Annotated in this window: 41 protein-coding genes and 2 pseudogenes; 25 read left to right on the top strand and 18 right to left on the bottom strand. The window is 68.3% G+C overall.

What is annotated here, in order from left to right; translation table 11 throughout:
- Positions 1 to 246 precede the first annotated feature (246 nt).
- The 5 genes from ACTMTJ_RS38895 to ACTMTJ_RS38875 all read right to left on the bottom strand — a co-directional run bounded on the left by ACTMTJ_RS38895 (position 247) and on the right by ACTMTJ_RS38875 (position 6,062).
- Entirely contained in the window at positions 247 to 864 is a 618-nt protein-coding gene (locus ACTMTJ_RS38895) for a TetR/AcrR family transcriptional regulator (protein ID WP_441223755.1), read from the bottom strand.
- 23 nt (positions 865 to 887) lie between these two features.
- On the bottom strand, positions 888 to 2,030 hold the full coding sequence (locus ACTMTJ_RS38890) for a pyridoxal phosphate-dependent aminotransferase (RefSeq protein ID WP_441223824.1): 1,143 nt from the start codon (positions 2,028 to 2,030) through the stop codon (positions 888 to 890).
- 5 nt (positions 2,031 to 2,035) lie between these two features.
- Positions 2,036 to 2,695, bottom strand: coding sequence for a hypothetical protein (locus ACTMTJ_RS38885; protein ID WP_441223754.1), 660 nt, complete (start codon positions 2,693 to 2,695; stop codon positions 2,036 to 2,038).
- 317 nt (positions 2,696 to 3,012) lie between these two features.
- The gene (locus ACTMTJ_RS38880; RefSeq protein WP_441223753.1) at positions 3,013 to 5,265 is read right to left on the bottom strand and encodes an FtsX-like permease family protein; all 2,253 of its coding nucleotides are present in this window, start codon (positions 5,263 to 5,265) and stop codon (positions 3,013 to 3,015) included.
- Positions 5,265 to 6,062 carry an ABC transporter ATP-binding protein gene (locus tag ACTMTJ_RS38875; protein WP_441223752.1) on the bottom strand — a complete coding sequence of 266 codons (798 nt, stop codon included), beginning with the start codon at positions 6,060 to 6,062 and terminating at the stop codon, positions 5,265 to 5,267. The genes ACTMTJ_RS38880 and ACTMTJ_RS38875 overlap by 1 nt, the downstream gene beginning before the upstream one ends.
- Positions 6,063 to 6,263: 201 nt before the next feature.
- Here ACTMTJ_RS38875 and ACTMTJ_RS38870 point away from each other — a divergent pair, with 201 nt between their 5' ends.
- The 4 genes and pseudogenes from ACTMTJ_RS38870 (at position 6,264) to ACTMTJ_RS38855 (ending at position 9,450) form a co-directional block, all read left to right on the top strand.
- Positions 6,264 to 7,484 carry a sensor histidine kinase gene (locus tag ACTMTJ_RS38870; protein WP_441223751.1) on the top strand — a complete coding sequence of 407 codons (1,221 nt, stop codon included), beginning with the start codon at positions 6,264 to 6,266 and terminating at the stop codon, positions 7,482 to 7,484.
- On the top strand, positions 7,481 to 8,170 hold the full coding sequence (locus ACTMTJ_RS38865; protein WP_441223750.1) for a response regulator transcription factor: 690 nt from the start codon (positions 7,481 to 7,483) through the stop codon (positions 8,168 to 8,170). The genes ACTMTJ_RS38870 and ACTMTJ_RS38865 overlap by 4 nt, the downstream gene beginning before the upstream one ends.
- A gap of 157 nt (positions 8,171 to 8,327) precedes the next feature.
- A pseudogene (locus ACTMTJ_RS38860) lies at positions 8,328 to 8,930 on the top strand (sugar isomerase domain-containing protein); the annotation flags it as partial.
- Positions 8,931 to 9,183: 253 nt separating this feature from the next.
- Complete coding sequence (locus ACTMTJ_RS38855; RefSeq protein ID WP_441223749.1) at positions 9,184 to 9,450, top strand: hypothetical protein; 267 nt, start codon at positions 9,184 to 9,186, stop codon at positions 9,448 to 9,450.
- Positions 9,451 to 9,532: 82 nt separating this feature from the next.
- Here ACTMTJ_RS38855 and ACTMTJ_RS38850 read toward each other — a convergent pair whose 3' ends face one another.
- From ACTMTJ_RS38850 to ACTMTJ_RS38840, 3 genes are read right to left on the bottom strand one after another with little or no spacing between them, the layout of a single operon-like run.
- The gene (locus tag ACTMTJ_RS38850; RefSeq protein WP_441223748.1) at positions 9,533 to 10,219 is read right to left on the bottom strand and encodes a response regulator transcription factor; all 687 of its coding nucleotides are present in this window, start codon (positions 10,217 to 10,219) and stop codon (positions 9,533 to 9,535) included.
- A gap of 17 nt (positions 10,220 to 10,236) precedes the next feature.
- Positions 10,237 to 11,418, bottom strand: coding sequence for a sensor histidine kinase (locus tag ACTMTJ_RS38845; RefSeq protein ID WP_441223747.1), 1,182 nt, complete (start codon positions 11,416 to 11,418; stop codon positions 10,237 to 10,239).
- A gap of 33 nt (positions 11,419 to 11,451) precedes the next feature.
- Positions 11,452 to 13,611: an MMPL family transporter gene (locus tag ACTMTJ_RS38840; RefSeq protein ID WP_441223746.1), complete on the bottom strand. Its 2,160-nt coding sequence runs from the start codon at positions 13,609 to 13,611 to the stop codon at positions 11,452 to 11,454.
- Between the two features lie 416 nt (positions 13,612 to 14,027).
- Here ACTMTJ_RS38840 and ACTMTJ_RS38835 point away from each other — a divergent pair, with 416 nt between their 5' ends.
- Positions 14,028 to 15,476, top strand: a complete 1,449-nt coding sequence (locus ACTMTJ_RS38835; RefSeq protein WP_441223745.1) for a serine hydrolase — start codon at positions 14,028 to 14,030, stop codon at positions 15,474 to 15,476.
- On the opposite strand, the gene ACTMTJ_RS38830 is transcribed toward ACTMTJ_RS38835, so the two are convergent.
- Together ACTMTJ_RS38830 and ACTMTJ_RS38825 are read right to left on the bottom strand one after the other, a co-directional pair.
- A complete protein-coding gene (locus ACTMTJ_RS38830; RefSeq protein ID WP_441223744.1) occupies positions 15,473 to 16,528 on the bottom strand; it encodes an MFS transporter in 1,056 nt (351 codons plus the stop codon). The genes ACTMTJ_RS38835 and ACTMTJ_RS38830 overlap by 4 nt on opposite strands.
- A complete protein-coding gene (locus ACTMTJ_RS38825; protein WP_441223823.1) occupies positions 16,450 to 17,061 on the bottom strand; it encodes a sigma factor in 612 nt (203 codons plus the stop codon). The genes ACTMTJ_RS38830 and ACTMTJ_RS38825 overlap by 79 nt, the downstream gene beginning before the upstream one ends.
- A 326-nt stretch (positions 17,062 to 17,387) precedes the next feature.
- Here ACTMTJ_RS38825 and ACTMTJ_RS38820 point away from each other — a divergent pair, with 326 nt between their 5' ends.
- From ACTMTJ_RS38820 to ACTMTJ_RS38810, 3 genes are all read left to right on the top strand, one after another.
- Positions 17,388 to 19,394, top strand: a complete 2,007-nt coding sequence (locus ACTMTJ_RS38820) for a histidine kinase (RefSeq protein WP_441223743.1) — start codon at positions 17,388 to 17,390, stop codon at positions 19,392 to 19,394.
- On the top strand, positions 19,382 to 20,047 hold the full coding sequence (locus ACTMTJ_RS38815; RefSeq protein WP_441223742.1) for a response regulator transcription factor: 666 nt from the start codon (positions 19,382 to 19,384) through the stop codon (positions 20,045 to 20,047). The genes ACTMTJ_RS38820 and ACTMTJ_RS38815 overlap by 13 nt, the downstream gene beginning before the upstream one ends.
- A 114-nt stretch (positions 20,048 to 20,161) precedes the next feature.
- On the top strand, positions 20,162 to 20,845 hold the full coding sequence (locus ACTMTJ_RS38810) for a hypothetical protein (protein ID WP_441223741.1): 684 nt from the start codon (positions 20,162 to 20,164) through the stop codon (positions 20,843 to 20,845).
- Positions 20,846 to 21,171: 326 nt separating this feature from the next.
- Here the strand turns inward: ACTMTJ_RS38810 and ACTMTJ_RS38805 are convergent, their stop codons facing one another.
- On the bottom strand, positions 21,172 to 23,070 hold the full coding sequence (locus tag ACTMTJ_RS38805) for a PQQ-dependent sugar dehydrogenase (protein WP_441223740.1): 1,899 nt from the start codon (positions 23,068 to 23,070) through the stop codon (positions 21,172 to 21,174).
- Positions 23,071 to 23,417: 347 nt separating this feature from the next.
- Between ACTMTJ_RS38805 and ACTMTJ_RS38800 the strand changes: the two genes are divergently transcribed.
- Positions 23,418 to 26,192 carry a hypothetical protein gene (locus ACTMTJ_RS38800; protein ID WP_441223739.1) on the top strand — a complete coding sequence of 925 codons (2,775 nt, stop codon included), beginning with the start codon at positions 23,418 to 23,420 and terminating at the stop codon, positions 26,190 to 26,192.
- Between the two features lie 73 nt (positions 26,193 to 26,265).
- On the opposite strand, the gene ACTMTJ_RS38795 is transcribed toward ACTMTJ_RS38800, so the two are convergent.
- Positions 26,266 to 26,457 carry a hypothetical protein gene (locus ACTMTJ_RS38795; protein ID WP_441223738.1) on the bottom strand — a complete coding sequence of 64 codons (192 nt, stop codon included), beginning with the start codon at positions 26,455 to 26,457 and terminating at the stop codon, positions 26,266 to 26,268.
- Positions 26,458 to 26,483: 26 nt separating this feature from the next.
- Entirely contained in the window at positions 26,484 to 26,633 is a 150-nt protein-coding gene (locus ACTMTJ_RS38790) for a hypothetical protein (protein ID WP_441223737.1), read from the bottom strand.
- A 430-nt stretch (positions 26,634 to 27,063) separates the two neighbouring features.
- On the opposite strand from ACTMTJ_RS38790, the gene ACTMTJ_RS38785 reads away from it, so the two are divergent.
- Together ACTMTJ_RS38785 and ACTMTJ_RS38780 are read left to right on the top strand one after the other, a co-directional pair.
- Complete coding sequence (locus ACTMTJ_RS38785) at positions 27,064 to 28,572, top strand: GDSL-type esterase/lipase family protein (protein WP_441223736.1); 1,509 nt, start codon at positions 27,064 to 27,066, stop codon at positions 28,570 to 28,572.
- 117 nt (positions 28,573 to 28,689) lie between these two features.
- Positions 28,690 to 30,096 (top strand): GDSL-type esterase/lipase family protein, encoded by a 1,407-nt coding sequence (locus ACTMTJ_RS38780; RefSeq protein ID WP_441223735.1) that lies wholly within the window; start codon positions 28,690 to 28,692, stop codon positions 30,094 to 30,096.
- Positions 30,097 to 30,304: 208 nt separating this feature from the next.
- Here the strand turns inward: ACTMTJ_RS38780 and ACTMTJ_RS38775 are convergent, their stop codons facing one another.
- Positions 30,305 to 31,861 carry an RICIN domain-containing protein gene (locus ACTMTJ_RS38775; protein ID WP_441223734.1) on the bottom strand — a complete coding sequence of 519 codons (1,557 nt, stop codon included), beginning with the start codon at positions 31,859 to 31,861 and terminating at the stop codon, positions 30,305 to 30,307.
- An 86-nt stretch (positions 31,862 to 31,947) separates the two neighbouring features.
- A complete protein-coding gene (locus ACTMTJ_RS38770) occupies positions 31,948 to 33,255 on the bottom strand; it encodes a BNR repeat-containing protein (protein ID WP_441223733.1) in 1,308 nt (435 codons plus the stop codon).
- 648 nt (positions 33,256 to 33,903) lie between these two features.
- Between ACTMTJ_RS38770 and ACTMTJ_RS38765 the strand changes: the two genes are divergently transcribed.
- The 4 genes from ACTMTJ_RS38765 to ACTMTJ_RS38750 all read left to right on the top strand — a co-directional run bounded on the left by ACTMTJ_RS38765 (position 33,904) and on the right by ACTMTJ_RS38750 (position 39,581).
- A complete protein-coding gene (locus ACTMTJ_RS38765; protein ID WP_441223732.1) occupies positions 33,904 to 35,175 on the top strand; it encodes a carbohydrate-binding protein in 1,272 nt (423 codons plus the stop codon).
- Between the two features lie 140 nt (positions 35,176 to 35,315).
- Positions 35,316 to 36,692, top strand: a complete 1,377-nt coding sequence (locus ACTMTJ_RS38760; protein WP_441223731.1) for a cellulase family glycosylhydrolase — start codon at positions 35,316 to 35,318, stop codon at positions 36,690 to 36,692.
- Between the two features lie 16 nt (positions 36,693 to 36,708).
- A complete protein-coding gene (locus ACTMTJ_RS38755; RefSeq protein WP_441223730.1) occupies positions 36,709 to 38,439 on the top strand; it encodes a right-handed parallel beta-helix repeat-containing protein in 1,731 nt (576 codons plus the stop codon).
- A gap of 107 nt (positions 38,440 to 38,546) precedes the next feature.
- Entirely contained in the window at positions 38,547 to 39,581 is a 1,035-nt protein-coding gene (locus ACTMTJ_RS38750; protein ID WP_441223729.1) for a PaaX family transcriptional regulator, read from the top strand.
- Between the two features lie 95 nt (positions 39,582 to 39,676).
- Here the strand turns inward: ACTMTJ_RS38750 and ACTMTJ_RS38745 are convergent, their stop codons facing one another.
- Complete coding sequence (locus ACTMTJ_RS38745; RefSeq protein WP_441223728.1) at positions 39,677 to 41,596, bottom strand: glycosyl hydrolase 53 family protein; 1,920 nt, start codon at positions 41,594 to 41,596, stop codon at positions 39,677 to 39,679.
- A 216-nt stretch (positions 41,597 to 41,812) separates the two neighbouring features.
- Here ACTMTJ_RS38745 and ACTMTJ_RS38740 point away from each other — a divergent pair, with 216 nt between their 5' ends.
- A complete protein-coding gene (locus ACTMTJ_RS38740) occupies positions 41,813 to 43,972 on the top strand; it encodes a carbohydrate-binding protein (protein WP_441223727.1) in 2,160 nt (719 codons plus the stop codon).
- A 254-nt stretch (positions 43,973 to 44,226) separates the two neighbouring features.
- Here the strand turns inward: ACTMTJ_RS38740 and ACTMTJ_RS38735 are convergent, their stop codons facing one another.
- A complete protein-coding gene (locus ACTMTJ_RS38735) occupies positions 44,227 to 46,218 on the bottom strand; it encodes a beta-galactosidase (RefSeq protein WP_441223726.1) in 1,992 nt (663 codons plus the stop codon).
- Between the two features lie 161 nt (positions 46,219 to 46,379).
- Between ACTMTJ_RS38735 and ACTMTJ_RS38730 the strand changes: the two genes are divergently transcribed.
- The 8 genes and pseudogenes from ACTMTJ_RS38730 (at position 46,380) to ACTMTJ_RS38695 (ending at position 56,253) form a co-directional block, all read left to right on the top strand.
- On the top strand, positions 46,380 to 47,735 hold the full coding sequence (locus ACTMTJ_RS38730; RefSeq protein ID WP_441223725.1) for an extracellular solute-binding protein: 1,356 nt from the start codon (positions 46,380 to 46,382) through the stop codon (positions 47,733 to 47,735).
- Between the two features lie 8 nt (positions 47,736 to 47,743).
- The gene (locus ACTMTJ_RS38725; protein ID WP_441223724.1) at positions 47,744 to 48,691 is read left to right on the top strand and encodes a carbohydrate ABC transporter permease; all 948 of its coding nucleotides are present in this window, start codon (positions 47,744 to 47,746) and stop codon (positions 48,689 to 48,691) included.
- Complete coding sequence (locus ACTMTJ_RS38720) at positions 48,688 to 49,581, top strand: carbohydrate ABC transporter permease (RefSeq protein ID WP_441223723.1); 894 nt, start codon at positions 48,688 to 48,690, stop codon at positions 49,579 to 49,581. The genes ACTMTJ_RS38725 and ACTMTJ_RS38720 overlap by 4 nt, the downstream gene beginning before the upstream one ends.
- Before the next feature lie 346 nt (positions 49,582 to 49,927).
- Entirely contained in the window at positions 49,928 to 51,172 is a 1,245-nt protein-coding gene (locus ACTMTJ_RS38715; protein WP_441223722.1) for a cellulose binding domain-containing protein, read from the top strand.
- 182 nt (positions 51,173 to 51,354) lie between these two features.
- Positions 51,355 to 53,625 (top strand): carbohydrate-binding protein, encoded by a 2,271-nt coding sequence (locus ACTMTJ_RS38710; protein ID WP_441223721.1) that lies wholly within the window; start codon positions 51,355 to 51,357, stop codon positions 53,623 to 53,625.
- Between the two features lie 90 nt (positions 53,626 to 53,715).
- Positions 53,716 to 54,126: pseudogene (locus ACTMTJ_RS38705) on the top strand (CBM35 domain-containing protein); the annotation flags it as partial.
- Between the two features lie 42 nt (positions 54,127 to 54,168).
- Entirely contained in the window at positions 54,169 to 55,215 is a 1,047-nt protein-coding gene (locus tag ACTMTJ_RS38700) for a glycoside hydrolase family 53 protein (RefSeq protein WP_441223822.1), read from the top strand.
- A 132-nt stretch (positions 55,216 to 55,347) separates the two neighbouring features.
- Positions 55,348 to 56,253 (top strand): non-reducing end alpha-L-arabinofuranosidase family hydrolase, encoded by a 906-nt coding sequence (locus ACTMTJ_RS38695; RefSeq protein ID WP_441223821.1) that lies wholly within the window; start codon positions 55,348 to 55,350, stop codon positions 56,251 to 56,253.
- 58 nt (positions 56,254 to 56,311) lie between these two features.
- Here ACTMTJ_RS38695 and ACTMTJ_RS38690 read toward each other — a convergent pair whose 3' ends face one another.
- Entirely contained in the window at positions 56,312 to 56,902 is a 591-nt protein-coding gene (locus ACTMTJ_RS38690; RefSeq protein WP_441223720.1) for a TetR/AcrR family transcriptional regulator, read from the bottom strand.
- Positions 56,903 to 56,953: 51 nt separating this feature from the next.
- On the opposite strand from ACTMTJ_RS38690, the gene ACTMTJ_RS38685 reads away from it, so the two are divergent.
- Complete coding sequence (locus ACTMTJ_RS38685; RefSeq protein ID WP_441223719.1) at positions 56,954 to 57,298, top strand: DoxX family protein; 345 nt, start codon at positions 56,954 to 56,956, stop codon at positions 57,296 to 57,298.
- Positions 57,299 to 57,671: the final 373 nt, after the last annotated feature.

Below are 57,671 nucleotides of genomic sequence, written 5' to 3'. Positions count from 1 at the left end.
TAGTCGATGCGTGCGTCGCGCCGGGTTCGCGCTCAACCTGCTGCCTTACCACTGCTACCCCTGTCGAGAAATAGCGAGAGACATCCCTGACTTGAGAGGATCTTATCACATAAGAGGTGCCGGGAAAGGCCGCGCTCGCCACCGCTGAGTAACCGGATCAGCAGCAAGTGCGCCGCGCACGGAACAGCCGCGCACCGCCGGAGCCCGGCGCCGAGTTCGTCGGGTCGGCGCCTGCGCCCGGGACGATCAGCCGGCCCGGGCCCATCCACGCAGCGCGCCGCCGTAGGCCTCGGTCAGCCGCGTGATGACCTCGGGGCGGGACAGGTCCGTCTCCTGTAGCAGATCCTGGATTTCCCGCGGGTCGAACATCATGTTGGCGAGGAACACGGCGTACTCGATCATCTTGTCCGGGAGGCCGATGTCGTCGAGCAGCCCCTCCACCGGCCTGCTCCAGGCATCCCGCACCGCGACCATGATCTCGTTCCCATCATGGAGCCGCTCCAGATAACCTCGCCTGGATCGGAGCTGCACCAATGCCGGCCCGTGCTCGGCAAGCAGGTCCACCCATTTGTTCACGACGGAATCGAACAGCGGTCGCCCTTCCGCGGTCGATGCCGCACTGAAATCGCGGAGCTCCTCGACGACGCTGAGCACATAAGCCGCGAGCACCTCGTCCAGCGAGGAGTAGTAGCGGTAGGCGGTAGCTGGGCCGACCTCCGCGCGGGACGCGACGGCCTGCATGGTGAGCTGATCGGGCGCCTCCCGGGCAAGCTCGCCGACGGCCTTGAGGAGGCGCCGACGGTTGCGGCGGGTGTCACTGCGTGGCTGGCGCCCGCCGCGCCGGGAGGCCTGCTGATCGGTCATGGCCCCTCCGCCCTCGCCGAACCTCATTGGATTCTCTCATCGCCGAGATGACGGACGATGCGGGCCAGGCCGGTCCGCAGCTCCTCCTCAGAGGCCGCGAACGAGATCCGGACGTGCCCCTCGCCCGAGGGCCCGTACTCGGCGCCGGCCCGCACCATCACCTCCCGCTCGGCGAGCTCGCGAACGACCGCCTCGGAGGGCAGGTCGGCGTCGTAGCGAAGGAACCCGTAGAACGCTCCCTCCGGCGGAACCAGGTGCAGCCCGGGAATGCCGGACAGGTGGGCGACCACGAGCTCGCGACGCTGCCGGTACCTGTCGACCATGGCATCAACGACGCTGTCCGGCAGATCAAGAGCAGCAAGGGCCGCGTGCTGGACCGCCGTATTCAACGAGCCGTTGTAGGTCCGGTGCGCGTGCGCCACCGCGTCCACCACCGCACGCGGCCCGGTCAGGTACCCAACGCGCCAGCCGGTCATCGCGTAGGTCTTGGAGAACGTCTGCACGTACACCGTCCGATCGCGCAGCGATTCGATCTCCAACGCCGAGGTGAACACATGCCCCGGATAGACCAGCCGGTGGTACGCCTCATCGCTGACGACCAGGGTGTCGGAGCCGTCGAGCAGCTTCCCGAGGGCCTCGAGCTCCTCCTCGCGGTGCACGATGCCGGTCGGGTTCGACGGATTCGAGAACATCATCATCGCCGCCCCGGGAAGCGCGGCGGCCAACGCGTCGAGGTCCCAATGCAGGTCCGGGGCGAGCGGGACGAAGTCCACCGTCCCCCCGGCGAAAACGACCAGATCGGCGTAGAGCGAGTAGGCGGGCTCCGGAATGACGACACGGTCGCCGGGGTCGATCATCGCGAGCACGGTGGCCGCCAGCGCGGCAGTCGCGCCGTGCGTCACCACGACGTCCTCCGCGGTCCACGTCCGGCCCGGATGCGCCGGCAGCCTGGACGCCAACGCGGCGCGCAGCTCCGGCAGGCCCTTCTGGTCGGCGTAGTGCGTGTCTCCCCTGCGCAAGGCCGCCGCGGCGGCCTCGATCACCGGTGACGGTGTCGGGAAGTCCGGCTCGCCCATGGCAAGGGAGACAGCCCCCGGCGGTGCCGGGCCAAGGGCCGGGCGCCGCGAGCAGCGGCGCAGCTCCTCCATCCGGAGGGCGGGCACCATGGTGGTCACAGGGCCACCGCCGCACGGCCGGCGCGCGCGGCAAGGATGCGCTGCCGGAGCGCCTCCTCCTTCTCGCCGATCCCGTCGACCGCCTCCACGACCTCCATCACGCGGTGCCGTGGAACGACGACGACGCCGTCGGAATCACCGACAAGAACGTCACCTGCTGCCACCACCACGCCGCCGACCGCCACCGGCGCACCGATGGTGCCGGGCCCGTCCTTGAAAGGTCCGGCGGGGGTGACCGCACGCGCGTAGACGGCCAGGCCCAGCTCGGACAGCGCCTGGACGTCGCGGACGGCACCGTCGACCACCGCGCCGACGACCCCGGCATTCACCATGATCTCACCGATGAGGTCCCCGATCAGCGCACGGGTCATGTCCCCGTGCCCGTTGACCACCAGGACATCGCCCGGTCGGGCCTCGTCGAGCGCCCGGTGGATGGCCAGGTTGTCACCCGACCGCACGTCCACCGTCAGCGCGTTTCCAAGTAGCGCGGCGCGCTCGGTGAACAGCCGGATGCCGCCGTCCATGACGGTCATCCGCTGCAACGCGTCGCCGACGTTGGCCGCCGGCACCTGCCCCAGACGGCGAGTCTTCGCCACCGCCATGCGATCCCAGCTCGGAGCGATGAACAGCCTGTCCGTCGCCGCAACAATGAACACCGTGGGTTCCGTTCTCAAATAAGAGAGTCATCTCAGATAGGAGAACCATAGCCCACGAGGCGTCCGGCTACAACGACCCGAGCTGCCCGAGCTGCTCAACGCGCGGAGGGAGTCAGCCCGGAGCGGCCTCAACGGAGCGGCAGAAACCGCGAAGTAGGTCCGGATGGCCCACCTCGATGACCTCCGGACCTCCTCTGCGACTCACATCGGATTGGAAATAGGGCGTGAGTGGGATAGACCCGCAGCGGACCGAAGGCCGCTCCCTGCATCGCCGCGCCCGCAGCGTGAGGCTCTCAAAAGGCCGAGGTGTGCCGAGGCTATTCGATGGCGAGCGCCGCCTCGGCCGGCCGGCCACGCGTCGCCCGCCACGCGGGCAGGAGCATGGCTCCGAGCGTCAGCAGGACGGCGAGTGCGGCCGTCGAAACATAGATCCACGGGGAGCCAGCGGGTACGACCGAGTCGAGGCGCTTGAGGCTGACCGGCACCAGGACTCCGATCACGGCAACCGTGCCGAGCGCGATGCCGCTGGCGGCCAGGATCGCGCCCTCCAGGCCGACCATCCGCAGCACCTGGCCTCGAGTCGAGCCCGCGAGCCGCTGCAACCCGAACTCCCGCCGCCTCGCCGCTGTGCTCGACGCCAGAGTGTTGATCACCGTGATCGCCGCGTACCCGGCGATCATGAGGACCATGATGTAGATCGCGAAGTTGGCGGTCTGCTTCTGGTCGTCATGCTCCCTCAACAGGACGTCGCGTCCGGTGACGGCCAGTCCCTTCTCGGCGGAGGTCACCTCGGTCAGGTCCGCCACCAGCTGCTCGGGGTCGGTGTTCGGGCCAGATCTGACCAGGATGCGTGTCGGGTATCCCTCGGTGGTGTGGGCGGCCAGGGTGTCGGCGGGGAGCAACAGGGTGTCGTAGTCGTCCGGAGCGGAGAACAGCGCGGCCACCCGTACGTCGAGAGCGGTGTTGTCGCCCATCCGCAGCCTGATCGTGTCGCCGACATCGACGCCCAGCGTGTCGGCGTGCTGGTCCTCGATCGCGATCGTGTCGTCGTGCAGGTCGGCGATGCTGCCCGCGGTGACCTGGACCGGCGTGGTGGCGTCGGCGCCCTCGGCGGTGACGCCCTGAAGGGTCCAGCCCTCGTTCATCGGAGAGCTGTCCTTCGGACTCTCGATGAAGCCGACACTGTCGACGTACGCCGAGGCGCCGGCGACGCTCGGCAGGTCGTCGATCCGTTCCACCAGGTCTGCGTCGAAGCGGTCCTGAGTGGTCACCACGGCGTCGGCGACCAGGTTGTCGGCGAAGCTGCGCCGATCAGCCTGGTCGTTGGTCGCCTGTAGGTACAGGATGCCGGTCGACACTGCGGTCAGCAGGATGACCGGCCCCATCACGGCCGCCATCCGGCCGCTGCGGCCGCGTGCGTTGAGCACGGCGAGTTGGCCGGTCACCCCACCCAAGGCGCGCACGGGCCACTGCACGGCGAAGGTTGTGACCTTGGTCAGCACGGGTGCCAGCGAGGCGAACCCGATGGCGAGGAGGATCACGGCAGGTGCGGCGGTGGCCGGCGTGAGCGGTCCACTCATCACGGCGATGGTCACGATGGTCATGGCCAGCCCACCGCCGAGGAAGATCACCGCCAGCAGCAAGCGCCCGGCGCCGATCAGCCTGCCTTCGACGGAGACCTCCGTGAGCGCCTGGGTCGGCTTGACGCGCGACGCCCTTCTGCCGGCGCCCAAGGCACCGGCCAAGGCCGCGAGGATCGCCACCGCCATGGCGGCCGCGGTCGGGATCCAGCCTTGATGGAAGACCACGCCCTCCGCGGCGATCCCGCGCTCGGCCAGTTGGTCGAACACGAGCTCGCCCAGGAACTGGCCCGGGAGGTAGGCCAGTGCGGTGGCGAGCAGGGACAGCAGCAGCGTCTCGCGAAGGATGAGCCGGCGCAGTTGACGAGGTGTCGCTCCCACGGCTCGCAGCAACGCCAGGTCCTGCTGGCGCTGGGCGATCGCGAGGGCGAGCATGGAAGCCACCCCGAAGATCGAGACCAGGATCGCGTAGGCGGTGAGGACTCCGGCCAGGGCCATCACCGTGACGCCGCTCGCCTTGGCCTCGCGCAGTTCGGCCTGCCCGCGTTCGTCACCGACCAGGGTGATGGTCCCGCGGTCCAACTCGGCGTCGATCCGCTCCCGGAGCTCGCCGATGTCCACTCCCGGCTTGGCGATCACACCGATCGCGTCGACCGTACCCGCCGGCGGGTCACCCTCGAAGACGAAGCTTTCGGTCTTTCGCACACCGGGCAGCGCCGCGATCGTGTCGGCCAGCCCCGCGTCGATCCGGACCCGCTCGGGCAGGATCGGCGGTTCGTCAGGGTCGCCGCCGGAGTCGTGGTATTCCTGGTCGCCGGCGACGACGACGTCGGCCGAGGCCATCTGGCGCGGCGGCACAGCCGTGCGGATGCCGGTCTCGATCAGGCCGCCACAAGCCATCATGATGGCCGCTGCGATGAACATGGCGAGAAAGGCCGCCACGAACATGCCCGCGCGAAACCGCAGGGTGCGCAACGCGAACGCCAGCATCAGCGCTGCCCTCCCCGGCTCGTCGCCAACCGCGGGAGCGGGCCTTCGTCGGCGAAAGCACCCAGGTGGGTCATCCGGTCGGCCACGGACTGAGGAGTCGGCGCGTCCAGCTCACCAGCCAGCCGCCCGTCGGCGAGGAACAGGACGCGATCGGCGTACGAAGCCGCGACCGGATCGTGGGTCACCATCACGATCGTCTGGCCGGCCGCCTGTGACGCGTGCCGCAGCAGCGCGAGAATGTCACGCGCGGTCCTTGTGTCCAGCGCGCCAGTCGGCTCGTCGGCGAAGATGACGGCGGGTTCGCTGACCAACGCCCGAGCGATGGCGACCCGCTGCTGCTGCCCACCGGACAGCTCCGCCGGACGGTGGTTGCTCCGCTGGGCCAGGCCAACCTGCTCCAGGACGGTCGAGACCCGGCCCCGGGCCGGTTTGCGGCCGGCGAGCCGCAGCGGCAACGTCACGTTCTGCCGCACGGTGAGGACCGGCAGCAGGTTGAACGCCTGGAAGACGAAGCCGATCCGGTCTCGGCGCAGCTTCGTCAACTCGGTCTCGTTCATCTCGCTGAGCTCGTGCTCCTCGATCCGAACCGAACCCGACGTCGGCTGATCGAGCCCGGCCGCGCATTGCAGCAGGGTGCTCTTGCCGGAGCCCGAGGGCCCCATGATCGCTGTGAACGTTCCTCGGCCGAACCGCGTCGTCACGCCATCGAGCGCGACCACCTGGTTGTCGCGCCTCCCGTAGACCTTGCGGACGGCCGTCAGCCGCACCGCGTCGGTGATGTCTCCGGTGTCCTTCAACGTTTCTTCCCCGCCGCTTTGCCGTCCGACCCGGTGCCGGACGATTCACTCACCAACCCTGTCGTCCACCGCGGTGCCGCACATCGTTTGCCGAAACCGTCTTCGCCTGGTGCACGCGGACCAGCCCCAAACTGCTTCTAGTGCAGACGCACTACACGCGTACGCAGCCGGTACGGGGTGACCGTCCCGTACCCTGGCCGTGTGCTGCGTCGGTCAATGTCGAGGGCGTGGTGGTGGCGGGAGGCAGCGGTCGTCGCGGTAGCGTTCGCGCTCTGCCTGCTCGGAGGTTTGCTGCACGACGACGACACGTTGGCGCCGCCACCGGCGCCGACCTACCTCATCGCCGCGGTGTCGTCGGCGATGCTCCCAGCGCGGCACCGCGCGCCCATAGCCACCACCATGGCCACCACCGTGTGCGGCATGCTCGTCGCGCCGTTGGGCCTGTTGCCCAGCCCACTCATCGTGGCCCCCGCACTCATCAGCGCCTACTCGCTCGCCGTACGCCGCGAACTGCGGGTAGCGGCTGCGGTCCTGCTCCCATCGGCTGCGCTGCTGGTCGCCTTCACCCCCTTCTTCGAGACCGACTTCTCGTGGGAGGACACAAGTAGGCTGGTAACCGTGGCCGCGTCGCCGCTCGTGGCCGCCGTATTCGGCCGCTCGGCGCAGCACCGGCGGGCCTACCTGGCGCTCATGGAGGAGCGGGCGCGTCGGGCCGAGGAACGTCGGGACAGCGAGGCCCGCCGGAAGGTGGCCGAGGAACGGGTCCGCATCGCACGCGAGCTGCACGACCTGGTGGCCCATCAGATCACCCTGGCCAACGCGCAGGCCGCCGTCGCCGCCCACCTCTTCGACACCCGCCCGGAGCAGACCCGCGTCAGCCTCGAGGAACTGGTCAAGACCACCCGCCAGGCGCTCGACGACCTGCGGGCCACCGTCGGTCTGCTGCGCCAGCCCGACGACACATCCGCACCCACCGATCCGGCGCCCGGGCTGTCACAGGTCCCCACCCTGCTGAGGGCGTTCCGCCGCGCAGGCTTGGAGGTGTCGATGAACGAGGACGGCACAGCCAGGCCGCTACCACCGGCAGTGGACCTGACTGCCTACCGCATCATCCAAGAGGCCCTGACCAACGTGACCAAGCACGCTCCCACCAGTAGCGCCCAGGTGCGCCTCGCCTGGCACCGCGACCACGTGACCGTCACCGTCACCGACGACGGCAAGGGCTCTCCCACGCCGGAGCGCCCACCTGGCTACGGTCTGATCGGCATGCGTGAACGAGCAACCGCGGTCGGCGGAACCCTCACGGCTGGCGCGCGCATCCAGGGAGGCTTCCTCGTCTCCGCCCACCTGCCTCTTCCAGCTGCCGAGAACACAGCACGGAGGACTGACGGAGCACCAGCAGAGGCCAGGGATACGCTGTGACGCTCCGAGTGATCCTCGCCGACGACCAGGCGTTGCTACGCGGTGCTTTCCGCACTCTCCTCGACAGCGCCGACGACATCGCCGTGGTCGGCGAGGCAAGCGACGGCAGGGAGGCGGTGGCCCTGACCCGCGAGTTACGTCCCGACGTGGTGGTCATGGACATCCGGATGCCCGACATGGACGGCCTCACCGCCACCTTGGAGATCTGCGCCGATCCGGATCTGCGTGCCACCCGCGTACTGATCCTCACCACCTACGAGACCGACGAGTACGTCGCACAGGCCCTACGCGCAGGGGCCAGCGGCTTCATCGGCAAGGGAATCGAGGCCCAAGAGCTACTGAACGCCGTGCGTACGATCGCCGACGGCGACACCCTCCTGTCCCCGGCCGCGACCCGCTCCTTGGTGGCCCGCTTCCTCGCCACGCCGGTCGACACCACACCACGCCATCCCGAACAACTCGCCGCACTAACCCCGCGCGAACGCGAAATGGTCGCTCTTGTCGCGACCGGTCTGTCCAACATGGAGATCGCCGACCGGATGTATCTCAGCCCTTTCACCGTCCGCGCCCACGTGCAGCGCGCCATGACCAAACTGGAGGCACGCGACCGCGCCCAACTCGTCGTCATCGCCTACCAGACCGGTCTTGCCCGCGCCGACCCCAACGGCAGCACCAACCAGGTGTGACGGCCAAACGAGGAGCCAGTGAAGCGCCACGCAACACCCTCAGTTGCGCCAACAGCCAACCCTCCGACTCGATCGGCGTAAGACGCGACGTACACCCGAAAGAGAAGCGGGCTGGTGGCCGTTCCGGCCCAGCGAAGCCTAGTCAGCTTTCGGCACCGGGCACTCCGAGGCGGTCGCCCTGGAAGTCGCCGGCCGCGCGGGCGGCCTCGTGCCCACCAACAAGCTCGCGCTCCGCGACCTGGTGATCCTCGGCGGCGCCGCGCCCGAAAGCGTGGACACATACGCCGAACGGGATCCGGACACCGCGCGACGCGTATTCGAACTGCACGACATCGGCCCGTCGGACGCGTTCGTCATCGCCTCGAACTCCGGCGGCAACGGATCGACCGTCGAGATGGCAAGGCTTGCCCAGGAGAACCAACTGCCCGTCATCGCCATCACCTCGCTAGAGCATTCACGTGCGATCAGCTCGCGGCATCCTTCCGGGAAACGACTCTTCGAGATCGCGGACATCGTCATCGACAACCGAGCGCCTTACGGGGATGCCGTACTCGAGACAGAGCACGGCCCGGTCTGCGCGGTCTCGTCGATCACCTCGGCCATGGCCGTGCAGATGATGGTCGCCCACGCCATCGACCGGCTCATCGCCCGCGGGTTTCCGCCACCCATATACCTGTCCGCCAACATCGCCGGCTCGGACGAGCACAACCAGCGGCTGGAAGCCCGCTACAAGGGCCGCATCAACCGGAGCGCCCTGTGAGCATCGAACCATCGATCGCGGTGTTCTGGCCGCCACCGCCGGAGGAAACCACCGTCCAGCGGTACCAGGAGATCGCGGACCTCGGGCGCCAACCTGGTGATCACCGGCAACTGACCGGGCCGTACGAGGACTACGTCGGCGAGTTCGTCGACACCGTCGACCCCAGGGTGCTCTCACGCCGGTCGCCCACCAGCTGCGCGATCTGCGGTCCGTCCACGTCGGACACATCGACCAGGTGCCACGGGGCGCGGACGTGTTCCGCCCGGATTCGTGGATCCGCTCCATTGAGGGCTCCGCCATCGCCGGCACTTTCACCGGCACCGGTCCGGATCGGCAGCTGTTCGTCTGCAACGCGAGCCATCGAGACGCCAGCACGGTCATCGTTAGGCTGGACCGCGAAGCTTGCACGGCCGACAGGTTCGACCCGCGGATCCAGACCTACCAGCCGATCGCCGGCCCCGACGTCGTGCTGTCACTGCCGCCCGCCGCGGGCAGCCTTCTCCGGCTGCGGTCGGCGTAGCCCGGCCAGGGCGTCGGTGCGTGGCCGCCGCCGGCTTCGAGAAGCTGTCTGGGGCTTGCGAGCGCCTGGCTCAGTGGTGATGTCAGTCGTTGAAGGATGGCCGCTCGGGGCGGACCAGGCCGGTTTGGTAGGCGATGACCACGAGCTGAGTGCGGTCGCGAACGTGCAGTTTGGTCATGGCTCGCTGGATGTGAGTGCGGACGGTCAGCGGGCTGACCACGAGGTACCGCGCGATCTCGGCGTTGGATCTGCCCTGGGCGGCCAGGCTCATGACCTCGCGCTCCCGTGCGGTCAGTGCCTTCAGCTCCTCGATCGCTCGCGGGAGGGCATCCATCGGCGCGGTAGCGAGAAATCGGCTGATCAGGGCGCGGGTAGCGGTCGGGGAAAGCAGGGCGTCGCCGGCCGCGACGGTACGAATGCCGTCAAGCAGCGCGTCGGCCGAGACGTCCTTGCCGAGAAACCCGCTGGCGCCGGCGCGTAGGGCCTGAGCCACGTACTCGTCGGTCTCGAATGTGGTGAGGATGAGCACCCGCGTGTGGGAAAGGCTCGGGTCGGTACAGATCGTGGTGGTTGCGGTGAGGCCGTTGACTCGAGGCATGCGGATGTCCATGAGTACGACGGTGGGTTTGTGGGTCCTGGCCAACGCGACTGCCTCGTCGCCGTCGGCGGCTTCGCCTACGACCTCCATGTCAGGGGTGGCCTCGATAAGCATCCGGAAAGTCGCGCGCAAGAGCATTTGGTCGTCGGCGAGAAGGATGCGGATGGTCACGGATCGCCCTTCGATCGTCAGCGCAGGATCGGCAGCTCGGTGGCGACGGTGAAGCCCCCGTCGGGCTGAGGCCCCGCGTGGAACCGGCCGCCCACGGACTGGACCCGCTCTCGCATACCGACGATCCCGTAGCCGCCGCCGGCCGGCTGTGAAGCGGTGGACTTGGCTGGCCCAGCGCCGTTGGCGATGATTATGGTCAGCCGATCGTCGCCGTAGGCGAGCCACACCGCGGCGGTACTCGTGCTGGCGTGCTTGGCCACGTTGGTGAGTGCCTCCTGCACAATGCGGTACGCGGTCAGATCCACGCCCTCGGACAGCTGCCGTTGCTCGCCCTCGATGGTGATCTCGACGTCGAGCCCGGCCGAAGCGAACGTGGCAGTGAGGTCGGACAACTGTGCGAGGCCGGGCGCCGGCTCGAGTGGGGAGCTGACGTCATCGGGCTGGCGTAGTAGACCGACGGTGGCTTTGAGTTCGCGCAGCGCGGCGGAAGTCGTGCCAGTCAGCTCGGTAAGGATCCGTTCCACCCGATGTGGATGCTCGCGCGCGAGGTAGGCCGCCGTGCTGGCTTGGGCGTTGGCAAGCGCCAAGTGGTGGGCAACGACGTCGTGCAGCTCCCTGGCGATGCGCACCCGCTCCTCGGCAACCCGGTAGCGGGCCTCTTCTTCACGGTTGCGCTCGGCGTACTCCGCGCGCGCGGTAACGGCGGCAAGGTTTTCCTGGCGCAGCCGGGCGGACTCGGCCAGGACGACCGGCAGCAGGAAGAAAACGACAGGGTTCAGGATGGTGAGGAGCAACGGGTAGCCGTGCCGGTCGCCGGCCAATGCGGCCACGACGACCGCCACCGTGGCCACCAGGTAGTACCTGTGGGTGGTCCGGCCGGGCAGGCGTAGGGCCAACTCGTAGAGGGCGATCATGACGGGAGCCAGGAGTACCGGGGTAACCAGATAGCCGAACCCGCCCCCGGCGGCGGCGCAGGCCGCGGTGACCGCCACCACGATACGGGGGTGGCTTCGTCGCCACAGCAGCGGCAGTGAGCTGGCGAGCGCGAGCGGTATCGCGGACCGCCAGCTCAGGTTGTCGGTCGCGGACAGGTTGCTGTTGAGCGCGAAAGGGCCGGACGCGGCACAGAGCAACAGCGCGATCACCGCTACGTCGACGACCCGCGGATGGTCCTTGAGATACCGACGCCACCTAGTCACCGGTAATCCCTATCAGCGTGACGGCCACCATGATCAGCGTACCGCGCCGGACACCTCGGCAGCCGGGGATGGCTCGATCTCATTGGGCTCGATGTGTACACGGGGCAGCCAGTTCAGCGAACGGGGCAGCCGCCAGTTTCGATCGCCGAGGATGTACATCGTCGCCGGGACGAGGATAAAGCGGATCAGGAAGGCGTCGAGCGCGACCGCCACGGCCAGCCCGAAGCCAATCTCCTGGAGAAAGCGCTGCCCACCCAGCAAGAAGGAACAGAAGACCGCGATCATGATGACCGCCGCGCCGGTGATGATGCCGCTGACCCGCCCCATCCCGTCATGCACCGCTCGGTCGTTGTCGTGATGTGTGTTCCATTCCTCTTGGATACGGCTGAGCAGAAACACCTGGTAGTCGGTGGACAAGCCGAAGACGATAGCGAACATCATCACCGGCAACGCGAAATGAACCGGGCCGCCGGATAGACCCGTCCAGCCAAACTGGAACACCACAATGACAGCGCCGAGCGCTGCGCCTATGGACAACAGATTCATGACGGCGGCCGTGAGCGGGATAGCCACTGAGCGAAACACAATCAGTAGCACAAGGAACCCGATGGCGACGACGACCGCGATGAACGGCACGAGTCGGCTACCAAGCAGGGACGCGAGATCGACGAAGGTGGCAGTGGACCCACCGACGTGCACGGCGACGTGCGTGCCGGCGGTGGCCTGAGGGATGGTCGTGTCACGAAGCCTGTGGACAAGGTCCGTGGTCTCCTCGCTCTGCGGAGAAGTCAGCGGGTAGACCTGGAGGACGGCGGCAGTGCCTGTAGGGCTCATGCGCGGCGGACTCACCGAGCCGACCGCGGGGTCCGACTCGACGGCATCCGCGAGGCGTTGAAGCACGGCGGTGTCGGATGCGGCCGGCAACGTCGCGGCGAGCACGAGCGGGCCGTTGAAGCCTGGTCCGAACCCCTCGGCGAGCAAGGTGTAGGCCTTGTGGGTCGTCGTGTCGGGCGGGTTTGCGCTGGCATCGGAGCTGCCCAGCCGCATGGTGATGACCGGCAACGTGAGGACCCCCAGTACCAGGATCATCGCTATGGCGAGCGGCCACCTTCTGCGCCGCAGGAAGTTGGTCCAGCCCTCGAGTCGAGGAGAAGGCGTCGTGGATCCGGCCGGACGTCGGCCGGGAACCCGAAAACTGTTGATCCGCGGCCCAAGGAGGGAAAGGACAGCAGGAAGCAGCGTGAGCGCGGCGGCCATGGTAAACGCGACTTCCACCGCGGACGTGATGGCGATCCCGTTGGTAATGCCGACGCCCAGCAGCAACATGCCCAACAGGGCAAGCACCACAAGCGCCCCAGCGAACAACACCGCTCGCCCCGAGGTGTTCACCGCCCCGGCTGCCGCCTCTTTCGGGTCACGACCCTCCGCCAGGAGGCCACGGAACCGCGACACGACAAACAGCGAGTAGTCAACGCCTACGCCCAGGGCGATCATCAAGGCGATAGCCTCGGTAGCGGTATTGATGTCGATGACATGGCTGATGAGGGCGTTGACACTGATGCCCGCGGCGATCGCCACCAACGCGGTGAGAATCGGCATCAGCATCGCGGTCACCGATCCGAACAGCACCAGCAGCACCAGCGCTGCGACGCCGAGCCCGACTCCCGTGGCCAGCCCTGGCCCCTGCGACTCGGTCTGTTGGACCGCCTGCCCTCCCAGCTCCACCTGCACTGTGGAAGTACGCGCGGCCTGCGCGGTGCTGATCACCGCGGTGATGGCTTCTTCGGGTAGGTCATTGGCTTGCGCGTCGAAGGTGACGGTGGCAAACGCCGTCTTCCCGTCCTTCGAAATGGCCTGCCCGTTTGACGCGTAGGGATCCGTCACGGTGACGACGTGCGGAAGCTGCTCCACGCGCGCGAACATCGACCGCATTCGGCTCTGGACGGCAGCGTCTGTCACACGTCCCGTCTCGGTATGGAAGACGATCTGATCACTGTCCCCGGCGGCACGCGGAAACTCCTTCTCCAGCACCATCCGCGCGTCCTGCGAGTCGCGGCCCGAGAAACCGAAGCTGTTCTTGTGGACCGCGCCACCGGCCAGCTGTGACAGCACCACCAGCCCTGCGAGCAGCATCAGCCAGGCCCCGATCACCCACCACCGGTGACGCACCGACCACCGCGCGAATGCCTGCACCTCTAAACCCCCATATCCGAGGTCCGGAATCAGTCCCCCCAGAGTCACACCCCGGAACCGTCGCGTCGTCATGCGTTTGCAGGCACCTCGTACTGAAATCGCACTACTCCAGCCGCGGCCGGAGAGTGGTCGTGTGCCAACCACCTCGCCGCAAACCCAGACCTACCAGCCGATCGCCGGTCCCGGCGCCGTGCTGTCACTGCCGCCGGTCGCGGGCAGCCTCCTCCGGCTGCGGCCGACCTGACTCAGCCATGACGATCCCTCGTACACAGTGGACACTGATGGAGACGGGCGCCACCGACCAAAGGTTGCACAGAAAACAAGACTGAGTAATTGTCCACATTGTAGTCTCCCTCCCATTGATGGCGGCGTACGGTGCGACGCGACGACGTTGATCACAACGGGAAGGATTGACGATGCACGTACGCAAAGTCGGCCTGGTGGCGGCGGTCGCGGTCCTCGCCGTGGCGGCCGCCTCGGCTGGCGCTTCGGCGCAGGCGACGACGACTACGCCAGCGGCGAGCGGATCACGCGATGCCGTCGCCGTCGCCGAGTTTCTGCGGCAAACCTTGGACGGGCTAGCGTTCCAAGAGGTTGTCGACCTGGCGCCGCCCGCGACCGCGCAAGGCAAGGCGCTGAATGCCGACGTCGACACCGACGCGACCACACCTGAGCAGCGTGCGCAGCAGTACGCCGCGGTGGCCGCCGCCGCGCAGCCGATCGTCCAACAGCCGCAGATCGACGCGTCGGTGCTCGAACTGGATGACGCCGGGCGCATCGTGTCGTCGGGGACCGTCCTGATGAGCCCGCAGTATCCGCATGGTGTCGTGGTGCCGGTCGATGCCAATCACCACACCACGGCCGTGCGCTACCGCCAGTGGGACACCGCCGGCTGGTACGCCAACCAGGGGCAGGGCACGATCGACGTAGTGCCGGGCAGGGAGTCCGCGCCGCTCGATTTCATGTCGCCGTATCCGGCGTCGGTGCTCAAGCTGATGGTGAACTTCGGGATTCTGCGTCTGGTCGACCAGGGCGTCGTCGGATTGGACGACACGTACAGCTACCAGCCGGAGACCGTCAGCCCGCTGTGCGGGCCAGCCAGCAGCAACACCATCCGCGCGTACGTCGACGCCTCCCTGACCGCGTCCTCCAACGCCGCGACCTGCGCGCTGATCAAGCTGCTGTGGGACCACAACGCGATGGACGGGCTCAACCAGGCGTTCCAGGATCTCGGTCTCGAGACGTTGCAACTGGTCGGCACCCGGCCGTCCAACGGCGGCAACTGGTCCAACGCCATCACGATGAGCTCACTGGACACCGCCAAACTGCTGGTGCTCGTCAACGGCGCCCGGGGGAGGCTGTGGACCACTCCCGCCGGCGTCCCGGTGACCGCCTCGTCGGCGCTCAGCGCCCCGTCACGCCAACTGTTCGCCGCCAAGCTCGGGCAGCAAGGCTGGAACTGGATGCTGTCGACCACGAACTACTGCGGTCGCGGATATCCGGCACCCGGTATCCCGCAGACCACGGCGAGCCGATGGATCGCCCCGGACGGCACCGTGACCGTGGACGGCAACCGGTTCGGGCAGGACGTGCGGCCCTGCAACAAGGCCGCCCAGGTGAGCTTCGCGCACAAGCCCGGCTGGACCAGCAACGCCGGCGCGGACGCCGGCATCGTGAAGTCACTGCCCGGCAAACCACACCGCAGCTACGTCATCACCGTGTTCTCCAACCTCGGTGACCGATACCAGGACCCCCAGCGCCCGGCTACGCCCACCGGCGTCGTCCCGGTCGAGTACACGCAGAAGTTCGCCCAACTCGGCGCGGCGATCGACCAATACGAGGTACGCCGCTGCGCCGCCCGCTAACCGCGTCGATCGGGGTCGGGCGGCCCGGGGTTCGAAACCCTGGGCCGTCCGCCCATCCGCGGATCTCGGACGGTCCGGGCCGCGTACGTGACCGCCACCAGCAGCGGGATGATGCCTGCCAACGTCCACGTGAGCCCGACGGCGTCGGCGACCCAGCCGATCACCGCCGGGGCGATCAGAATGCCGGCATAGGTCATGCTGGTAAACCGCGCCACCATCGCCGCGGCACCAGCGTCGGCTCCGTGGTCGCGGTCCGCGCCGAGGCTGCCGACCACGCTGTACAGGACTGGCAAGCAGGTGGCCAAGCCCAAGCCCATCAACGCGAAGCCGACGATCGCCAGCACCACCCACGGGCTGACCACGACCACGGTCAGGCCGGCCGCGGCGACGCCGGCGCCGAGACGGAGCATGACCGACGCCGACGTCCGGGCCAGGATCGAGTCGCCGACCAGGCGGACCAAGGTCTGGCAGACGGCAAAGGCGGCGTAGCCAATGCCCGCCATACCCAGGGTCGCCCGCCGCTCGTGCAAGAACACGCCACTCCAGTTGGCGACAGCGGCCTCGGCGGTCAGCGCGATGGCGCCCATCGCGCCGAGCACGAGCACCGGCCTGCTCCAACCGGTCCGCCAGGTCAGACCTGTGTCCGGCCGCCCGCCCGCCGTCTCGCCGTCGGCGGCGTTCAGCAGAAACCGTCCGGTCACGACAACGAGTGGCACGAGCACCGCGGCGAGGATCGCATAGTGGACGCCGCGCGACAGTCCTATGTGGGCGGCACCCGCGCCGAGGAGCGCACCGCTGACGCTGCCGATACTCCAGGCGGCGTGACAGCCGTTCATAATGGGGCGCCCCAGAACCCGCTCGACCGTCACGGCATGGGCGTTGACGCTGACGTCCAGCAGCCCGACGACAGCACCGAGCATCAGCTGCACGGCAGCCAACGTCAAGACGTTGGGTGCGACACCCATGCCGACCATCAGCACCGGTTGCACGAGGGATGCCGCTCGCACGAGTGAGCGGCTGCCGAATCTGACCGTAAGGCCCCTGGCGGCCATCGGCTGTCGCGGCCACCCGCAGGGAGACCGGCTGCCCCGGCGCGGCGCCCGGCAGCGCGGCCGAGAACCGGTTGCCGGCCACCCTGCGCACCGGCGCCTCGGTCCAGGTGCTCCCGTCGTCCGTCGAGGTCCACGCCCGCAGGCCGGTGACCCGCTGCGGGGATGTGTCCCGTGCCTGGTGGACGGTGAAGGCGGTCGGGCCGCCGGCTGCCTGGTCTGCCGGTACGGCGTAGTCGACCGAGAGGAGCGGCACCGGCGTGGACCCGTTGCCGGAGGGTGGCGCCGACCGGAACGTCCACGCCGTACTGACCTTTGTGGAGCGTGCCGTTGACCAGCATCCGGCGCAGGTAGGCCTGCGGGTCGCCGCGCGCGGCGACCTTCCGCCAGCGCACGTACAGCTTCACCAGGCAGTCCTGGAGCAGCTCTTCCGCACGGAGGGGGTCGCCGGTCAGGAGCCGAGCCACCCGCAAGTGCTGGTCCCAGGCCGTGCGCACGAAGTCGGCGTAAGCGGCGTCGCTCGTCGGCGACGCCATCGCGTGATCACTCACACCCCTCACACGTGGCAGTGCCGCCAAGGGTTGTCCGCGCCGCGGATCAATTCAGCCGATGACGTGACGCTCGCGGCGGAACGTACTGGCCCGTCGCGACGTACGGGATGTAGATCTCCCGGCCGGTGTACCGATGGCCGGAGCCACGTGGTCGTGCCGCTGACGGCAGCGTTGTCGGGCACATTCCGGCTGCGGCGATCGACAGCGTGGAGCGTGGCGTGAGCTTTCCTGCCGCGTTCGGGCGTGACATGCGGTGATGAATCGGTGTTGGCACGGTTTCCTGGTCGGGTTGGGGCTGGGACGATCTACCGGTGGGCAAGCGTGTGGTCGGCGCGGTGGTGGGGCTGCTGGTGGTGGCGGCGACGGCGGTGGCTGCGGTGGTGACGGTTGGCACCTATGTGTCCGGGTTCCGGTATGGCGCCAATGCGCCGGTGTTCGCTGTGCCGTTGGCGGTCGGGGTGTTGGTGACCGCTGGCGGGGCGGGGTGGCTGTTCGGTCAGGGTGAGCGGCGGGTCGGCTGGTGGCTGGCCGGCACGGCGGGTTCGCTGCTGCTGTACCTGGTGCTTGCCGCGGCCGCGGCCGACTACGCGGGTGTACGCGGGCATCGGGACGCTCTGGCGCACCTGCTGGTGTTCGCGGTCGGCCTGGCCTACGCGCCACCCATCACGTTGCTTCAGCTGACGTTCCTCGCCGCGGTGGACCGGATCGACGGGGGGAGTGCGCGCCGTCGCCGGTTCGGTGTGGCCGCCTTGTGGTACGTAGCCGTTTACACCGGGCTGGGCGTGGCCACCGGGTTCGAGGATCCGGCCTACCCGGGCCTGCACGCGGGCCCGCTGGCGGCTCTGGCGCCGCTGGGTTGGGTGCTGTCGGTGCCTTGGATGGCTTCGGTGCTGCTCGGCCCGGTGGTGGCGTGGCGGTCGCTGCCGCGGCAGCGTGGTGAGCGCCGGTTCCGGCTGTTGCTGGTCGCGGTGCTGTCGATCGTGCCGATCTTGACCATTGTGTTCTGCGTGCTGTCCGGGCTGCTGGCGTACGCGTTCGGGGTGTTGTCCACATCGGCCGGTGAGTCGGGTCTGTCGGTGGCGTTCTGCCTGCCGTTCGCTTTGTGCGCGCCAGGTCTGGTGTTGGCGCTGCGGCCGGGTGAGTTGTGGCGGGTGCAGCGGATGACGCCGGCGGTGGCGAGCACCGTGCTGACGGTCGTGATGGGTGTGCTGTTCGCCATCGTGGTGGTCTCGCTGAGTGCGATCCTCGGCGCCCAGTTCGGGCCGGGTGCGCTGCTACCCGTCGTGTTGGCGACGCTCGCGGTGGCGGCGGTGTTCGCGCCGCTGCGCCGGCGGTTGGTGCGGCTGCTGGTGCTGCGCGCCGACCCGGTGCGGGCGAGGGCGGCCGTGCTGGTGCGGGAGGCCGGCGCGGATGCTCGGGTCCGTCCGGCGCACACCGCGGAGCAGATCCTGCGCCAAGCGCTGGGGGACCCTACCGCCCGCCTGGTGCTGCGCCTGCCCGATGGGCACGGCTGGGTCGACGTGGACACCGCGCCGACCGACCCACCTGTAGCGGAGTCGCTGACATGGGTGCCCGGCGGAGATGGCGGGCCGCATGCCGCGGTGGCGCACACCATGCCTGCGGTGGACGCGGCCGGCGCGGTCGCTGAGCTCGGCCCGCTGATCGACCAGGCGGTGCTGGAGGTCGCGGTCCGCGACCAGGCACGGCGCATCGCCGTGGAACGCGAGCGTGCCGACGAGGCGGCCGCCACGGAGCGGCGGCGGCTCGAGCGGGATCTACACGACGGGGTACAGGGTCGCCTGCTGGCGCTCGCGCTGGAGTTGCGGATGGCGCAGCGCGAGCTGGGTGACGGCGCTGCCCAGTTGGTGCTGTCCGACGCGGTCGACGGCCTCACCACGGCCATCGAGGAGCTGCGCACACTCGCCGCAGGTGCCACACCGGAGCTGCTGAGCCGCCGCGGGCTGCACGCCGCTCTGGTCGACCTGTCCCAACGGATACCCGTGCCGGTCACGCTCAACGTCCACTCCGGACGCTTGCCGCCACCTGTGGAGACCGTGGCTTACCTGGTGATCTGCGAAGCGGTCACCAATGCGCTCAAGCATTCGGCCGCCGCCGCGATCACCGTCGGCGTCGCGGTCGAGGATGGGGCCGCCGCGGTCACGGTGACCGACGACGGGCGCGGTGGGGCGGACATCCGCGCCGGGACGGGGCTGCGTGGGCTCGCCGAGCGAGTCGGTGCGGCAGGCGGCCGGCTGGTGGTCAGCGACGCCCGACCGAGGGGTACCACGGTGGAGGTGATCCTGCCGTGCGTGTGGTGATCGCCGAAGACCTGGTGTTGCTGCGGCAGAGCATCGCCCGCATGCTCGCCCACGACGGCATCGACGTCGTGGCGCAGGTCGGCGACGGCGGCGCGCTGGTGTCCACTGTGGTCGCTGAGCGGCCGGATCTGGTGATCGCGGATGTCCGGATGCCACCGGCGTTCACTGATGAGGGCGCTCGTGCCGTGCTGCTGCTACGCGACCGCTTCCCGGACCTCGCGGTGGTCGTGCTTTCCCACGTCGTGGAGCCGGCGCTGGCGATGAGGCTCGCGGCGGACCGGCCGGCTCGCTTCGGCTACCTGCTCAAGGACCGCGTGTTGGACATCGACGAGTTCGTCGCGGTCGTACGCCGGGTCGCTGCCGGCGGCACGGCCATCGACGAGCACGTCGTGCGGCACTACCTCGGCGCTGCGCGCGGTGCCGGGCTGGCCGCGCTCACCGAGCGGGAACGCGACGTGCTGGGCCTGCTCGCCCAAGGACTGAGCAATGCCGCGATCGCCGCCCGGCTCTATTTGTCCGAGCGCACGGTGGACTCCCACCTCGGCTCCATCTTCACCAAACTCGGCCTGCCGCCCAGCGCCGAGCAAAACCGACGGGTCCGGGCCGCGCTCGCCTGGCTTAGCGGCACGAGCGCGCATCCCGATCCAGCCTGACCGGCGCGGTTCGGTGCTAGCTCCGATGTGTACGGCGCCCTGGCGGCCATAGCGTCGAGGACGACCCCGCCCAGCAACTCCTGGTTTGAGGCGGGCGGACCAAGGAGCATCACCATGACCAGTACCACCGCTTCCGTTCAGACCACAGCGGCGACGGCCGGCGCGGGTGTCGGCTTCGGCCGCCGGGCGTTGGCCGTGCTCGCGCCGGTCGGGCCGCTGGCGATGGCCGGCTGGGCGCTGGCTGTGCCGTACGCGCTCACCGACGATCCCGCCGAATGGATCCCGAAGGTAGCCGACGACATGGGCCGCACCGAGCTTTCGTTCTGGTTGCTGCTGGTCTTCGCGGTCACCGCCGGGGCCGGCGCCATCGTCACTGGCATGGTGGCCCGCCGCGGCTCGCTGCGACTCGGCACGATCGGCATGGCATTGGCTTTTGCCGGATTCAGCGCGCTGAGCTTCAGCGGCGCCGGTTACGACGGCGCTGCCGCGGCCACCATCAACGCCGGCCTCGACGTGCCGACCGCCGAGAACGTGCTGCGGGAGATCGACGGTTACCAGGCCACCGCCGTCGGCGGCGCCCTGTTCATCCCGCTGATGTTCATCGGTGTCCTGCTGCTGGGCATCGCCCTCTGGCGGGGCCGCACGGTGCCGCGCTGGGCCGCCGCCGCTGTGCTCGTGGCGTTCCCGGTCATCCTGGCAGGCGGGTTCGTCGCGATGGTGGTCAACGCGCTGGGCTGGCTACTGCTCGCGGTCGGGTTCGCAGCAGCAGCCGCCGCATACGCCGGCCGCGTCGACTGACAGAGATGCGCGTCGTGCTCGCCCGGCTCGCCACGGGTCTGCGCCCGCCACCCCACCTACCGATACGTGCCGAGCTCGCGTGGACCGCCCTGTTCACCTGAGCAACAGCGGCTCAACGGCGCTTGACGGATCGGCCCATGGCCGGCTGTCGACGCGACAGGTGTATCGCGGTTCCACCATCGACCTGGGAGCGTTCGACCATGCGGTTCACGATCCGTCTGACGCCCGCACCCGGACAGCAGTTGGCGGACGACGAGGCGGAATCGTTGCTGCTGCCGCAGGAGCTACTCGAGGGCCCTGACAGTGGCGGTTCCCAAAACAGTGCCTTAACTGGATGTCCGGGTGGCGGTCACCTTCCAGATCCGGCCGTTGGCCTTGGCGAGCAGGTACAGCTCGCCCGCGCGGTCCACGCCGAGCCGCAGGTCCACTCGGGAGTCGCCGGCCAGCGCGGCCATCGACGTCTCGGTGCCAGTGGCGGTGAGGACGCGTAGCTGGTAGAGCGGCGCCAGCCCGCCGCCGCGGACCATCTCTGCCTCGTTGGTGTAGAAGACGCGGCCGTCGACGATGTCGCCGAAGACGTACTTGCCGCGCAGCGCTGGCAGCGCGCTGCCGCGGTAGACGAAGCCACCGACGATCGCCTTGCCGGCATCGTCGCCGCACGGGATGGTGGCGGCGTTGTGGTCGTACGCCGCGACCGGGTAGTCGTAGCCGAACCGGGCGTCGTCGGCTGGAAGCGAGTAGAGGTTGCACGGCGCCTGCCGGTCGAACACCCAAGAGCCTTCCCGTTCGCTCCAGCCGAGGTTGTCGCCGGCCCGAAGGTCGTAGACGCCCTCGATGTCGTGTTCGCCGATGTGGCCGAGGAACATCCGCCGGGTGCCGCCGGTGTCCCAGCTGAACCGGTGCGGGTCGCGCATGCCCAGCGCGTAGATCTCGCCCAGCGGGCCGCTGTTGCCGGTGAAGGGGTTGGCCGTTGGGATGCCGTACCGGCCGTTGGCGCTGTTCGTACCACTGGGGTCGATCCGCAGGACTTTGCCGTGGGGCACACCGAGTTGTTGCGGCACGGTCGAGGAGCTGCCACGTCCGCCGTCACCGACCGCGACGTACAGCAGGCCATAGTCGCCGCTACCCGGTACCGCGTTGGGGTTGAAGTCGATCTGTTGGATGGCGTGGATGTAGGTGGCGAACCCGATCCGCAGCAGCGTCCGGCGGGTGCCGCTGAAGGACGCGGCCGCCGGGTCGGTCGTCGTCCACTCGGTTAGCACGCTGTGGATGACCGCCCCGGACTGGGTCCAGTCCGGCGTGATCGACCCGAGCGCGCCCAGGGCCTCGGTGTGCACGGTGTAGAAGCGGCCGTTGGTGGCGAACTCGGGGTGGAAGGCGACGAAGCCGAAGCCGCTGCCCAGACCCCGGCCGGAGAAGAAGTTGGCGCCGACGGTCGCGGCCACGTCGAGGTAGACGGTCGGCGTGCCACCGGCCGCCGGCAGGGTGTACAGGCGGCCGTTGAGGTCGGGCGTGAACAGCCGGCTCCCGCCGGGAATCTGCCCGACGTAGTTGATCCGGGCTGTGCGCATCAGCCGCGGATCGGTGGGCGCCGGCACCGGGCTGGTCTGCGGGAACTGCGCAAACTGCGTCAGGACCAGCCCGAGCTCGGACCGGATCGGCGCCTGGGGGATCGGATCGGCGATTGGCGTGCGGGGCGGCACCGAGCCGGTGGGGGACACGCTGGGAGACGGCGAGGTCGGCAGCCCGTCGTCGTAGCTGAGGGAGTCGACGTTGGCCAGGCCGCGCGATGTCGTCGCGGCCAGGCGCACTACGTTGGCGCCAGCCGACAGGGAAGTGCTCAGCGTCTGGGTGCGCCAGGTCGACCAGCCGCCGGTGGCGGGAAACTGCAAGGTGGCCCGCAGGCTGCCGTTGACCGACACCGTCGCCGGACGGTTCGTGCGAGTGCCGTTGGCGTACCGGATGACGAGCGTCCGGGCACCGGCTGCCGGCACCGGCACCGCGAACTCGATGGCCGCCCCGACCGCGTTGGCACTGTTGACGTATCCGGTGCCGGTGAAACCGGGGTACTCGCGCTCCACCACACCGTTGACGATCGTGGCCTGCTCCGCCTCGTACCGTCGCTCGGCCGCCGTGGCCGCGTGGTGGTCGGGGACTGCCACGAGGGCGGCCAGGACGAGGGCCACCAGGCCCGTCCCAATGGCGGTGCGAACGGACGGTCTCATCTGTTCTCCAAAGCTGATCGCGGCGTCAGCCGGGCCGCATGGGGTGTAGCGATGTGAGCAGGGGACCTGCCGTCGCCCAGTTGAGCGACGGTCATCGATTGAGTGACCGAATCTTGCACCGGTGGGCGCCCAGCTGTAAAGGGTCGGGCGTCACTGGCGTCCGGCCCCAGCAATGTGAGGCACATCGATTGACAGTTGTGCGCCCGATCGGGACACTGCTTGATGCAAATGTGAACTCGGCAGGAGCGCTCACAGGTGGCAGCGAAGCCAACCACGCAGTTCAAGGGCGATTTGCTCGATTTGGACGCGCACGAGGGCCGCCGGTCGACGATGGTAGGAGACCACCCGTGACAGTCTCTTCTCGGCATCCGTGGCGACGCGTGCGTGTCCTCGCCGCCTCGACCGTTGCGGTGCTGTCCCTCGCGTTTGTCGGGCCGCCGGTACCGTCCGCCGCGGCGGGGCACCTCGCGGGGGAGACGACCTCGGCGACGACGCCGGAAGCGGGGCTGCCTGAGCTGCGCCTGGACGACCCGTCGATCGACTGGAAAGAGGTCGTCGTCGACGGCGGCGATGTCGAGCGCCGGCCGGGCGGCGCGGCGTACAACCTCTTTGGCGGATTCGGTTCGGTCTCGTGCAACAACACGTCCAACCTGCTGCTCGACTACAAGGAGGAGAACCCGCGCGCCTACTGGCAGATCATGCGGATGCTCTTCGACCCGGTCGAGGGGGCGGGGCTCACGCATATCAAGGTCGAGCTGGGCGCGGACAGCAACAGCTCGTCCGGAGCCGAGCCGGCGACGAAGCGCACCGCCGACGAGCCCGCGAATGTGCTGCGTGGTGCCGGCTTCCACTTCATCGCCGACGCCCTGTCGATCAACCGCGACGTCGAGGTGGAGGCCCTGCGCTGGGGTGAGCCCTCGTGGACCGGCAACGACTGGACCAAGCGGTACCAGTGGTACAAGGAGACGATCGACGCCGCCTACGACATGTTCGGTGTCGAGTTCGACTGGATGAGCCCGGCGCAGAACGAGGTCCGGCACGCCGAGTACCAAATTTCCGAGCTCAACTGGACGATCCAGTTCGCCAAGTGGCTCGAGCGTGACGCTGTCGCGCCGGACGCGCGCTACGACTACTCGCGGATCAAGATCGTCGCGCTCGACTCCTACCGGGACGGCAACAATGTCGCCGGGCGGATTCTCGCCAACCCGGAGGCACTGGCGCACGTCGACGCCCTCGGCTTCCACTACGACATCGTGGGTGGCCCGAACGTCACCCGGCTGAACAAGGAGTACGGTCTGCCGATCCTGTACTCCGAGGGTGTCGCCCCGATGATCGACCCGCAGTACCGCCTCGCCGCCGATCCGGCCCGGGGTGGCGTCGGCGGCACCGTATCCGCCGCCGACATCGCCGACCGGTTCATCAACGCCTACCGATGGAGTGGGGCGGGGAGCGACCCAGCGCACATGACGACGTTCCTCTTCCAGCCCGCCGTCAGCGCCATGTACGAAGGCACCCAGTATTCCCCCAAGCACCTTATCCGGGCCTCCGACCCGTGGTCGGGGTACTGGGAGGGCGACGTCGGGATCGCCACCGTGCGCCACTTCCATCAGTTCATCGACCGTGGTTGGGAGTACGTCGAAGGCGCTACCGGCGGCGACGGCACCAAGGGCGACGGCGGCACCAACGTCGACACCTCCACCCGCACCGTCCTCACGGCGCGGACGCCCGCGAGCGCCGGCGGCTCTCCAGAGTGGACACAGGTGCACGCCAACAACACCCGGACGGATCGGTACTTCGAGGTCAAGGTGGCGGACCTGGGCGAGCGGGGCCGTCCGCTGTACGCCTGGCAGACGCGCGGCCCGGATGCCGGGGAGTCGTACGACGCCAACTATTTCCAGAACATCGGCTACTACGCTCCCGTGCGCAGCGAGGTGATCGACGGCGTCGAGCACGACGTCTACCGCGTGCGGGTGCCGGCGTACTCGATCCTCACCCTGTCCACGCTTCGGCGCGGCGTCCACGGCACCACCGCGACGTACCGGCCGGGCGACTTCGCACCCCGGGCGCGGGACGAGATCCTCGCGTTGCCCTACCGAGACAACTTCGAGTACGACGACTACCCGACCACCGTTGTCGGCGGCCGCAAGATGACCTACCTCGAGCGCCGCGCCGGCACCCCGCGGTACACGGCCGACCAGGACGGCGCCTTCGAGGTGGTGGCGGCAGGCCGCCGCGGCGATCGCCACGTTTTGCGGCAGCAGAACCACGCCCACAACCGGGGCTACCTGTGGAACGTGTGGGGCGACGGCCGGCAGAACGTGCCGTCGACCGCCGCACCGTCGACAGTGCTCGGCGACCATCGGTGGGCAAATTACACCGCCACCGTCGACTTCCGGCTCGACCTCGTCGACCGGGATACGACGCTGGCGAACTTCGCGGGCCTGGGAGTGCGGCAGGTCCACGCCCGCGGCGGCGACCAGGCCACCTACGCCGTCCGTGTCCACGAAGACGGCCGGTGGGAGCTGCGCAAGCTCGACACCGTCGTCGCATCGGGCACCGTGGCGCTGTTCGACCCTGGGGCGTGGCATCGGCTATCGGTCGAGGCGCGCGATAACGTCATCACGGCGACGCTCGATGGCGCCCGGCTCACCTCGCACGTCGACACGTCGGTCAATCCGGTGATGGCCGGCCGGGTGGCTCTGGTGAGCGGGTACTACAACACCCTGTACGACAATCTCGCGGTTACGCCGATCAAGGGCCAGGCATGGAAGTCGACGAAGATCGACGACTCCGACCCCCGCATCGCCTACCCCGACGGCTTCACCTTCAACCAGGCCGGTTTCGCGCACTTCAACCGCACACAGCACGTGCTGGCGGCCGGCCAGTCGCTGGCGCTCGATTTCACCGGCACCGGGCTGAACCTGTTCGGGGCGACCGGCTCGGCGACCCTGGAGGTGCGCGTCGACAACCAAGCGCCCCAGACTGTGCAGGTCGGGACCGTCGGCACGAGGCAGACCTCGTACTGGCTGCGGGACCTGCCGCAACGCCACCACAACATCACGGTGCGCGTCGTCAGCGGGACTTTCACGCTCGATGGCATAGATGTCCTGAGCGGGCGTTGAGCACCTGCCAGATGCTGGCCGCCGCCTCCCCAACAAAACGGTGAACCCGGATCCGCCTGTGCATGGGGTCTGCTCACGTCGTCGTGGTCAGCGCGGCCCAGGACTCGGGGGGCATCGAGACGGTGACGGTGTCCGGCTCGGCGCCGGCGGTGGTGGCCAGCGGCGTGAAGCCGTAGGTGAAGGCGGTCGCGCGGACTCTTTCGTCGGCGACGAGGAGCCGCCCGGACCACGCGGTGCGGCTGGCGCCTCGGGACCGGATCGTCACGGTGGCCGGTTCGGCTGAGCGGTTGGTCAGGTACGCGCTGAGCCGCCCGGTGGAAGGGTCGAGGATGGCCGCGGCGGCGACGGCGGGTACGTCGCCGTGCCGGCCCGCTTGCGGCTGTGCTTGCGGCCGGCGACCGCGTCGATCGTGGCGGTGACGCCGGTGATGAAGTCGTCCATCGCCGCGCCGAGCCGGACCGTAACTGCCCCAGGACGGCGCGACCCAGGTGCCCGGACGAGGCGTGCTGTCCAGCACCAGCGGCTGGAGCGACGGCCTGGCGGTACCCCGCTGACCATCACGGTGCGCGGCTGGCGAGCCAAAGCCAGCTGCGCCAACAAGTCGAGGCGCATCGATTGACAGTTATGTGCTCGATCGCGACACTAGCTGATGCAGGCTAGCGATGGGAGCGCTCACAGATAGCTATTGGCCTCGACTACCCACCTGAACAAGCCGACGTAATCAGCATCGGGTCCCAAGCGGGCGAGTGCTTCTGTGAGCGCTCACTGTCGTTCCCCATCCGGCTGCACGGCCGGGGGCCCGCCCGCCACCGAACACTCAACTGCACAAGCCCCGTAGCGGGTCTCGTCATCATCCGATCTGGAGATCATCATGCTTTCACGCAGACAGCGCGTTGGGCTGCTCTCCGCCTGCGCGGCGGTGGCGGTGACGGGTGCCGCGGTGCTCACCGCCGCGGTGGCTTCCGCGGCGGTGACCCGCTACGAGGTCGAAAGCTCGCCGGCCACATGCGACGGTGTCATCGAGTCAAACCACACCGGCTACTCCGGTAGCGGCTTCTGCAACGGCGACAACACGGCGGGAGCGGCGGCCCAGTTCACCGTGACCGCGTCCGCCGCCGGCACGGCGACGATCGCCGTCCGGTACGCCAACGGCGCCACCGCCAACCGCCCCGCCGACGTGCTCGTCAATGGCGCCGCCGCACAGTCGGGCGCCGCGTTCAACGGCACCGGCGGGTGGACGACGTGGGCCACGGCGACCCTGACCGCATCGCTGAACGCGGGCAGCAATACCATCCGGCTCAGCCCCACCACCGCCACCGGGCTGGCCAACATCGACTATCTCGACGTCGAGGTCGGCGTTTCGCCGTCGCCCTCCGCGACCGCCTCACCCACCATGACGGCGTCGCCGCCGCCGGGTCGGCCCGCCCAGTGCACCGGGAGTTCGCCGATCACCTGCCACTTCGCTGTCTCCCCGGGCAACTACACGGTGACCGCATGGATCGGTGACCGCGCCTCGGCCGGCAACACGTCGATGTCCGTGGAGGCCCGCCGGCGGATCCTGCCGGCGGTCACCACCGCCGCGGGCACCATCACGCAGTACGTCTTCACCATCAACGTGCGACAGCCAGAAGGCCAACCCACCGGGCAAGGTGGCACCGGCACCCCGGGGCTGAGCGTGACGTTCGCAGGACCCGCGCCGAGACTGTCCGGGCTCACTGTGCAGCCGGCGAGTAATCCGCTGGTGGTGTACCTGGCCGGGGACTCCACGGTCTGCGATCAAATGCTCGCTCCATGGACCGGGTGGGGGCAGATCCTGCCCTTGCACGTTGCGGCCGGCGCGGTCGTCGCCAACTACTCCGACTCGGGCGAAAGCTCGGGCAGCTTCCTGAACAACTCGGCACTGTTCCCCGCGATGCGACCGTTGATCAGAAGCAACGACCTGGTGCTGATCCAGTTCGGCCACAACGACAAGTCCACGACCGCCTCGACCTTCCGCGGCAACCTCACCACGATGATCAACCAGGTGCGCGCCAGGGGCGGCACACCCGTCCTGGTCACCCCACCGGTGCGACGGCGGTTCGACGGCAACCAACTCGACGCCACCGCCCGGCACATCAACGGTGTCGGCGTAAACCTGCCGGCCGAGATGCGTAGCCTCGGCTCCTCGCTGGGCGTGCCGGTGATCGACTTGACCGCCAAGAGCGAAGCCCTGGTCGAGTCCATGGGCCCCACCAACTCCGCCCAGCTCTTCCTGCGCCAGTCGGTCGACGGCGTCACGGACAACACCCACTTTTCCGAGTATGGCGCCGGCAGGATGGCCGACCTGGTCGTCGAAGGCATCCGCGAACGCAACCTCTCCTTGGTCAGCTACCTGCGCTGACCACCCGTGGCGGCCCGGCGTGGTACGACGCGCCGGGCCGCCCGGGGCGACGTCGAATTTTGACCAGGCCGCGCCAGCGCGCGCCTGTGACGGACCGGTCTTACATCAGGAGAAGCCATGAGACTCAAGTCCTCGCTCATCGCGTGCACCCTGCTCGCCACGGCGGTCATGGTGCTGGAAGGCAACGCCGCGGTGGCGGCGCCGACCCGCTACGAGGCCGAGGTGGCGCCGGCGACCTGTACCGGCACGATCGACTCCAACCACACCGGCTATTCCGGGACCGGGTTCTGCAACGGTGACAACGCGGTAGGCGCGGCGGCCCAGTTCACGGTGAACGCGCCGGCGGCCGGGACGGCAACGCTCGGCATCCGTTTCGCCAACGGCACCACGACCGCCCGGCCTGCGGACGTCGTGGTGAACGGCTCGCGCGTCACGGGGGTGTCCTTCGAGGGCACAGGCGCGTGGACGACATGGGTGACCGCGACGCTGACGCTGTCGGTAAACTCCGGCAGCAACACGGTCCGGCTCAGCCCGACCACCGCGGGCGGCCTGCCGAATACCGACTACCTCGACTTCGAGGTGACCGGTGACCCCGTCGGCGGTAACGGCAGGCCGAACGACCCGAACATCCAGTACTACGGCCGCTGGAAAACATCGGATCCGGCGTACTACGCCATGGGCTGGGCCGGCGGCTACCTCGAGGCCCGCTTCACCGGAAGCTCCATCGGCGTACGCCAGCGAAACACCATCGACCTGTACTACTCCATCGATCAGGCGCCGATACAGTGGCGCCGCAACGTGTCCGGCAACATCACCCTCGCTAGTGGACTGACCGGCAGCTCGCACACCATCCGCATCGGCTACCGCGAGCGCGCCGGCTCGTACACGGGCGACCCGGTTTTCGGCGGCCTCATCCTCGCCAACGGAGCGCAGACCACCTCCATAGGACGGCCGACGAGCCTCGTCGAGTTCATCGGCGACTCGATCACGGTGGGTCAGCCCAACGCCAACCGTCCCTTCACCGCGTACCCGTGGCTCGCGGCCGAGGCGCTCGGCGCCGCTCACACCCAGGTCGCCCAGGGCGGCGCCTGCCTGGTCAGCCGGGACTGCTACGGAATGATGGACTGGTTTCGCCGCTCGTCGAACTCGGCGACCTACGACGACTGGAACTTCTCGACCTACCAGGCGACCGCGGTCGTGATCAACCTTGGCACCAACGACGTCGGCCATGGCGTGTCGACCACGCAGTTTCAGCAGGGCTACATCACCATGCTGGCGCGGGTCCGCCAAGCGTATCCAAACGCCGAGATCTTCGCGATGGGCGTCTTCCGCAACCGATACGTGACCGAGACCCGCAACGCCGTAGCGGCCCGCAACGCCGCCGGCGACACAAGGGTCCACTTCGTCGACACCGCTGGCTGGGTCAACCCGGCCACGGACACGAGCGACAACGTCCACCCGACCGACGCCGGCCACGCGAAGATCGCGCAGCGGTTGCGGCCGATCCTCGACCAGTACATCTGAGTGACAGCGCCCCGGAGGACCAACAGACGTCATAGTCGACGTGCCGTACGTACCGGTTGGTGAAGTTGCACGACTGCAACCGGTTGACCGGCACGGTGGGAGTGCTGCCGCCGACGCCTGTGCTGGTCCGCGCGACGCGTTGGATGGTGCCGTCGCCGCTCCCGCCCCTGCGTGACGGGAGTGGCGAACGGCATGCCACCCGAGCGAGTCAGCCCCACCGTTGGAGCAGCCGGTCGTACTCCGCCTGGGTGATAGGCAGCACCGTGCCGTGTCGTGGGCGGCCGGGCATCGTGTAGCTAGAGATCGCGGTCCACTGTCCGGAGTTCAGGTCGGTGGTGGTGAAGGGGATGTATCCGCGGCCGCCGTACTCGTCGATGAACATGTACCACCGCTCCTCGGTGTTCGATTTGAACACCGTTGGCCCCTCGCCCTGGCTGATCGTGCCTCGGCCGATGCATTCGGCGACGAAGGAGTAGCCGCGGTTGAGGATGGTGGTGGACTTCTCTTCGAGGATGAACTTGCCGCACGCCGACTGGGAGCTGCTCCGCTCGTCTTTGGTGAGCCGGTAGTACGTGCCGTTGTGTTTGGTGAGCGTCGAATCGATGGTCGAATAGCCCTTGTCCACCCACACCTGGGCCGTGCTGAAGGTCCGGAAGTCGCTCGTCGTGGCGTACATCATCCGGTTGTAGGTGGTGCCGGTGTGGTTCGGGTCGCTGGCGGAGTAAAGCTTCGAGGCCCAGAAGACGACGTACTGGCCGAGGCCCTCGTCGTAGTACGCCTCGGGCGCCCAGGTGTTGCCGGCCGTGTCGGGGGAGATCCGCTGGAGCCGTGGAGTGCTCCAGTTGACCAGGTCGGTGGATTCCCAGACCACGATGGACTTGCTGCCGGTGCGCTGCGCGGCGTCCCAGTTGCCGTTGCCGTAGATCCGGAGGTCGGTGGCGATCTGGTAGAACTTGTCGCCCTGCGGTGAGCGGATGATGAACGGATCCCGCACCCCGCGGGTCCCGATGCTCGAGGTCAGCACGGGTCGTCCACCGTTGAGTTGGCGCCACCGGGTCGGGTCGTTGCCCTGACTGAGTGCGAAGTAGACCTGCTCACCGGTGGAGGTGCCCTCGCCGGTGAAGTGGGTGAACAGATAGCCGGCGTACTTCTGGCCGGGCCCCGGGCTCGAGGTTGGAGTCACGCTCGGACTGGGGTCGGTGCCGACGCGGACGAGCTGCCACTGCTGGTTGGTCCCACCGTTGTCGGTGTACTGGGAGATCCGGGCGCCGTCGGCGGTGGACCGCTCCCACACGTCCAGCGCCTTGCCGCTGTTGCGGTTGATCAGCTTGACGTAGCCGCTGTCGGTGTCGACGACCCGGAAATGCTGGTTGATCCCGCCGTGGTCGGCCCACTGCACGACGTTCGCACCGTTCGCAGTGGACGCGCTCGCCACGTCTACCAATTTGCCGCTGTGCCGGGCCCGGATCTTGTAGTAGCCGCCGCCCGCGTCGACGAACTGGAACTGCTGGTTGGTCTGCTGGGTGCGGGTCCACTGCTGGACCGCGGCGCCGTCCGCGGTGGACTGGCCCGCAATATTGATCAGCTTGCCGCTGTGCCGCGACACGATCTCGTAGTGTGCCGACGTGTCGATCGTCGCCGCGTTTGCCCCGTGCGGCGCGAGCAGCACCGTCGCGCCGGCGACGACCGCCACGCCGATCAGCGCCAGCGCGGCCGGGTGTCGGCGTTGGCGGCGGTTACGGGCCGGGAGGGGAGAAGTTTTCATCGTTTGCCGTCCATCGATCCGTCGTTGCCTTGTGACCCGCGCGGGTCCTGAGCGCCCGGGCCGAGGAGTTACAGATTCTGTCGACATCAGTCGAGCCTGAAGTCGACGACTCGAATTGACGAGGGTGTGGTGCCGCTCGACCGCCGCTGGTACAGGATGGACAGCACCCCGTCGGTGGCCATCCGGGAGCGGTCGACGACGACCTCGCCGAAGGCGTTCAGGCCGGACCCGTCGAATCGGAGCGTCCAATCGGTCCAGCCGCTGGCTTTGCTGGCGGTGACGATGCGTCCGTAGGGCAGGACCACGTAGGCGTTGTCGGCGCTGTCGAGGACGATCTGGGAGCGGCCAAAGGCGTTCAACGCCACCGGAATCTCGATCTTGCGCCAGGTGCCCTGCGCGTTGCGGACGAGGTGGAACGCGCGCGCGCTCGAGCGCCGCTGGCTGGTGAAGTTGTTGACGCACTGGGTGAATCGGCCGGGCACGTAGCTGATGACCACGTGCGGCTGACCGGTGGAGTCGACGGTCTGGCTCTCCTGGTTGATCAGTGCGTGGTCGGCGTTCAGCGCGTCGACGACGTGCCCGGGGGAGGTGACCGAAACGAGGGTGCCGTTGGTGGTGCCGACCTGTTGGCCGGCGTTGTTGCGCCAGGTTCGGCCACGGTCGTCGCTGTAGACATAGCCTGTGTCGTGGTTGCTGAGTCCACCGCGGTTGCACATGACCGCGGCGTTCTGCTCCCGCCAGGTGAAGGCGGCGTGGAGCCGGCCGTTCGGCCCGTACGTGAGGCCGTGCAGGTACATGTTGCGGCGCGTACTGGTCGCGCCGTGCTGGCTCCAGTTGCCCGTGGCCGACGACCACCGGCCAAGGCGGCGCCAGGTGGAGCCGTCGTACTCGACCAGTTCGTTTGTGCCGTTGCCCGAGCTGCCGGTGCGGTAGCTGAGTTGCAGCCGGCGTTCCGGGGTGATGGCGAACTGGGGGTAGGTGATGGAGCCTAGCTCCAGGCCGTCGAGCGTGCGCTGTACTGGTCCGAACGTGGTGGCCACCCAGCTGCGGGAGCCGGCGTCGGTCAGGAGGCCGGCCTCGGACTTGACGTAGAAGACCCGGCTGTCGTGGGTGTCCATCGCCACGTGCAACCGGCCGTCCGACGGCGACACCCCAAGCGAGATGGAGTTGTGCGAGTCGTTGGTCGTCAACGAGTGGGGCAGTTGAAGTGTTTGCCACGCCCCGCTCGGGAGCTGCCGGCGCGCGATCACGACTCGGCGGCTGGCTGTGTACCACGCCGCGTACTGGTAGCCGCCGAAGGTGAGGATGCCGTCCTGCTGGTAGGAGGCGTTGTTCACGAGGCCGTCGTACGACACGAAGTACAGCGCCCGCGGGTCGAGCTCGGTGTCCGCCACCCGCGTCACCGTCGGCCCCGCGGCTGCGCTGACCGCCGCCGCGGCCGTCTGGGCGCTGCTTGCCGTTGCGACGGTGACCGGGATAGCAAGCCCCGCCACGAGGATGGACGCGGTCAGGGCTCTTCGGGTTGCACGCGTTCGAGATCCGATCATTGCGGGTTCCTTACGCCTGGGTGGCGGCATGGCCGCCGGAGAACGTCGAGATGACGGTCCAGTGCGCGCCAGGGGGTGTGGCCGCTCGGTCAGGTCCCTGTGAGCGCTCCCAGGCCCGCGCCGTATCAGACAGTGTTCCGGCCGAACAGCTAACTGTCAATCGATAGACATCGACCGAATGGATGACTGGGTGCTGCGCTGAGCCTTGGTGTGCGACCACGCGGCCTGCGGCGGTCTCGCGCGTCGCGCCGTCAAACCGGGTGACGGCCGTGACGGCTGCCCGGCGGCCATGGCTGACGTGGATCAGTTGACAATTCGATGTCCGGCGGTAACATTCGTTGACACATATGAATGTGAGCGCTCACAGTATCGGAGCACGGGTGGCGCGAGGCCGTCGCCAGCCGGACGTTGGCGGGCCCGATCCGCTGCGCCGGCGGCCCGAAGCGGCAGGCCTGCCGAACTACCTATAAACCCCACGAAGGAGTCATTGTGTCGATGCGACGACGGACGTTTCTCAAGGCGGGCGCTGCGGGTGCGGTGGCCGTGGGAGGTGCGGCCGTGCTGGGTAACTGGCAGGCGAACGCCTCGGCTGCCGCCTTGGATCCCGCGCCGACCACGCCGTTCAGGGTGGGCGTACGCCGGTACAACTGGACGCGGGGCAGCCGCCCGTGTACCACGTATGTCTACTACCCGGCCACCGGCACCCCCGGCGGCAACCCCGTCACCGACGCCCCCGTCGCGGCCGGAGTCTTCCCTGTCTACAACTTCACCCATGGCTACGACAGCAGCCCGCAGAACTCGCTGTTCATCATCCGGGCACTGGCGGCGGCGGGGTTCGTCGTGCCGGCCCCGCACTTCCAGCACAACTTCGGCGATGTCAACAACGGCAACACCTCCAGAGACGTCTCGGAAATCATCACCCGGACCCTGGCCCTCAACAGCAGCGGACCGCTGGCCGGGCACATCAACACCAGCATCGGTGTGGGCGTGTCGGGTCACTCCCTGGGTGGTATGACCACGCACGGGCTGCTGACCTCCTGGCCGGACAGCCGGATCGTTTCGGCCAACCCGCAGTCGTGCACAGACATGGGCAACCCGGCCAGCTCGGTTGCGGCCAAGGTGCTGTTCGTCCACGGCGACCGGGACGACCTCACGCAGTACTCCTCGGCCCGGCAGGCGTACTCGGAGATGCCCGCGCCCAAGGCGTTCCTGACCTTCGTGGGTGGCAGCCACACCAGTTTCTGGAGTGACAGCCGGTTCCCGGCCACGGTCGTGGACTGGGCGCGCTGGAGCATGTACGGCGACACCGCCGCCCGGGACCGCCTCCCGTCCGACGCGGCCGGCTCCAACACCAGATGGGAAGCCAACCTGGGCATCCCGCCTGCGGGGCAGCGGTACGAGGCGGAAAACTCGCCGGCGGTGTGCCAGGGCACGATCGATTCCAACCACACCGGCTACTCCGGCAGCGGGTTCTGCAATGGCACCAACGCGCTCGGCGCCTACTCCGAACTCACGGTCAACGCGGCAGCGGCGGGCACGGCCACGCTCGCAGTCCGGTTCGCCAACGGCGCCGGCGGCGCGCGTCCGGCGAACCTGGTCGTCAATGGATCCACGGTGGCGACGGTGTCCTTCGAGAGCACCGGCACCTGGACGGCATGGTCCACCAAGACCCTGACCGCCGCGGTGAACGCCGGCAGCAACACGGTCCGGCTCGTTCCCACCACGGCGGCCGGATTGCCGAACGTCGACTACATCGACGTTCGATAGGCCGGCGCCTGTCGCCACTCATCAGCACAACATCCATGAGATAGGGCAACGTCATGCCACCCAGCCGTACCGACAGTCCCTCACCGGCTCGCCCCCGTTCCCGCCGCCGCGTTCTGGCTAGCGTTCTGAGCGCACTGGCCGTGTTGCCGGCCGCCGTCGTCGTTGCCAGCGCCTCACCGGCAAGCGCGGACACCAGCCAGTTCCGGGGCGTGAACTGGGCCGTGCCGGGCGACAACTTCAAGAAGGTCCCCCTCGTCCTCGACGGGCTGAGCCAATCGGACAGCTACGCGACCGTCCGGGCCAAGGCGGACGCCGTCTACAGCGGGTTCGCGAGCCAACTCGGCGTCAACACCGTCCGGTTGCCGGTCAACACCCACACCGTCAGTTCGTCGTGGTGGAACGCCTATCGGGGGACCATCGACGCCGCGACCGCCAAAGGATTCAAAGTCATCCTCGCGTACTGGGAGGACGGAGCGGCGTCCGCCGGCAGGATCACCAACACGGCCGCCTTCAACTCGATGTGGAACACCGTGACTACCCAGTATGGCCCCAACAGCCTGGTCTATTTCGAGCCGATGAACGAACCCCACGGCTACAGCGCCTCCGAGTGGACCAACCTCGCCGTCTCGTGGATCAACGCTCGCCCGTCGATCCCGAAAAGCCGGATCCTCGTCGGCGGCACCGGCTACAGCCAGGACATCAGGCCGGTCTGCGCCGACAGCCGCCTCAACGGCACGCTGCTGTCGTACCACCACTACGCGTTCTTCTATGGGACGAAGGACTACGCCGGATGGGTCCAGAGCTTCCGGGAGCGGCTGGGCAACTGCGCCTCGCGTGCGATCCTGACCGAGTTCGGTGCGCCGATGGATACCGGCCTCAACTACAACAACGCGAACAGCACCGACAACTTCGTCCGGTACCTCCGCGCGGACACCGACTCCCTGCGGGAACTCCGCATGGGTGCGGTCTACTGGCCCGCGCTCGGCGGCAAGATCACCGCCGGCCAGAACTACGACTGGTACTCCATGTTCGCGCTCCACGGCAGCGGCACCAACCTGAGCGTGAGCATCCGCAACTCCACCGGCGCCGATCGCCTCAAGCACGGCTGGGGCTCCGACGGTCCGACGACACCTCGGCACGAGGCGGAGAGTGCCCCGGCAGTGTGTACGGGCTCCATCGACTCGAACTGGTCGGGTTACTCGGGCACCGGGTTCTGTAACGGTGACAACACGACGGGGGCGTTCGCTCAGTTCACGATCGAAGCGTCAAGTGCGGGTACGGCCACGTTAGGGATCCGGTTCGCCAACGGCACGACCGGAGCGCGGCCGGCGGACCTGGTCGTGAACGGGTCGATGGCGCAGGGCGTGTCGTTCGACAGTACGGGGTCCTGGACCGGCTGGACCACGAAGACCGTAATGGTGCCGGTGCAGGCGGGCAGCAACACGATCCGGCTGAATCCGACCACTGCCAACGGCCTGCCGAACCTCGACTACCTGGACCTGTTCCTCAACGTCTGACCGTCTGGAGTGGATGATGAGACGCGCAGGTGCACTGATCGCGGCACTCACGATAGGGCCTTTCGCGGTCGTCGCGGTCTCGGCGACGGTCAGCACGGCCGCGGCCGTGCAGACCTATTACGTAGCCCCGAACGGCAGTGACAGCGCGGCAGGCTCGCAGGCTGCCCCGTGGGCGTCCATCGCCCGTGCGCAGACCGCCGCCCAAGCGGGCGACACGGTTTATTTCCGGGGCGGCACCTACGCGTACACCCGCGCCAACAGCGCCTGCGCGAGCCAGACAGCCAGAGTGGACGCGATCAGCCTGAACAAGAGCGGCAGCTCCGGCAACCCGATCCGCTACTGGGCGTACCCGGGCGAGAAGCCGATCTTCAACTTCTCACGCATGACGGACAACTGCCGGATCAAGGGCTTCAACGTCACCGGCAGTTGGATCCACCTCAAAGGGCTGGAAGTCACCGGCGTGCCGCAGAACAACAACCTGAACGCCGAGTCCTGGGGGCTCTGGATCTCGGGCAGCAACAACATCTTCGAGCAGATCAACACCCACCACCACATGGGAACCGGCCTGTTCGTCAACGGTGGAGGCGGCAACCTCGTCCTCAACACGGATTCACACGACAACTACGACCCGCGCAGCAGCGACGGACCCGGCGAAAACGCCGACGGGTTCGGCTCGCACTACACACCGGCAGGCCGTCCGGCGAACGTGTTCCGCGGATCGCGCGCCTGGTGGAACGCCGACGACGGCTACGACCTCATCTCCACCTACTCGCCCGTAACGATCGAGCACTCGTGGGCCTGGCGCAACGGGTACGTGCCGGGGACGTCGACGCCGTCGGGCAACGGCGCCGGGTTCAAGGTCGGAGGCTTCGGCGCCGAGTACGACGCCGGCGCGGTCAAGCACACCGTCCGCTTCTCGGTGGCGTTCCTCAACAAGGCGGCCGGCTTCTATTCCAACCACCACCCGGTGGCCAACGACTACTTCAACAACACCAGCTACGGAAACCACCCCGACTTCAACATGCTCGGCATCAACTCGAGCGGCGGCGCGGTCGGCCGGGGCAACCTGCGCAACAACGTCGCCTACACCGGCACGCTCACCTCGAACATGAGCGGTACCAGCTCCGCCTACAACTCCTGGGATCTGGGCATCACCCTGTCGGATGCCCAGTTCCAGAGTGTGTCGACGTCCGGCTGGGACGCGCCCCGCCAGGCCGACGGCAGCCTGCCCGTGCTGCCCCACCTCCGCCTCGCGGCGAACAGCACTCTCATCGACAAGGGCACCAACGTCGGCATGCGGTACACCGGGGCGGCACCGGACCTTGGCGCCTTCGAATCCGGTGACACACCGCCACCGTCGACGCGGTACGAGGCGGAGACCCCGCCGGCGGTGTGCCAAGGCACGATCGATGCCAATCAAGCCGGCTATTCCGGCAGCGGCTTCTGCAACGGCAACGCCGCGGTCGGCGCCTACGCCCAGTTCACGGTGAACGCGTCCGCGGCCGGCACGGCGACGCTGGGAATCCGGTTCGCCAACGGCGCCAGCGGCGGTGCCGCGCGACCGGCGAACGTCATCGTCAACGGGACCACGGTCGGGACGGTCTCGTTCGAAACCACAGGCGCGTGGACGGCATGGGTCACCAAGACCGCAACCGTCTCGCTTGGCGCCGGCAGCAACACCATCCGGCTGGAGCCGACCACGTCAGCCGGACTGCCCAACCTCGACTACCTCGACACCACCGGTTGAAAGGCCACGGCGGCCTGAGCTTCGACATGTTGCTGGACGAAGCCTGTGGAGTCCTCGGTCCGAACTGATCGATCGTTAATGGCGCGCCCCCGGTGCCGGCACCCAGCATGGACCGCAGCACCCGTTACAGTCGGTGCAACGTTGCAACCCACCGGCATCGGGAGCGCGCAGTGGTACGCCCGTTTGATATCGAGGAGGTCTTTCCCGAGGTCGCCGCTGGATCGCCGCGGCGGCGGCGCCGACAGTCGGGCAGCTCGGCCCAGGGCGTGGCGGTTACGCTCATCGCTGACTACACCGTGCGTACCCGGGCCTGGTTGCCTTCGGCGGCGATCGTGGCGTTGCTGGGTGAGTTCGGGGTTACCAGTGGCGCCGCCCGCACGGCCATCAGCAGGCTGGCCCGTCGGGGGATCCTGGAGGGCAGCCGGCAGGGGCGTCACAGCTCGTACCGCCTGACCGAGGACGCCGCCAGCGATCTAGCGAAAGGCGGCACCGCCATCGGCGCTGTCGGCGCGGACGCCGAATCCTGGGACGGTTCGTGGACGGTCGTGGTCTTCTCCATGCCGGAGCAGGAGAGCACGCGACGGCGTGCACTACGGGATCACTTGCGTTGGAACGGTTACGCCCCGTTGTACGACGGGGTATGGATCTCGCCGGATCCGTTGCCGCCGGCAGGGCGAGCGGAATTGGCGGCTGCGGCGCGCGGCTCTTTGACGGTGTTTCGCGCGCAGCATCTGGAGCTGCGAGCGGAGGCTGACCGCAGTCCGGTTGAGGCCTGGGACCTGCCGGGCATCGCGAAAGAGTACGACACGTTCATCGATCGGTGGAGCCCGCTGCTCCCGCGGATAGCTGCCGGCGAGGTGACCGGTGCGGCAGCGGTCCGGACCCGCACCGAGGTGATGGATGTCTACCGACGCTTTCCGGTGCTCGACCCGATGCTGCCGGTTGCCCTCATGCCGCCTGACTGGCCACGCAGACGTGCCCGGGCAGTGTTCGTCGCGATCTACGACGGGCTGCTCGAACCGGCGCAGGACCACATCCGCGCGGTGGTTGCCCGTGTCGCGGACGGGCCCTGGCCCGACATCCAGGCACACACGGTCGCGCACATGGCCGCCGGGGTTCGCCACGGCTCGGCCCGCCGCTGACGCGGACCCGGGAAATCTCCCCGGCCAGCAGAGTGGGCCGCCGCGCCCAGTGACGCGGCGGCCCGATCGTTTACAGTCCGTTACAGAGTCGGGTGTCAGGAAAGCGCCCCGGGACGCTCGACGACGTCGATGACCGCCGTTACGGCACCGAACCTGGTCATACCGGTGACGAGCACCTCACCTGGTGCGTCGGTCGCGCCGGCCGGCAGCGCCTGCCATCGGACGGGGACGGTGGTGACGGTATCCCGCGCGGTGGTGAGTACGCGGATTGCGGTGGGCAGCGCCGGAACCTCGCCGATCCTGGTGGCGGTGTAGACGGTGTCTTCCCGGATGTGCTTGGCCCGGCTGGCGTTGAACACGTTGATGGACGCGTGTGGCTCCCAGGTATTGGGCAGCTCGGGCACGGCCCGGAACATCGTCTGCCATCCCGCCGGTTCCCAGACCAGCACTGCGCTGCCCTGGTTGTTGACCACGTCGTTGGCGGCCTGGAAGACCCGCTGGATCGCGTCCGCCTGGCCTTGGATGGTGCGCGGGAAGGGCGAGTTGGGCAGCGGTGAGCCGTCCCCGCCGGAGGCGGGGTAGGAGGTCTCGGCGACGTCGATCTCGTAGTCGGGGTAGGTGGTCGCCATCGTGTGCAGGTTGAGGTCCAGCGCCTCGGGTGTGCCGTGCCACTCCGGGTAGTAGGAGATGGCCAGCACGTCGGGGTTTTGGCCCTTTGCCTTGACCCGGGTGAGGAACTGGTGCCAGAACTCCATGGTCTTGGGGAGCCGGTTCCTGTCGACGATCACGTGGATTTCGACCTTGGATTTCGGGGACGCGTCACGGACGGCCTCGATCCCGGATGCGGCCAGGGTGGTGAACCGGTCCCACGCTTGGTCGTACAGCTGCTGTTCGGCCGGGTCGGTCGATCCCCAGTACCGCCACAGCAGGCCACCGCCGGGCTCGGACTGGTAGATGTCGGCCTCGTTGGTGAAGTACGGCGGGTTGGTGGTGCCGATGAGGGCCGCCTCGCTGCCGTACATGAAGCCGTTGATGATCTCGTTACCGACGGCGACCTTCTCCGGTCTGGTGCCCTGCCGGATCAGCCGGCGCAGGTAGTCGGCGGTGAAGTCGTACACAGCCTCGGTGAGCTCGTCGAATTCCAGTTCGGCCCAGGCGCGGGGTTTGGGTTGCTTGCTCGGGTCCGCCCAGGAGTCCGCGTAGTGGAAGTCGATGCCGAGGCCCATGTCTCGTTCCTTGATCCATTGGGCTGACTCCAGGGACCGCTCCGGGCCCTGGCGTGGGATCGGCGTTAGTTGGCCGGTGGTCTCGTCTCTTGGCTCGTTGAAGATCCGCAGCCGGGCGTACTCCATGCCTCGATCCTTGGCCACGTCGAGCAGGTGGGGCCCGGCCCCCCGGTTGGCGGCCAAGGGGTCGACCCAGTACTGCCGGGTCTGGAAGTCGTCCACCCAGGACAGGTCGGCACCGAGGGTGAGGTCGCTGCGTAGATAGTTGAAGACCTGGAGCTCGCTGACGCCGACCTTGGCGTGCCGGGACGCGCCGGTGATCGTGAGCCGCACGAAGCGCGTATCCGGCCGGGTGAACAGGTGCACCGCCCCCCGCGAGACGGTTCGGTTGCGGGAATGGTCGGCGATCGTCTGCCACCGGCGAGCGTCGGACGAGGCATCGACGACGTACCGGTACACCGCGCCACGGTCCGGGAAGACCACCCTGACCTTGCGCAGGTTGTCGTAGGCGCCGCCAAGGTCGACCGTCAGCCGCTGGTGGGCGCCGGGGCTGTCCGCATACCACGACGTCGCCGGGTCGCCGTCGGTGGCCAGGCGAGCGGTGGACGCGCCGCTGCTGGCCGTCGCCGAGGCCCAGAACTTGGCGGCGATGTTGCTTTCGATGGGCTTGATGTCAGCGGTGCCGAAGACGGCGTGCGCCGGGGTGGGCGCCGCAAGCATCCCCGCGCTCACCAGCGCCGCGAGTGCGGTCACCGCCACGGCTGTGCGAGCGGGGTTCCTGACCCCCATACCTTCTCCTAACCCGTGCGGGCTCTGGCTTCAGAACCATGCTGCACGTCGAGGCCTATCGATTGACAAGTGTGCGTCCGACCGTAACACTTCTTGAAACATTTGTGTGGGAGCGCTCACAGAACCCGCGTCGACTCCCTCGCTCGCCGTGTCCACGTCGTAGCGCACTACGCGCGGCGACCGGCACACAGAGCGACGACAGTGAAAGGCAGCGTCATGATCCGTTCCACCCGCAAGACACTGAAACGGGCGGGCCTAGCCGCCGCCGCGGCACTGCTGTTCGTGTCGGTGGCGGCTGGCGGTGGCTTCGCCGCGGCGGCGACCACGACCAGCGGCGAGGCGGTCTTGGCAGAGCAGGCGGGGGGCCTGGGGAGTCTGGTCGCGGACTACAAAACCCGCTCCGCGAGCAGGTACACCGGCGACTCCTGGGCGCCCTTCGCCAAGGCGTTGGAGACCGCAACCGATGTCGCCGCTGACGCGTCGGCGACCGCGCCGGAAGTCGCCGCCGCGAAGACGGCGCTCATGAGCGCAGCCGGCGAGTTGGAGGCGGCCGACGAGGGCACCTTCCAGACCATCACGAACAACACCTTCTGGAACGACACCAGCGGCAGCCCCATCTATTCGCAAGGCGGGGGCGTCTTCAAGTTCGGCGACACCTACTACTGGTACGGCGTGCACTACCTGGGCGCTGAGAGCTACCGGGCCAACCCGACCCAGAAGTACGACAACCAGGTCTCCTTCGTCTCGATCCCCGTGTACTCCTCGAGGGATCTGGTGAACTGGAAGTTCGAGAACCGTGTCGCGACGCGCTCGACCCCGATCAACAACGGCGCCACCCTTGGTCAGGCAGGGTGGGTTGGGCGGCTCGGCGTCTCGTACAACGAGAACACCGGCAAGTACGTGCTCGCCACCCAGGCCTATGTCGGAGGCGGGCACGGGGTTCTGTTCCTACAGGGCGACTCGCCCACCGACACCTTCGACTACGCCTACTTCCAGACCCAGATCACCAACTCGCCGACGACGGGCACCGGGGACCAGACCGTGTTCACCGATGACGACGGCAAGGACTACCTGATCTTCTCCAACCGCGAAGGACGTTCTCGCGCGTTTGTCAGCAAGTTCAGGGAGTCCGACTCGCTGCGGCTCGAGCCGGGAGCGCAGATCGGCCAAAACTCTTCTGGGCGTGAGGGCAACGCCATGTTCAAGCTCGACGGAAAGTACTACCACGCGGCCTCGGACCTGCACGGCTGGAACACTTCAGTCAACTACGTGATCGAGTCGAGCAGCGTGCAGAGCGGTTACTCGGGTGAGTACGTCCTCGCCGGCACTGAGATGGACTACAGCCACGTGACCCAGACCGGGTTCTTCGTGACGGTCAAGGGCACCAAGCAGAACACGGTGATCTACGCCGGTGACCGGTGGGCGGACTTCGCGTGGAACGGTATCGGCTACAACCAGTGGGTGCCGATCACCAGGACCGGCGCGCGGCCCCAGTTCCACTCGATGACCCAGTGGCAGTTCAACGTCACGACCGGGGAGTGGCGGGTCGGTCCGGCGAACAACTACATCCTGAACCCGAACATTCAGGCCGACCGCATCGTCGTCTCCCAGGTGCGGGGCTGGACCAACACCGGCGGGGGCGTGACCAACGTCAGCCCTGGCGCGAACGGCAGCCGCTTCGCGCTCCAGCTCGGCTCCGGATCGGCCGGCGTCCGGCAACAGATCACCGTGCCGGCCGGCACCTACAAGCTGTCCACGTACGCCAAAACCGCTGGCTCGGTCAGCGGCGCACAGTTGTCGGTCACCGACGCCACCGGCGCCACGCGCACGCTGAGCATCCCGTCATCCAGCGGCTGGACCCGGCGCGACTCCGCGGAGTTCCAGCTGGCCGCTGGCGCCGCCACCGTCAACGTCCGAACCAGCGGCGGAACCCTCACCGTCGACGACCTCGCACTGGTCAAGACGTCCGGCGACGACCCGCCGCCGGTGGGGCAGCGGTATGAGGCGGAGACCGCGCCAGCGGTGTGTCAGGGCACGATCGATTCCAATCATGCTGGCTTCACTGGCACCGGATTCTGCAACGCCAGCAACGCCGTAGGCTCGTACGCGCAGTTCACCGCGAACGCGGCGGCGGCCGGTACCACGACGCTGGGAGTGCGGTTCGCCAACGGTGGCAGCGCGGCGCGGACGGCGAATCTGATCGTCAACGGTTCGACCGTCGCGACCGTCTCGTTCGAGAACACCGGCGGGTGGACGACATGGTCCACGAAGAGCCTGACCGTCTCGCTCAACGCCGGCAGCAACACCATCCAGCTGAGTCCAACCGTTGCCGACGGACTGCCGAACATCGACCACCTCAACGTCGGCTCCGCCTGACCTACCCCTGGTAAGGCCGGCGCGTCCGCGGCACCGCTGATCCGGGCTAGCGGTGCCGCGGATGCGCTGGCAACTCTTTGGCAGCCGGATCACGGGGGCTGGCTAGCGGGAACCGGCCGCAACGGCACCAACCGCGAAACCACCATCGACCGCATGGAGTTCAACACCCGACGGCACCATCCGGCCGATCCTGCCCACCCTTTAGGAGTTGTCCTCATCGGGCCCCGCGCGCGTTCTGCGCGCGGGTCCCGAGCTCACGAAGTAGTGCGCAGGACGCGGACGTCTCCCGCGGGTACCGGTAGCGTCCCGTGGCACGGGGCGCCGGTGATGAGCTCCTTGCCGGAGGCGGCCAGCTCCGCGTCGCGGTCGCTGTGGTTGATGGCGATGAGATAGCTCGCGGAGTCGCCGACCCGGCGGACCAGCTCCAGGCCGTCCGGCAGCCCGGCGTGGGGGACCAGCCCGGCCTCGGTCAGCACGGCGTCGAGATCGCGGCCGTTCAGGCGGGTGGAGACATACCAGGCGGTGCCTTCGCCGCAGCGGTGCCGGGTGATGGCGGGTTCGCCGGCGGCCGGGCCGTCCAGGTACCGCCGCACCGATTCGGCCCCGGCGAGGACCAGCCGCTCGGTCCAGACATCCGCGGTCAGGTCACCGTCCAGCCGCACGCGGGAACCGGCCCGCAACGGCAGGAACTCCTCGACAGACAGGCCGAGCAGGTCGCGCAGAGCGCCCGGATAGCCGCCGGGGTGCACGGTATCGGTCTCGTCGACGATGCCGGAGAAGTAGGAAACGACCAGCGTCCCGCCGTCCCGGACGTAGGCGGCCAGATTGGCGGCCGCGGCCGACGACATCAGGTACAGGCTGGGCACCAGCACCATCGGGTACCTGGACAGGTCGCCTTCGGGATGGACGAAGTCGACGGTGCGGTGGGCCCGCCAGGCGCGGTCGTAGTAGGCGGACAGCCGGTCTAGGTAGCCGAGGTCGACCGAGGGGCGCCACTCCAGCTCGAGCGCCCACCACGCCTCCCAGTCCCAGACGACGGCGAGATCGGGGACGACCCTGGTGCCGACCAACTCGTCCATGTTGGACAGATCCGCCCCCAGCCGCGCGACGTCGCGCCACATCCGGCTGCTGGTGCCGGCGTGCGGCAGCATGGCGGAGTGGAACTTCTCCGCGCCGAAGCGGGAGGCGCGCCATTGGAAGAAGAGCGCGGAGTCGGCGCCGCGGGCGATGTGGGCGAAGCTGTTGCGGCGCATCTCGCCGGGGGCCTTGGCGATGTTGCGGGGCTGCCAGTTGACCGCGCCGGTGGAGTGCTCCATGAGCAGCCAGGGCCGGCCGCCGGCCAGCGACCGCGTGAGGTCGGCGGCCATGGCGAGCTCGATGTGGTTGTCGGTCCGCTCGGCTTGCAGGTAGTGGTCGTTGGAGATGACGTCCACCTCGGCCGCCCACCGCCAGTAGTCCATCCACTTGCAGTTGGGCGCCATGAAGTTGGTCGTCACAGGTACGCCTGGCGCGAGCCGGTGCAGCACGTCGCGCTCGTCGCGGAAGCACGCCAGGTACTCGTCGGAGGAGAAACGAAGGAAGTCGAGCTGCTGGGTCGGGTTGACACCAGGCGGCGCGAGCCGAGGCGGGTCGATCTCGGTCCAGTCACCGTACCGCTGGCCCCAGAAGCTGGTGCCCCACGCCGCGTTGAGCTCATCGAGCGTGCCGTAACGCAGGCGCAGCCACTCACGAAACGCTGATGCCGAGGCCTCGCAGTAGCAGGCCGAGTTGGCCCAACCGTACTCGTTGTGCGCGTGCCACAGCGCCAGGGCGGGGTGGTCGCCGTAGCGGCGGGCCAGTTGTGCGGTGATTCCGGCGGCCGCCTTCCGGTAAGCCGGTGAGCTGGGGCAGAACGCGTGCCGGGCGCCGCCGCCGAGTACGTGCCCTTCCCGGGTGACCTGGCGGGCCTGCGGGTGGCGCTGGAAGAACCACGCGGGCGGCGCGGCCGTAGGGGTGGCGAGGTTGACCGCGATGCCGGCGTCGTGCAGCATCGCGATGACCCGGTCCAGCCAGCCGAAGTCGTAATCGCCGGGGGCGGGCTCCAGCAGCGCCCACGCGAAGATCCCAACGCTCACCTGGTTGACGCCCGCCTCGCGCATGAGCCGCACGTCCTCGTGCCAGACCGCCTCGGGCCACTGCTCGGGGGTGTAGTCGCCGCCGTACCCGATTTTCCCGAGGCGGGGCAGGGCCCGCGTGCCGCCGTTCATAGGCCTCCAGATTGTGAGCGCCCACAGAGATGTCCGTCATCATGACACAACACTCAACAGTTACGAGACCGGCAGGTGTGGGTCTTGACACACCCGGCAGGTGGGGCGAACACTGTGAGCGCTCACAAGTGATTTCCGCCGGGTTAACGGAGGAGAGCTCCATGCTCGATAGAGACATCAGCCGGCGCCGCTTCCTCACCGGTTCGGCGCTCGCCGCGGGCGGCGCCTTCGGTGTGCCGCTGCTCGGCGCGTGTGACGCCAGCTCGGGCCGTGATTCGTCCGGTGACGGCAAGACCGTGACGCTCACCGTCATGTACAAGAACAACGAGCTGACCAAAGAGCACATCGCCGACTTCGAGGCGAAGCACCCTGGCATCAAGATCAGCTTCATCGAGTTCGACGAGACGCGGCTCAACGCGATGCTGGCGTCCAACGAGCCACCGGACTTCGTCCGCGCGCCGGCGGTGGGCAGCGCCGCCAACAACGCCCAGGGCTTGACCACCGCGCTCGACCCGTACCTGGACAAGAGCACGGTGCTCACAAAAGACAGCCTGATGGCGGTCAACGAGAGCTTCCGCTGGGACGGCACGCGCACCGGCCAGGGTCCGTACTACGGCATCACCAAGGACTGGAGCCAGGACGCCACGCTCTGGTACAACCGGGCGCTATTCGAGCAGGCCAAGATCCCGCCGCTGAGCACCACCGAGCCCATCTCGTACGACGAGCTGCTGGAGATCGCGAAGAAGCTGACCAAGAAGAGCGGCGGCAAGACCCAGGTCTACGGCCTCGGCGTGGAGTGGGCGTGGGGACTGTCCTCACCGATCTTCATGATGATCCTCCAGCAGGGCGGCCAGGTTTACAACGCCGACCTGACCGAGACCGACATGACCACGCCGGAGGCCAGGCGGGCCATCCAGTGGTACGTCGACTTCGGGCAGGCGGGCGTCGGGCCGACCACCCTCGACCCGGCCCCGGACGGCGCCGACCTGTCGCTGTTCTTGGCCAAGCGGATGGCGATCACCCAGGACGGCTACTGGTACGGCGGCAACTTCGTCAAGGAGTCCGAGGAGGTCAAGAACAGCGTGGCGATGGCGCCGGCGCCGGTGATGGGCGACAAGCGGATCAGTCCCACGTACGTCGGTTGGGGCGCCATGATCCCGGCCAAGGCCGGGAACAAGGACGAGGCCTGGAAGCTCATGGAGTACTTCATGGCCGGGCCACCGTCGGAGGAGCGGGCCAAGAGTGGCTGGGGCTTGCCGAGCCTGAAATCGCAGCTGTCGCTGCTGCCGCAGGAGCTGCCATACCAGAAGCAGGCCTACCAGACCACGCAGGCCGAGCTGGAGTACGCCGGGCAACTGCCGGACTCGCCATACATAACGGGGGGCGGCTGGTTGCCCGTGCTCGACAAGCACATCACCCGCGCCATCAAGAAGGAGATCACCGTCGACGCCGCCTGCAAGGCGATCACCGACGAGATCAACAAACTGCTCAAGCTGGGCAAGGACCAGATCAGATAGTGGTCGCCATGGAAGCGGAGAGGGCGGGACGCGGGCGGCAGCGCCGCTGGTCGCGGTACCCCAGCCGGACCTTCTACCTGTTCGTCTCGCCCTGGGTCCTCGGTTTCGCGCTGCTCACCGCGTTGCCGCTCGGGTACGCGCTGCTGGTCAGCTTCACCAACTTCAACGGCCGCAACAGCCGGTGGCGTTGGGTCGGCCTGCGCAACTACACCGAGCTGGTACGCGACGCCGACGTCATCTCCAGCATGGTCCGCACGCTGGCGTACACGGCGATCACGGTGCCGCTGATGGTGGCCGGCGGGCTGGGCCTGGCCGTGCTGCTCAACCGGCGGCTGAAGGCGGTCGGCCTGTTCCGGACGATTTTCTTCCTGCCCTCGGTGGTGCCGGTGGTCGCCATGGCGATCATGTGGAAGCTGATCTTCAACCGGGACGCCGGCATCCTCAACGCGATACTCGAGAAGGTCAGCGTGGGGCCGACCGCCTGGTTGGTCGACCCGTACGCGTTCTACGCGCTGATCATCCTCACCCTGTGGGGACTGGGCGGCGGCATGGTCATCATGCTCGCCGCTCTCCAGGGTGTGCCGGTCGAGCTGGAGGAGGCGGCGGTCGTCGACGGCGCCAGCCGCTGGCACGTGTTTCGCCACGTCACCGTGCCGATGATCTCGCCGGTCATCTTCTTCCAGGTGGTCACCGGCATCATCGCGTCATTCCAGATCATCATCCAGCCGCTGCTGCTCGCCGAGGCCAACCAGGTCGGCTCGGTGGCCCTGGTGCCGCAGAGCACCCACCTGTACATGGTGCAGGTCTACGAGGAGTTCTTTCTCAACAACCGCTACGGCTACGGCTCCGCCATGCTTTGGGTGTTCTTCGTGGTCATCCTGGCTATCACCCTCGTGGTGCTGCGGTCCAGCCGGCTGTGGGTGCACTACCAGGTGGACAGCGAGGCCGAACGATGACGATGGTCCGTGACCCCGCACGCCCGGCGATCAAGCCGGCCTCGTCGACGCCGGCGCGGCGACCCCGGCGCAGGGCCAACGCGGCGGGTACCTACCTGCTGCTGATGACGCTGGCGGTGCTGTTCGCCGGGCCGTTCGCCTGGCTGGTGCTCGCCGCGTTGAAGACCAAGACGGAGTGGGTCGCGATCCCGGCGAAGATCCTGCCGGAGACTCCGCAGTGGGGAAACTTCACGCAGGCGCTCACCGAGATCAACTTTACGGCGTACCTCGGGAACTCGCTCTTCCTGTCGTTCCTGTACGCGGTGCTGGTGACGTTCTCCAGCGCGGCCGTCGGCTTCGGTTTCGCGCGGCTGCGCGGGCGGGGCAAGCGTCCGCTGTTCGTGGTGCTGCTCTCCACCATGATGCTGCCGCAGATCCTCACCCTGATCCCCACCTATGTGCTGTTCGCCCGGGTCGGGCTGGTCAACACGTACTGGCCGTGGGTGCTGTGGGGCCTGGCCGCCTCGCCCTACCTTGTCTTCCTGTTCCGCCAGTTCTTCGCCGCCATCCCCGCCGAGCTGGAGGACGCGGCCATCATCGACGGCTGCGGATACGGCCGGATCTTCGTACAGATCTTCCTGCCGCTGTCCCGACCCGTGCTGGTGACCTCGTTCCTGCTCTCGTTCACCTGGATCTGGGGCGACTACATCGCCCCCGCCCTCTTCCTCGACCCCGACCACACCACGCTGTCCGTGGCCATCTCGGCGTTCTACCGCGACCCGCACGGCAACCCCGACACCACGCTCCAGGCGGCCGCCGCCACGCTCTACGTGGTACCCGTCCTGGTCATCTTCCTGTTCGCGCAGCGCTACTTCATCCGCGGCGTCCTCGGCTCCGGTGTGAAGGGATAACTCACGACGCGCCGATACCGGTCGACGTCTTCGTCGCCCGGGGGTCGACCACGCCCAGTGACGTCGTTCGGGCAGGTCGACGGCCGCGATCGGCCTTCCGTCAGCTGGCAATGGGCGCTGACATCCGTCGATTGACAAGTAGCTGTCCGACAGTGACACTCTTTGATATATCTGAATGGGAGCGCTCACAGCGCGTTCTGGCAGGGCACCAGGACGAGGGCGCGTTGAGCGGTTGGGCCGTTTTCCGTGCCAGCTGTTGGTGTGCCTTTGATCTGCTGCGTGCGGCGGATGGAGGGGCGGGGTCGGCTGAGGTATCTGTAAATCCCACGAAGGAGTCATTGTGTTGATGCGACGACGGACGTTTCTGAAGGCGGGTGCTGGGGGTGTGGTGGCGGTGGGAGGCGCGGCCGTGCTGGGTAGCTGGCAGGCGAACGCCTCGGCTGCCGCCCTGGATACCGCGCCGGTCACACCGTTCGCGGTGGGCGTGCGCCGGTACGACTGGACGCGGGGCAGCCGCCCGTGCACGACCTACGTCTACTACCCGGCCACCGGCACCCCCGGCGGCAACCCGGTCACCAACGCGCCGGTCGCGGCGGGGGTGTTTCCGGTTTACAACTTCACCCACGGCTATGGCAGCAGCCCGCAGAACTCGCTGTTCGTCATCCGGGCGTTGGCGGCGGCGGGGTTCGTCGTGCCGGCCCCGCACTTCCAGCACAACTTCGGTGATGTCAACAACGGCAACACCTCCAAAGATGTCTCAGAGATCCTGACCCGGACGTTGGCGTTGAATGGGAGTGGGCCGCTGGCCGGGCACATCAACACCGGTATCGGTGTGGGTGTGTCGGGTCACTCGCTGGGCGGTATGACCACCCACGGCCTGCTGACCTCCTGGCCGGACAGCCGGATCGTCTCCGCCAACCCACAGTCCTGTGTGGACATGGGCAACCCCGCCAGCTCGGTCTCGGCCAAGGTCCTGTTCGTCCACGGCGACCGGGACTCGACCACGCAGTATTCCTCGGCTCGGCAGGCGTACACCGAGATGCCGGCGCCGAAGGCGTTCCTGACCTTCGTCGGCGGCAGTCACACCAGTTTCTGGAGTGACAGCCGTTTCCCGGCCACGGTCGTGGACTGGGCACGTTGGAGCATGTACGGCGACACCGCCGCCCGGGACCGCCTCCCATCGGACGCGGCCGGCTCCAACACCCGATGGGAAGCCAACCTGGGCACGCCACCGACCTCAGCACCGGCGACCACGGCACCCCCGACGACACCGCCCCCGACGACCTCGGCACCCGGCGGGGCGGTCAGCGCCACCTACCGGACCGTCAACAGCTGGCAGGGCGGCTACCAGGCCGAGGTGACCGTGGCGGCGGGCAGCTCACCGATCAGCGGCTGGACCGTCCAGTGGAGCCTCGCCAGCGGCCAGAGCATCAGCCAGCTCTGGAACGGCACGTTGAACGCCAGCGGCTCGGCGGTAACGGTTCGCAACACCTCGTACAACGGATCGCTGGCCGCCAACGCCTCGACCACCTTCGGGTTCGTCGGCACGGGCTCGCCGTCGACTCCCTCGTTGACCGCGACCACGCCGTAGCAAGGAACCGCGCCAACGCAGCCTCGGCGCCGCCGGCGCAAGCCGCGGCCGTCCGTCAACGGCGCGGACGTCGGGATCGACGACGTTCGGCTTCATCGGCGGCGGCGGGACGCCGGCCACCCCGACACCCACCCGCACCAGCCCGTGATGGGCATCGCCATCATCTCACTCTGGAGATCATCATGTTTTCACGCAGACAGCGCGTCGCGTTGCTGTCCGCCGGCGCGGCGATAGCGGTGGCGGGCGCAGGGGTGCTCACCGCCGCGGTGGCTTCCGCGGCGGCGACCCGCTACGAGGCGGAAACCGCACCCTCCACATGCGACGGTGTCATCGAGTCCAACCACACCGGCTACTCCGGCAGTGGATTCTGCAACGCCAACAACGCGGTCGGCGCGGCGGCGCAGTTCACGGTGACCGCATCCGCCGCCGGGGAGGCCACCGTAGCGGTGCGGTACGCCAACGGCACGACCAGCAACCGTCCGGCGGACGTGGTGGTCAACGGCGCGGTCGCGCAGTCGGGTGCCGCGTTCAACGGCACCGGCGCGTGGACGACCTGGGCCACCACGACGCTGACCGTATCGGTGAACGCCGGCAGCAATACGATCCGGCTCAGCCCGACCACGGCCAACGGCCTCGCCAACATCGACTACGTCGACTTCGAGGTCGGTGGCACGCCACCCACGTCGCCACCGCCCAGTTCGCCGGCGCCCGGATCGGGCAAGCAGATGGAGGACCTCAACCGCGGGCTGGTCAGCGTCCGCTCCGGCAGCGGCAACCTGGTCTCCTGGCGACTGCTCGGCACCGAGGCCGCGAACACCGGCTTCAACGTGTACCGCGGTTCGACGAAGGTGAACTCGTCGCCGATCACCAACTCCACCAACTACCTCGACTCCGGCGCGGCGGCGGACGCGTCGTACACGGTCCGCGCGGTCGTGGACGGCGTCGAGCAGGCGGCGTCGGAGGCGTCGCTGCGGTTCGCCGGCGGCAACTACCTCGACGTGCCGATCTCCCGTCCGGGCAGCAGCTACACCGCCGGTGACGCGAGCGTCGGTGACGCGGACGGCGACGGCCAGTACGAGATCTTCCTCAAGTGGGACCCTTCCAACCAGAAGGATCCTGCTCAGGATGGGGTCACCAGCAACGTCTACATCGACGCGTACCGGCTCAACGGCACCCGGCTGTGGCGCATCGACATGGGTCCCAACATCCGAGCCGGGGCGCACTACACCCAGTTCCAGGTGTACGACTACGACGGCGACGGCCGGGCCGAGATGGCGGTGCGGACCTCCGACGGGACCCGCTCCGGGACCGGTCAGGTGATCGGTAACGCCAGCGCCGTGCACCGCAACTCGACCGGGCATGTCAACGCCGGACCGGAGTTCTTGACGATGTTCGACGGGCTCACCGGTGCGGTGCGCTCGACGGTGACCTTCGAACCGGTCCGGGGCAACATCGCCGACTGGGGCGACACCAAGGGCAACCGCGGTAACCGGTTCCTGGCCGGGACCGCCTACCTCGACGGTCAGCGTCCCACTGTCATCATGAGCCGCGGCGTCTACGAGAGGACCGCGATCGCGGCCTACGACTTCCGCAACGGTCAACTGTCACTGCGGTGGAAGTTCGACTCCCGCACCGCCGGTAGCCAGTGGGCCGGCAAGGGGGCGCACTCGCTGTCGATCGCCGACGTCGACCGCAACGGCACCGACGAGATCGTCTTCGGTGCTATGGTCATCAACTCCAACGGCACCGGCCGCCACTCCACCAGCTTCTACGGCCACGGTGACGCGCTGCACGTCAGTGACTTCGTGCCCAGCCGGACCGGCCAGGAAATCTGGATGATCCACGAGGCGGCCCAAAGCCCGGCGGCGACCCTGCGGGATGCGAACACCGGCGCGGTCATCATGCAGAAGAACAACACCTGCAACTGTGAGGGCCCGGCCCGTGGTGTGGCCGGTGACATCCACGCCGGCAACGCCGGCGGCGAATTCTGGGGCAGCGGGACCGGACTTGGCAACCTGTTCAACGCCTCCGGTGGCTCGGTGGGTCGCAACCCGAGCAGCAACAACTTCCTCGCCTGGTGGGACGGCGACCCGGTACGGGAACTGCTCAACGGCAACTACGTCGACAAGTACGGCACCGGCGGCGACACCCGCCTCATGACCGGTTCCGGCGCCCACTCCATCAACGGCACCAAATCCACTCCGTCGCTGTCGGGTGACCTGTTCGGCGACTGGCGCGAAGAGATCATCCTTCCGCGTGACGACAACAACGCACTGCGCATCTACTCCACCCCCACCCAGACCGACCGGCGCATCTACACCCTGTTGCACGACGCCCAGTACCGCGTCGCGATCGCCTGGCAGAACACCACCTACAACCAGCCGCCGCACCCGAGCTTCTTCCTCGGCAACGGCATGACCAACCCGCCACAACCGAACATCCACGTCCGCTGACTCCTTTTAGGGCGCGCCGGCCGCTGGGCCGGCGCGCCCCAAGGGGTCCCCTAGAACGGATCCAGCCATGGGCACAGCTCGGAATCATCGATGAAGTGGTTTTCGAAGGCTTCGGCAATCATGGTGGCGGCGACGACTCTGTCCGGCATCGCCGCCATCGTCGCGATCCCCGCGCATGCCGCGACAACTCGGTACGAGGCGGAGTCCGCACCCGCCACGTGCGGCGGCTCTGTCGCCTCCAACCATTCCGGCTTCTCCGGTAGCGGTTTCTGTGACACGACCAACGCCGCCGGTGCCGCCGTCCAGTTCACCGCGAACGTGCCGGCCGCGGGCACCGCGAGGCTGGACATCCGGTACGCCAACGGCAGCACCGCGAACCGGCCGGCGGACGTCAGCGTCAACGGGACGGTGGTGCAGTCCGGCTTCGGGTTCGAGGTCACCGGCGCTTGGACCAGCTGGGCGACCAGGAGCATCACCGTCCAGCTGAACGCGGGCAGCAACACCGTGCGGCTCGCCGCGACGACCGCCGGCGGGCTCGGCAATATCGATTACCTTGACGTCGTGACCGATGACACCGGAGGCAGCCCGATCATGCAGGGCGCGGACGTCTCCACCCTGCGGCGCGCCGCCGACCTGGGCGCCAGGTTCTCCTACGCCGACGGCACCCAGGGTGACCCGCTGGACATCCTCAAGAGCGTCGGCGTCAACTACGTGCGGCTGCGGATCTGGAACAACCCGCGCAGCGGCTACAACAACAAGGACAAGGTCCTACAGTACGCCCGGACGGTGAAGGCCAAGGGCCTGAAGCTGATGGTCGACTTCCACTACTCGGACACCTGGGCCGACCCTGGCAAGCAGTTCAAGCCGGCCGCCTGGGCCAGCCACGGGATCAGCCAGCTGCCGACCGACGTCTACAACTACACCTACGACGTGTGCAACAGCCTGAAGGCGCAGGGCACCACGCCGGACAGCGTGCAGATCGGCAACGAAATCAACACCGGCATGCTCTGGGAAGACGGCCGCGTGGTCAACAACAACTTCACCAACCTCGGGTTGTTGCTGAAGGCGGGTTACAACGCCACCAAGGCGTGCAACAGCGGCACCCAGGTGATCATCCACACCGCCCGGGTGGAAAGCGGTGCCCGCTGGTTCTACGACGGCATCCGCTCCCAGGGCGTCCAATGGGACATCACCGCCCTGTCGTACTACTGCATGTGGCACGGCAGCTTGTCCAATATGGCCAGTGTCGTCTCCGACATGCGCTCCCGGTACGGCAAGCCGGTCATCATCGCCGAGACCGCCTACCCGTACACGACCGCAAATGCCGACGGCACCGCCAACGTCGTGACCAGCGGCTGCTCCGGCTACGCGGTTTCACAGACGGGGCAGCAGGCCAACTTCGCCGCGGTACAGAACACCGCCCGCAACGCCGGCGCCATCGGCGTCTTCTACTGGGAGCCCACCTGGTACGCCGTGCCCGGCAACGGCTGGAATCCGGCCGACATCAACAACTCCGGCAACGAGTGGGACAACATGGCCGTCTTCGACCGGAACGGTCGCCTCAACCCCAACATCCGGTGGCTCCCCTGACGACGTGACTGGGGACGGCCTTACCCGCGGCGCCGAGCGCCTCCGGCGCGACCTGCTCGCGCTCGGCGCCATGACCTCTTCGCTACACCGATGCCTTTGTGAACGAGTCCTCATGAGTCGGTTGCTGAGGCTATCGGTCATACCGGTGGTGGCGGTGCTGGCCGCCGCCGGTGTGGCGCTCGCACCGAGCGCGCACGCGCAGGCGACGCGGTACGAGCGTGGAGCGCGCCGACGCGGTTTTACTCGAGCACGCCGCAGATCGTGCTGGACAACATGGGCAGCGGCCAGTGGCTGGACTTCTGGATCATCTGCGACACCGTGAACTGCCACATGTACTCCTCCGACGACAACGGGCAGCTGTACCGCGCACAGACCACGGTGGCGACCTTCCCGAACGGCTTCTCCACCCCGATCATCGCCATGCAGGACACCAACAAGTTCTGGCTGTTCGAGGGCGCCAACGTGTACCGACTGGGCGCCGCGAACGAGTACCTGCTGCTGGTCGAGGCCATCGGCGAAGGGCGCCGGATGTTCCGATCCTGGAAGGCACCCAGCGCCTCCGGACCCTGGACCCCGCTGGCCGACACGAAGGAAAACCCGTTCGCCCGCCACAACAACGTCACCCACACCGGCACCGACTGGACCAACGACTACAGCGACGGGGAAATGATCCGCAGCGGCATCGATCAGAACATTGTGGAACGGGCACTGGTGGCTGGCGGAGCAGAGACCGACAGCCAACGCCCTGACAAGATCCAGCACACTCTCTCATGCTGCGAAGCCCGCCGAGCAGCGGTGTTGCGGACGCGCTCGGTCGCCGATTTCTGCAAGATCGTATGCGCGGGATCTGCCGCCGATCGGGTGTCACGGTTCGTGGCGCGGCACCGCTCAGCGCGCGTCGGGAGGGCCCCGCCGGCCCGTGCCGCGAGATGGTGTGAGGTGGGTGTGGCGGCGGGTTCACGCCGCGCGTCGCGGTGGAAAGCGACGACTAGGCGACCGCGCAGGGCTTCGTGGCCGCCGGCCTCGGCGTCGCACTGATGCCCGCGACAGGGCTGGGCAACCGCCACCCGCAGCCTTGCCGCCCCGGTCGCCGCGTTCACTCCTCCGACGGCATGACGCGGCGCAGGCGCGCCTGAGCGCGGGCCATCCGCTCCCCCTCGATCGCGAGGCCGGGATCGAGGAGCGCCTGGAAGAGCAGGCCGTCGAAGAGGGCCAGTGCCAGCCCGCCCGCATCCCGGCCGACCGGGTCCGGCCCGAGACCGAGCACCCGGGCGACCTCTTGCCGGCTACGCCGGAAGCCCTCCGCCAGCAGCGCCTGGATCCGCTCGTCGTGCAGCGCCTTGGCCATCGCCGCGAGGAAGGTGCGGGCCAGCCCCTCGTGCTCCCGCCGGGTCTCCTCGACCACCGCCGTCGCCGCGCGAAGGCGCTCGACCGCCGACCCGGGGTTCTCCACAGGCACCACCCCGTCCAGGCGCCGCCCGATCTCGGCCAGCCACCGGTCGAGCCCCGCGACGACCGCCTCGGTGACGAGCTCGTCCTTCGACCCGAAGTGGTAGGTGATCGAGGCGAGGTTGGCGCCTGACTCGTCCGCGATCGCCCGCGCGGTGACCCGCTCCGGCGGGAGGCGCTCCAGGCAGCGGAGCGTCCCCTCGATCAGCTGGGCGCGGTTGCTGCGCTGCGGGCTCATGGGGTTAAATTGTACAAGCGTATAGATTCGTGCTCCCGGAAGGACACGCCCATGTCCGTCGCCACGGCCGCGGTCTCCCTGCTGCTCGCCGCCCTGCTGGTGTTCACGGCGCTCCGCAAGCTGAGCCACCGCCCCGAGGTCGTCGCGACGTACACGCGGGTGGGCGTTCCGGAAGAAAGGCTGAACCTACTCGCCGCGCTGCTTCTGGCCGGTGCGGCCGCACTGGTCGCCGGCCTGTGGTGGCGCCCCGTGGGCATCGCGTCCGCGGCGGCGCTGGTGGCCTATTTCGTGCTCGCGATCGGGGCCCACGTGCGCGCCCGCGACGCCGCCAACGCTTACATGCCGGCCGTCTACCTCCTGCTGGTGCTGGTCACGCTCGTCCTGTTCACGGTCTAGCGGTGGGCCGGCCGGAAAGATCTCGGGCAGTTGCCCGTGACTGTTGGGGCTGTCAGTGAGGATTCGAAGCCGTCGTGGCGGGTTGAGCATCGCTACCGGGCGGTGATGGATGCGTTGTCCGGGCAGGCGGTGACCGCGGTGGCGGCCAGGTACGGACGTCGCGGCGGACGATCTACTCCTGGGTTGAGCGGTACCGCGACGCAAACGGGTTCCACACCCCGGTCAACCAGCGCCTACGAACCCGAACCGCCCACGACCAGGAAGGCCCGAGGGCACCTCACCGCCCCCGTGCCATCCCGCAGGACCGCGGTCTTCCGCGGTCCGGACTACGGTCGAGCGCATGATTCCCGACATCCACATCGTGTTCGACTGC

Origin of the sequence: Phytohabitans sp. LJ34, from assembly GCF_052068095.1 — a bacterium.
Classification (GTDB): Bacteria; Actinomycetota; Actinomycetes; order Mycobacteriales; family Micromonosporaceae; genus Phytohabitans.
This window is presented reverse-complemented; position numbering and strand designations above follow the sequence as displayed.

Bases quoted from the DNA above. Each gene is read 5' to 3' on its own strand.
- ACTMTJ_RS38740 (WP_441223727.1), top strand. From the start codon at position 41,813: ATGATCCGTTCCACCCGCAAGACACTGAAACGGGCGGGCCTAGCCGCC.
- ACTMTJ_RS38895 (WP_441223755.1), bottom strand. From the start codon at position 864: ATGACCGATCAGCAGGCCTCCCGGCGCGGCGGGCGCCAGCCACGCAGT.
- ACTMTJ_RS38750 (WP_441223729.1), top strand. From the start codon at position 38,547: ATGGACCGCAGCACCCGTTACAGTCGGTGCAACGTTGCAACCCACCGG.
- ACTMTJ_RS38725 (WP_441223724.1), top strand. From the start codon at position 47,744: ATGGAAGCGGAGAGGGCGGGACGCGGGCGGCAGCGCCGCTGGTCGCGG.
- ACTMTJ_RS38730 (WP_441223725.1), top strand. From the start codon at position 46,380: ATGCTCGATAGAGACATCAGCCGGCGCCGCTTCCTCACCGGTTCGGCG.
- ACTMTJ_RS38715 (WP_441223722.1), top strand. From the start codon at position 49,928: ATGCGACGACGGACGTTTCTGAAGGCGGGTGCTGGGGGTGTGGTGGCG.
- ACTMTJ_RS38735 (WP_441223726.1), bottom strand. From the start codon at position 46,218: ATGAACGGCGGCACGCGGGCCCTGCCCCGCCTCGGGAAAATCGGGTAC.
- ACTMTJ_RS38690 (WP_441223720.1), bottom strand. From the start codon at position 56,902: ATGAGCCCGCAGCGCAGCAACCGCGCCCAGCTGATCGAGGGGACGCTC.
- ACTMTJ_RS38810 (WP_441223741.1), top strand. From the start codon at position 20,162: ATGACCAGTACCACCGCTTCCGTTCAGACCACAGCGGCGACGGCCGGC.
- ACTMTJ_RS38785 (WP_441223736.1), top strand. From the start codon at position 27,064: ATGCTTTCACGCAGACAGCGCGTTGGGCTGCTCTCCGCCTGCGCGGCG.
- ACTMTJ_RS38805 (WP_441223740.1), bottom strand. From the start codon at position 23,070: ATGAGACCGTCCGTTCGCACCGCCATTGGGACGGGCCTGGTGGCCCTC.
- ACTMTJ_RS38825 (WP_441223823.1), bottom strand. From the start codon at position 17,061: ATGGCGTCGCCGACGAGCGACGCCGCTTACGCCGACTTCGTGCGCACG.
- ACTMTJ_RS38890 (WP_441223824.1), bottom strand. From the start codon at position 2,030: ATGGTGCCCGCCCTCCGGATGGAGGAGCTGCGCCGCTGCTCGCGGCGC.
- ACTMTJ_RS38720 (WP_441223723.1), top strand. From the start codon at position 48,688: ATGACGATGGTCCGTGACCCCGCACGCCCGGCGATCAAGCCGGCCTCG.
- ACTMTJ_RS38835 (WP_441223745.1), top strand. From the start codon at position 14,028: ATGCACGTACGCAAAGTCGGCCTGGTGGCGGCGGTCGCGGTCCTCGCC.
- ACTMTJ_RS38790 (WP_441223737.1), bottom strand. From the start codon at position 26,633: ATGGACGACTTCATCACCGGCGTCACCGCCACGATCGACGCGGTCGCC.
- ACTMTJ_RS38765 (WP_441223732.1), top strand. From the start codon at position 33,904: ATGCGACGACGGACGTTTCTCAAGGCGGGCGCTGCGGGTGCGGTGGCC.
- ACTMTJ_RS38830 (WP_441223744.1), bottom strand. From the start codon at position 16,528: ATGGCCGCCAGGGGCCTTACGGTCAGATTCGGCAGCCGCTCACTCGTG.
- ACTMTJ_RS38775 (WP_441223734.1), bottom strand. From the start codon at position 31,861: ATGAAAACTTCTCCCCTCCCGGCCCGTAACCGCCGCCAACGCCGACAC.
- ACTMTJ_RS38710 (WP_441223721.1), top strand. From the start codon at position 51,355: ATGTTTTCACGCAGACAGCGCGTCGCGTTGCTGTCCGCCGGCGCGGCG.
- ACTMTJ_RS38755 (WP_441223730.1), top strand. From the start codon at position 36,709: ATGAGACGCGCAGGTGCACTGATCGCGGCACTCACGATAGGGCCTTTC.
- ACTMTJ_RS38880 (WP_441223753.1), bottom strand. From the start codon at position 5,265: ATGCTGGCGTTCGCGTTGCGCACCCTGCGGTTTCGCGCGGGCATGTTC.
- ACTMTJ_RS38780 (WP_441223735.1), top strand. From the start codon at position 28,690: ATGAGACTCAAGTCCTCGCTCATCGCGTGCACCCTGCTCGCCACGGCG.
- ACTMTJ_RS38745 (WP_441223728.1), bottom strand. From the start codon at position 41,596: ATGGGGGTCAGGAACCCCGCTCGCACAGCCGTGGCGGTGACCGCACTC.
- ACTMTJ_RS38685 (WP_441223719.1), top strand. From the start codon at position 56,954: ATGTCCGTCGCCACGGCCGCGGTCTCCCTGCTGCTCGCCGCCCTGCTG.